Source organism: Nitrospiraceae bacterium, from assembly GCA_019637075.1.
GTDB lineage: Bacteria > Nitrospirota > Nitrospiria > Nitrospirales > Nitrospiraceae > JAHBWI01.
The window spans coordinates 57672-115342 of sequence record JAHBWI010000008.1 but is presented as its reverse complement, the minus strand read 5'-3'; the positions used below and the strand labels follow the sequence as shown (position 1 = coordinate 115342).

Genomic DNA, 57671 nt, shown 5'->3' with positions numbered 1-57671 from the left:
CTTCCGGAGTGTCTCCTGCTCCAACTGGGGTTCCTCGGCCGCCGGCCCATAGGTGCGTTGGGCGCCCGACCCGGTGAGCTCAAGGGGTCTATTCTCGAAGCGATCGTGCTCCACCACCTCAAAGATCTGGAAAAGAAGCAGTACGCCAGGATCTCCAAGGCGCTCAATATCTCGATGGAGGACGTGTTCCGGGCCACGAAGGTGATCGAGGCGCTGGAACCCAAGCCGGGGCGGCCTTTTTCCAATACACAAAATTACGTGATCGTGCCGGATGTGTTCGTCGTCAAGAACGAAGGCGAATGGGAAGTTCTGCTGAACGACGATGGCCTGCCCCGCATGCGGATCAGCCCTTACTACAAGCAGCTCATGTCTTCCGGCCGCTCCGGTTCGGCGGAAACCAAGGCCTATCTCGACGAGAAATTACGCGCCGCCCAGTGGGTCATCCGCAGCATCGAGCAACGGAACAAGACGATCGTCAAAGTCGTCTCGAGCATCGTGAAATTCCAGGAGGCCTTCTTCGAGAAGGGGATCCAATACCTGAAACCCCTGGTGCTGAAACAAGTGGCCGAGGATATCGGGATGCATGAATCTACGATCAGCCGGGTGACGGCCAACAAGTACATGTACTGTCCGCAAGGAATGCTTGAACTCAAGTTCTTCTTCAATGCCGGCCTTCAGCGGGCTGACCAGCCATCCGATATGCTGTCGTCCCTGACGGTGCGGGAGATGATTCGTAAGATGGTGGCGGATGAAGACGCGCGAAAGCCGCTGAAGGATGAAGAGATCGCCGCGCGTCTCAGAACCCAGCAGGTGATGATCGCGCGAAGGACCGTGGCGAAATATCGCGCGGAGGACAACATTCCCTCAGCGAACCAGCGGAAGCGCTTTTTCTAGGGGACCGGCCGCGGACGGACATGCGGCATCGGTCTGATCGGCAACATTTGATCCGGCGTTCGGTCGATGACCGGAGCGCTGTACTCATGAGGTCGGTATGCGATTGATGATCACGGGGCGGCACGTGGCGGTCACACCGGCATTGCGTCGGTATATCGAATCCAGGATGGAGCGATTGGATCGATACGGGGTTCGCCTGAATACCCTTCAGGTGCTTCTCAGCGTGGAGCGGTTTCACCACATGGCTGAAGTCACCGGGGTGGTGCTGGGCCGACGGATTCAAGCCAAGACATCCACCGAGGAGATGTACGCATCCATTGATCAGGTGGTCGACAAGTTAGGCGCGCAGTTGCGGAAGCTCAAGGATCGTCGGGCCCACCACAAAGTCGGTGACCATCGACGGCTCGCCGATCTGCAGCCCGAGGCTCCACGCAATGACGGGGTACAGGTCGAGGTCGTGAGACCGGCGCTCGAGGTGTTGAGCGTGGAGGAAGCCGCGGAGGCGCTTCGCGAGGCGCCGACCGGCGTGCTGATGTTCATCAACGACGTGACCGGCAACGTCCAGGTCGTGCAGCGCCTTCCCGGCGGCAAGGTGTCTCTCATCGATCCGGAGCGCAAGCGCGCTCGCGCACATGGCAGCACTTAAGCTGGTCGTCGTCAGCGGTCTTTCCGGGTCCGGAAAGAGCCATGCGCTCAAGGCGTTCGAGGACGCCGGATATTTCTGCGTCGACAATCTTCCTCCCGCCTTGCTCCCTACCTTCGTCGAACTCTGTCATCAGCAGGGCGGGGAAATCAAAAACGTCGCCCTGGGAATCGATATCCGTGAACGGGTGTTTTTTGGAGACCTGGTCAAGGTCCTCGACGAGGTGCGGGCCCTCGGACATGCGGTGGAACTGATTTTCCTGGAGGCGCGGGACGAGGTGCTCGTGCGCCGTTTCTCGGAGAGCCGCCGCCCGCATCCGGTGCTTCCCCACATGCCGGTGCTCGATGGGGTACGCTTCGAGCGTGAGCGCTTGAGCGAACTCCGCAAACATGCGGACCGCGTCATCGATACCTCGGACATCACGGTCCATGACCTGCGTGAGCGCCTGACCAGGGAATTCAGGCAGGATTCGGGCGGACGCCGTATGACGATTTCCCTGGTGACGTTCGGGTACAAGTTCGGAGTCCCTTACGACATCGATCTGCTGTTCGACGTGCGCTTCCTGCGGAACCCCTTTTTCGTTCCCGAACTCAAGCCCCTGACCGGAGAGGACGGCCGGGTACAGGACTACGTACTCAGCGATCCGAGCGCCTCTCAATTTCTCGAGCAACTCCACGGGTTTTTCGCCTTCCTCATGCCGCTGTTCGAACGCGATCAGCGCAGCTATCTCAGTATCGGCATCGGTTGCACCGGCGGCCGGCACCGGTCGGTCACCATCGCCGCACGTCTCAAGGAGCGCTTTGCCGCGCTCGGCTACGACGTCTCCGTCACCCACCGCGACCTTCAGAAAAGCTAGTCTCCGCGCCTCATTCCTGCGATTTCACCGACCCCTGCGTAGAACTGCGGTTTCCTTGACAGGTGGACTATATCAACTATACTTACCCTTGTGTGCGCGAAAACCCTGATGAACAGTGATGTTTGAGGCTGTGCGTGAAGAAAGTGCCCGATGTCCCAAAGAAGAAACTCTACAAGACCAACGAGGTCTGCGAGATGTTCGACATCTCCCGGGCTACGCTGTTTCGGTGGGAACGGGAAGGCTTGATCATAGGTCCGCCGCGGGATTGGCGGAACTGGAGATTGTATACCGCGGAAAACGTTGAGCAAATCAGGCAAGTGATGCACGGCAGAAAAGAAGTCGCTTAGAGAGGGCAACAAGTATGCTGGCTCAGCTGAAACATCTCACCGATTTCGACTTCATGTCGATGTTCGCTCCGAAGCGGCAGCTCCTCGGTTTGGACATCGGGTCCAGCGGGATCAAGCTGGTGCAGCTGAAGGAGAACCGTGGACGGTACATTCTCCAAAAGTTCGGCGTGAAGGAACTCGAGCCGGAGGTCATCGTCGACGGCACGGTGATGGATGAGGGCCGGGTGGTGTCGGCAATCAAGGAATTGGTTGAAGAACACCATATCAAGGTGAAGCAGGTGGCCATTTCCATTTCCGGCCACGCCGTCATCGTCAAGAAGATCAGTCTGCCTCCGATGCCGGATGAAGAGCTTGAGGGGCAGGTGAAGTTGGCGGCCGAGCAATACATTCCTTTCGATATCAACGAAGTGAACTTGGATTTCCACGTCCTTCCTGCCTCGGACAATCCCGAAGAGCAGGGGGAGATGTCCATCATCTTGGTGGCGGCGAAGAAGGACAAGATCAACGAACTGACGGAATTGGTCAAGGCTGCGGGCCTGACGCCCGTCATCATGGACGTCGACGCCTTCGCGATCGAGAATATGTACGGGATTGCGGCTGGCGGCGCGGAGGACGAGACCGTCACCCTGGTCAATATCGGCGCCAGCGTGATGAACGTCAATATCGTACGCGGCGGCATTTCGTTGTTTACCCGGGACATTCCTCTCGGCGGAAATCGCTATTCGGAGGCGGTCCAGCGTGAAATGGGCGTCTCGTTCGAGGAAGCCGAGGAGATGAAGAAGAGTGATCGCGTGAAGGAGGACCAGACCTTGTCGGGCGTGGTGGACAGCGTCAACGCCGAGGTCGCGTCTGAAATCGCGCGCACCATCGATTATTTCAAGACGACGTCGACGGACGGGGATATCAGTCGTGTCCTGCTCTGTGGCGGTGGCGCGAAGATCAAGGGGTTGGCGCAGCAACTACGCGATCGGATGCATATCGACGTCGAGATCGCGAATCCCTTCAACGAGATCGATACCTCGATGTGCGATGCCGATCCCGAGATGCTGAATGAAATGGGACCGCTTGCGGCGGTAGGAGTGGGACTCGCACTCCGGACGGTGGGGGACCGATGATTAGGATCAACTTACTCTCCACAGGACCGAAGACCAGAAAAGCCAAGCCCCAGTGGGACGTCCGGGCGGAAGCCTTGATCGCCGTCACTCTGTTGGCCGTGACTCTGACGGGTTGCTGGTGGTATGCCGCTTCGCTCGACGAAGAGTTCGAAGCCAAGCAAGCCGAGAAACAGGAAAAGGACAAGCAGGTCGCTCAGCTGAAAGAGCAAGTGAAGCAGGTCCAGGACTTTGAGGAAAAGAAAAAGCAGCTTGAGGCCAAGAATCATGTGATCGAGCAGCTTGAAAAAGCCCGTACCGGACCGGTGACGGTTATGGACAACATCAGCCAGAGCCTGGATCCGCTGAAAGTCTGGTTGATCAGACTGAACGTCAAGGGGAAGAACGTCGAGTTGGAAGGGCGGGCAATGACCAACGACGACTTGGTCGAGTTCGTCAACAACCTGCGACGCACGGACCAGTTCATGACCATCAAGCTGAACGAAAGCCGGGCCGGAATCGACAACAAGATGAATACCTATCAATTCAAGCTCGACCTGGCGATGAAAGGCTAACATGAGTCTCAACGCGATCAACCTGGACAGCCTGCGCAGCATCCCGACGGTGCAGAAGGTCGCCCTCCTGGGGTTGGTGGTGGCCGCGATTTTGGTGGGGTTCTACTACTACGTGGTCGATCCCAAGAACGCTGAAATTGAGGCCGTCCAGGGACAGGTTGCGCAGCTCGACACCGAGATTCAGAACCTCAGCATCAAGGTCAAGCATCTGGACGAGTTGATCGCGGCGAGCAAGCAACTTGAGATCGAGCTTGCGAAGAAGAAAGAACGCCTCCCGCCGGAAGAAGAAGCGGTGATGTTGCTGAAGCAGGTTTCCGACCTGGGAACGCGCCTGGGTTTGGACATGAAACTGTGGAAGCCGGGCGCACAAGCGGAAGACCCGTCCAAACTGTTCATCCGGATGCCGGTCAACGTCGAAGTGGCTGGTGGTTATCATACGGCGGCGATTTTCTTCGATCGCATCAGCAAGCTCTCGCGGATCGTAACCGTGCAGGATGTGCGGATCGGTACGCCGCGCGTCGAGCAGGGACGTGTGGTGACGCAGACAGTCTTTGATTTGGTGGCCTACGCGGCGCCGGTGGAAAAGAAAGCCCCCCCGGGCGCAGCGTCGGCGCCGGCAGCGCCCGCGCAGCCGAAGTAGGAAATGGGCCGAAGTTCCGGTCACTGTGAGGGACTGAACGTGAAAACACGAAACGGATTGAAACGGTGGGTGACGGCGGGCGTCGTGTTGGCCCTCTGCGGTGGGGGCGCGTACACCGTGCAGGCCAAGAGTCTGCTCCGGATGAACCAGGTCAAGAGCATGCGGCCGGCGGATACCTTGAAAGTGCCGGCGATGCCGGAAACGGCGTCCGCGATGCCGCCGAGTGAAATGCCTAAGCCGGCGATGGAGCAGCCAAGCCTCCAGGTCGGAGCAGCGTCGGTACCGGAATTCTCGGGTGGGTCCTACGATCCATCAGGCCGTCGCGATCCGTTCCTTCCCATCAGCCAAATGGTGCAGCAGACCGAGGCGGATTCGAGTCTGCCTCCGTTGCAGCGGATCGGTCTCACCGAGCTCAATCTGATCGGTGTCGTGTGGGGCAACTACGGGTATACGGCGATGGTTCAAACTCCGGACGGTAAGGGGTACAGCATCAAGCGCGGTACGCGCATCGGACCCAACAATGGCGTGGTCAGTTCAATCACCGAACGTGGCTTCATCGTTCAAGAGCGGTTCACTGACGTGTATGGGAACAAGCAGGAGCGGGAGTACGTCAAGCTGCTGCACCCAAAAGAGGGCATAGAATGAAACAGACACATGGTTGCGCTCATCCGTTCTTCAGCGTCGCAGTAATGGCCGGGCTCCTCGGAGCCGCCGGCCTGGCCCAGGCCGAGCCGTCCGAGTCGACGACCGGGCTGTCGGGTTTCGAGCAGGCTGCCGCACCGGAGGAGTCGGCCCTCGTCCCGCCGTCTCCTGTTGCAAAGTCCGAAGCGCCGGCCGACCGCGCCGCCGCCACGCTGCTGACGAAAGTCGAAGCCAAGCCGGACGGAAGTCGCGTCGCCCTTGTGGTGTCGGGCAACGGCTCGATTACGTACAGCGCCCAGATGGTCGGAGAACGGAAACTGGTGATCGACGTGCCTCACGTCCAGGCTGCCACGCAGCAGGCCCAGATGGCGGTGCGTCATCCGCTGCTGTCGCGCGTGCGGTTTGGATATCACCGTGACAAGGTTCGCTTGGTCCTCGATCTGACTCAGGAAGTGGAGCATCGCATCGAGGCTACGGCCGCGGGCTTGATCGTGAGTTTGGAGCCGAAGATGATCGCGGTAGCCTCGCCCGTCGAATCGACGACCGAGCAGGCGGCCTCCGCGCCTCGCGCAGCGGCCCCTGTGCTGGTCTCCCGCAAAGCGCCGAAGTCCCTGCTGCATGTCCAGCCCGTCCAATTGACTGCCAATGCGGACCAAAAGGACGAGGAGCGGAAGCCGGAGAATGAGGTGGTCAACGGACCGAGCCGTTATGTGGGGCGTCGAATCTCCCTCGATTTCCAACAGGCCGACATCAGCAACGTGCTGCGTCTGATCGCCGAAGTGAGCGGGTTCAACATTGTGGTCGGCGAGGGCGTGAAGAACAAGGTCACGATGAAGCTGGCCAACGTGCCCTGGGATCAGGCGTTGGACATGCTTCTGAAGATGAATGGCTTGGGGATGATCCGCCAGGGGAACATCGTCTGGGTAGACAGCCTGACCAACATCGCCAAGCAGCAGGATGAAGAGGCCCGGGCCAAGGATTCCAAGGCCAAGGCCGAGCCGGTTGTGACCCGCGTGTTCTATATTCGGAATTTGAACGCGGGCGAAGTGCAAAACTCCCTGCGGCAATATCTCAGTCCGCGTGGCGTGATGAACGTCAGCGCGGCGAGCAATGCCTTGATCGTCAGCGATACCGAATCGAAGTTGGAAGTACTGCGCCAGTTGGTCGAAGGGGTGGACCTCGAGTTGCCTCAGGTGCAGATCGAAGCCCGGATCGTGCAGGCCGATACGACCTATACGCGGTCGCTCGGTGTGCAGTGGGGTATTCAGAACGTGAACCAACTCGGGTCGAGCTTCGGGACGGCAGCCTTCCGCACCGGAACCTCCGGAGCGTTCGGCGCGCAGACGTCGGATTTCTTGGTGAACTTGCCGGCCAACCCTGGGTTCCCCTCCGTGCCGGGTGCGGGCTTCTCGATCGGCAAGACCGATGGTGCCCTGCTCGATGTGCGGTTGTCCGCGGGAGAATTGCTCGGTTTGACCAAGGTCATCGCGGCGCCGAAAATCACCACCTTGGATAAGCGGGATGCGAAGATCGCCCAAGGCGAATCGATTCCCTTCCAGACCACGTCTCTGCAAGGCACTCAGACCACCTTCGTGGACGCGAACCTGGAACTCAACGTGACCCCGCAGATCACGTCGCGGGACCCGAAGGAAATCGGAAAGCAGATCCTGATGAAGGTCCGTGCGACGCGCAACGCGGTCGGTGCGCGCAGCAACCCGGCTGGTCCCAGCATCGATCGCCGCGAAGCCACCACGCAAGTGTTGGTCAAAGACGGCGAAACGATGGTGATCGGCGGTGTTTTCGTCGACACGCAATCGAACAACGTGTCCGGTATTCCGTACCTGTCCCGCGTGCCGGTCCTGGGCTGGCTGTTCAAGAGCAAGACCGAAAACGTGTCGAAACAGGAACTGCTGATTTTCCTCACGCCGACCATTGTGAAGTCGGCAACTTGACACCTCCAGGCTCTAAGAGCTAATAATCGCCCCCATTGGCGATGTTACGATATCTCAATGGGGGCGAATCCCACGGAAAGTTTCTCCTCGCCGTTCTTGAAGGCGTTCCCTCTGGGCTTCCTCTGACTGCAGACATGGTGAACCACGATCTGGCCCGCCGCCAGAAGGGGTACGGGCGGGGCGGCCGGATGCGCGTGGAAGAAGACCGGGTCGAGTTCGCCTGCGGCGTCCGCAAAGGCCACACGATCGGGAACCCTATCGGTCTGCTCATTGCCAACAAGGATTGGGAAAACTGGAAAGAGGTCATGGCTGCAGAACCGGGTCCGATCCCGGAGGCCAAGGTGGTCACGAGACCCCGTCCGGGCCACGCCGACCTCGTAGGAGCCATCAAATACGGCCACCGGGACGTACGGAACGTCTTGGAGAAGGCGAGTGCCCGGGAAACCGCGATTCGTGTCGCCATCGGCGGGGTCGCCAAGGCCCTGCTCAGCCATTTCGGCATGAGCGTGCTGAGTTATACGACCGAAATTGGATCGGTCGTGGCCGAGCGTCCTACCGACCCGACCCAGGCCTACGAGCGTGCCGAAGATTCCGACGTCCGGTGCCATGATGCCGAGGCCGGGGGTAAGATGGTCGAGCAGATTCGGACGGCGAAGCACCGCGGGGATACCCTTGGGGGCGTGTTCGAGGTGGTCGTGACCAATCCGCCGATCGGGCTCGGGACCTATGCCCAGTGGGATCGCCGGCTCAGCGCCAGGCTCGCTATGGCAGCCATGAGCATTCAGGCCATGAAAGGGGTTGAGATCGGGATGGGCTTCGAAGCTGCCCGCCGGTTCGGCTCCGAAGTGCACGACGAGATCTTCTACGACCAGGGTACCAAGGAATTCGTCCGCAAGACCAACAATGCCGGGGGGCTCGAAGGTGGCATCACCAACGGCCAACCGATCGTCATCCGCATTGCGATGAAGCCGATTTCCACGCTCTACAGTCCCAAGCGCAGCGTGGACATCAACACCAAAGAGCCGTTCGAAGCGACGGTGGAACGGTCCGACATCTGTACGGTGCCGGCGGCCGGCGTGGTGGGCGAGGCCGTCATCGCCTATGAGATGGCCAACGCAATGCTGGAGAAGTTCGGCGGCGACACGCTTGCCGAAATGAAGCGGAACTTCGACGCGTACCAGGCCTACGTCAAAGAGTTTTAGGGCGTCGCATCAGACGGCCCCTCCGCCGGTGGAGGGAGCGGATTGTTGCGCCCACCATCCCACATGACATCCTCACATACCTCAGGTCATCCTCAGACGGTCCGGGTCGAACTCGGCGAGCGGAGCTACGCGATCACGATCAGGCGCGGCCTGTTGCGCGGGATCGGCAAGGAACTGAAGCGGCTCAACCTCGGCGGAAAAATCGCGGTCGTGACCGATAGGAATCTGGCCCGGCATTACCTCAAGCCCATGACTCGGGCATTAGCTGCCGCCGGATTCGAAGTGGTGACCGTGGTCCTGCCGCCAGGCGAACGTACAAAGACGCTGCGCACGATCGGCACGGTATTGGATGCCTTGGTCGGGGCCAGGTTTGAGCGGAAATCGACGCTGCTCGCGTTGGGTGGAGGCGTCATCGGCGACCTGACCGGATTTGCGGCGGCGATCTACCAGCGGGGCATTCCCTTCATCCAAGTGCCGACGAGTCTCGTGGCCCAGGTGGATTCGAGTGTCGGGGGCAAGACCGGCGTGGACCATCCGAAGGGGAAGAATTTGATCGGGGCGTTCAATCAGCCGCGGGCCGTCCTCATTGACCCGTTGACCCTGAAGACTCTGCCGGAGCGGGAGTGGCTGGCCGGTTTGGCGGAGGTGATCAAGTATGGGGTCATCGCCGACGGAGCCTTTTTCGGCTATTTGGAAGCCAACATCAACAGGATCATCAATCTCGATCAGGATGCTGCGACGACGATCGTGAAGCGCTCCTGCGAACTCAAGGCGCAGGTGGTGTCGGAGGACGAACGGGAGTCGGATCGGCGGCGTATTCTGAACTTCGGCCACACGATCGGCCACGCCTTGGAGTCACTCGGGGGCTATCGCGGATTGATTCACGGAGAAGCGGTCGCGATCGGCATGGTTCAGGAAGCCTCCTTGGCGCGGCATCTGGGCCTCTGCGATCAGAAAACGGTGGACCGTGTGGTCGATCTCGTTCGCGCTGCCGGCCTGCCCACCGCGTTGCCCCGCGTCACGTTCTCGGCCCTGTGGGGGGCGATGCAACTCGACAAAAAGGTTTCATCCGGCACCGTCTACTGTGTGCTGCCGGAGAAGATCGGCGCGGTGCAGATCCTGCCCCTGGAGCGGGAGGCGACGCGGGATTGGTTTCAGCTGGCTACGGCTGCGGGGAAGCGCCAGCCCGGCACCGGCACGGCGCGACGAGGCCGATAGGAACGGCGATGGAACCGAAACGGACGGTTGCCCAGCTTGAACAGGCCTTACGGGAAAAGTCCCGTGAGGTGGATGTCCTGCATCGGATCAGCGAATCCATCAGCAATACGCTCGATTTGGAGGCGGTGCTGCGGCACATCGTCGATATCGTCGTGGAGGTCACCAAGGCCGACGCCTGCCTGCTGTATCTCTTATCCGAAGGGCGGGACGAGTTGATACTCCGGGCCTCGAAGAATCCGCATCCCAAACTGATCGGGCGCATTACGATCGGCATGGGCGAGGGCATCACCGGATGGGTGGCCCGCGAGCGGACGCGTGTCGTCATCCCGAACAGCGCCAGCGACGACACCCGCTTCAAGTTTTTTCATAACCTTCCTGAAGACCGGTACCAGGCGTTCGTGTCCGTTCCCATTCTAACCAAGCAGGAAGTCGTCGGCGTCATCAACGTGCAGCACAAGCGCTCGCGCCGCTATCGCCCGGACGAGCTGGCGCTGCTGTCCACCATCGCGACTCAGGTCGGCGGGGCCATTGAGAACGCGCGCCTTTACGACCAAATGACCCGCAAGGCCCTTCAGTTAGATACGCTGTCGCAGGTCTCCGAGACGGTGTCATCCAACCGGCTGTTGGATGACGTGTTGCAGCTGATCGTAACGATGACCGCACAGATGATGGGATCGAAAATCTGTTCCATCATGCTGTTGGATCAGACCACCGGCGAGTTGCGGATCGGCGCGACGCAAAGCTTGAGCGAGCAATACCGTCGAAAACCGAACCTCAAGATCGGACAGAGCATCAGTGGGCGGGCCGTGCAGGAGCGCCGGCCGATCATCGTGCCGGACGTGACCAAGGAAGGGACTTACATGTATCCGGAGATGGCGAGGAAGGAAGGCCTCTGCTCGTTGCTCTCCGTGCCCATGCTGGTGCGCGACAAGGCCATCGGGGTGATCAATACCTACACGTCGCGTCCCCACACGTTCACGCCCGAAGACGTGAAGCTCATGCAGGCGATCGCCAATCAGGCGGCTATTTCGATCGAGCATACGACGCTGCTGGAGAAGTCTTTCGAAATGCAGGAAGCCTTGCAAGTCAGGAAGCTGTTGGAACGCGCCAAAGGCTACTTGATGCGCTCGAAGCGGTTGTCCGAGGAAGAGGCGTTCAAGTTGATTCAACGCCAAAGCATGGACCTTCGCAAATCCATGCGAGAAATCGCCGAAGCCATCCTGCTTGCGGGGGAAATCGAAGAGCGAGCCGACAAGAATCGATCCTAGAGCCTACCGTTTCGGAGTGCCTTGTCCACCCAGTTGGCGCTTGATCTCCTGTAGCTCCTTCCGCAACTCTTCCAACTCCGTGTCTTTTTTCTTCATGTCTTCTTTAATTTGCTGAAGGTCCCCGCCGGGCGCGGCCTGCGTCTGGCCTGGCATTCCAGCCGGAGAGGCCGGAGCGGGCGCAGCGACCGCAGGGCTTGCCGGTGAAGGGGCTGGCCCGAGGGAAGCGCTTGCCAGGCGATCCTGATCCAACACGAGCGTCGTGAGACCTTGCGCTGCCGTGAACGCCGGCGCATAAGTGTCGGCTCTCATCACGGATTGCGGCACAAAGACCACTTCACGCTGCTGCAGGCCCGTCGGATCCGGGATCCTGCGATTGGGCATGTTGACCGTGTCAGGCCGCTCGTCGCGGCTTCGGAAGCTTCGCAGCGTGACATAGATCGATCTGCCGTAGAGGAACAGGCTGCCTTCCGTCATCTCCCGGGAGGTTCCCGCTGCGACCGATTCTGATGAACCGACGCCGGCGCCGGTGCGTGGGCGGGTGAGCGAACTGCTTGGTTGAAGGACCCGAAACGCGACCTGTTGGTCGGAGGCGGCGCGAGCCAGCGCTTCCGCGATGCCTGGTGCCAGGAGTGCGGCCTCTTCCGCGCTGAAGGCCGCGATGACGGGGGCCTCGCTCGAGCCGAACGTCTGCGCGATGCCGCTGCGGTCGCGAACCGCGATGCCTTGCAAGGCCCGTTGCACCAAGTCCCGACTCAGTCGGACCGGATGGGCGGCTTGGAAGGTGCGGTCAGGAATGCGTTCCAACGAGACCGCGCTCCGCGGGGTTTCTTCGATCACCATGTCGACTTGCGGCCCTCCCATGCAGCCGGCCAGGCCAAGCCACAACGTCATGATGGACGCCGTCCACGATCGCGATGTCATGCCCACTCCCTCCGTAAGCTCGTAAGGAGTTCAGTGTAGCACAGCGCGGCGGAAGTGCGCCGACTCGTCGAGACTGCGAGAACTGCTTGACAGCGACCAGCCCTGCGGGGTATACGTCGAGTCCACGTGCGACAGGAGCGAGGACAACGACGTCCAGGCTCACCGCGCGACAGATTCACCAAGGACAATGACGTCCTTTTGGTCCAATGGAACGGACCGGAAGGGCGTTTTTTTTTTTGCTCGGCCCTTCACGGTTCCGGTAGCACTACCGTGGTCAACCAGGAGGGCGGCGCATGTTCAGCAATTGGAAGGTATGGCGTCTGGGATGCCTCTCGGCGATCCTGACGCTCGGATCGCTCGGGACGGCAACAGCCGAAGATCAAGCAAGCACGAAGGATTCCGCGCCCAGCATCATCTGCGGCGGATGTATCTCCCCCATGTTCGGGTCGCAGGGGAAGGGCAGCATCACTCCCTACGGCCGTATCGAACTCGACGGCATCTACAGCACCCGCAACAACAATCCTCTCGATCCGAATCAGTTCAACGGCTACGCGACCGCGGCCGGAAAAAGCAACAACGCCTCGACCACGCTGAACCCGCGCTACAGCGTGTTCGGCATCAAGGGCGAACGGACCGACGGCAAACACACCTTGAGCGGCGTCGTGGAAGTCGACTTCTATGGCCAAACGGACAATGCGGGGAACATCCCGCCCCGTCTGCGCTTGGCGAACGTCAAATATTCGCCGAACGAAAATAAGACCACCATCACGGCGGGCATGGACTGGACGCCGATCATGGCGCTCCACCCCAACCTGATCGACTTTTCGATCATGGGCTACAACGGCAACCTGTGGCAGCGTTTGCCGCAAGTCACCCTGAAGCATCAGTTCAATCAGAATTTCGACGGCCTGATTACGGTCATGCGGTTCGAACGCGGCCTCTCCGCCTGCTGCGGACAGACTCCGCGCCGGCCGGCGGCCGGGAACGGGGCCTCGGAAGTGCCGTTCAACGATCCGGTGCAAATGCCCTATGTCGGCGTCAGATTCGGCTATCAGGGCACGGGGAACATGCAGGGTGTCATGGCGGCCTTCAATGCGGCCTTTCGCAATTATCGCGCGGCGCCCACGTCGCCGGTCTCGATTCCGACGGGGCGGGATGTGAATTCCTATCTCGTGGGCGGCGAGTTGGTCGTGCCGATTACGAAACAACTGAAGTTCTCAGGAGAGGTCGCCTATGGCCAGGCCTTGGGTGTCGAGTTTTTCCGTTTCGGCCAGGAGCGTAATCTCGGGACCGGCGCGCCCATCAGAACAATCGTCGGCTGGGGTGAACTCGACTATGCCTACAACCAGGACTACACCTTCATCGCGGGCTACGGGTTCGACAACCCGCTCAACAAGGACTTGAAGGGGACGACGGCAGGGGCCGACACGCAATACGTCCTCAACCATCGGACCTACCTGACGGCTGTGCGGCACATTTGGGGCGACCTATACGGGTCCTTCGAATGGAACCATCTCATGACGGAATGGTCGACCGGCGAACGGTTTCATGGGGACAATTTCATGATTTCCACCTGGTACAACTTCTAGTGTGGACGCTGAAAATGCTCGCCGACATCGTTCTCGGCTCGAAACAGTCCTCAACGTACTCCAAGGGTACGCTTCCGGCGTTTCCCGCCTGCGACCATGTCGGCAAGTCATTTGGCGCGTCCTTCTCGTGAGTCACGAGAAAGGAGCTTGATAATGAATACGAAACAGACGATCGCGACGGCGTCCACGACCGACCAGCCTACGGCAGCTTCCTCACGAAGGGAATTCCTCCTGCACAGCTCGCGGACTGTCGCGGGTGTCGGAGTCGCAGCCTTGCTGGGCAACCTCGGACAATGGGCGCTCTCCTACGCCGCAGACAAGGAGCCGATCAAAGTCGGGATCCTCCATTCGTTGAGCGGCACGATGGCGATCAGCGAAGTATCGTTGAAAGACGTGGTCTCGATGGCTATCGAAGAGATCAATGCCAAAGGCGGCGTGCTGGGACGGCCGCTCAAGGCTGTGATCGTCGATCCGGCGTCGAACTGGGACCTCTTTGCCGAAAAGGCCAAACAGTTGCTGGTGCAGGACAAGGTGGCGGTCGTGTTCGGCTGTTGGACCTCCGTGAGCCGGAAGTCCGTGCTGCCGGTCTTTGAAAAAAATAACGGTCTGTTGTTTTACCCCGTGCAGTATGAAGGGGAGGAGTGCTCGCGCAACGTCTTCTACACGGGCGCCGCGGTGAATCAGCAGGCAGTGCCGGCCGTCGAGTACCTGATGAGCAAGGAAGGGGGCGGGCACAAAAAGTTCTACCTGCTCGGAACGGATTACGTGTACCCGCGGACCACGAATAAGATTCTCCGCGCCATGTTGCTCGCCAAGCGGGTGCCGACGGCGAACATCATGGAGGAGTACACGCCGTTCCATCACCAGGACTATCAAACGATCGTCGGCAAGATCAAAAAATTCGCTGCGGGCGGCGGGGCCTGCGTGATCAGTACGATCAACGGCGACAGCAACGTCCCCTTCTATAAAGAATTCGCCAACCAGGGGCTGCGGGCGGAGGATGCGCCGATCATGGCCTTCAGTGTGGCCGAGGATGAGTTGCGCGGGATGGACACGACCGCCTTGGTCGGCCACTTGGCGGCCTGGAACTATTACCAGAGCGTCGACACGCCGCAAAACAAGCAGTTCGTGGCGAATTTCAAAGCCTACTGCAAGAAGAACAATCTACCGGACGGCGACAAGCGCGTCACGGACGATCCGATCGAAGCCGCCTATTTCGGCGTGCATGTCTGGAAGCAGGCCGTCGAAAAAGCCGGCAGTATCGAGGTGGATGTGGTCCGCAAGGCGGTCTACGGCCAGAAGTTCCTGGCGCCGGGCGGAGAAATCATGATGGACGAAGCGAATCAACACACGCACAAGCCGGTGCTCATCGGAGAGATTTTGAAGGACGGTCAGTTGAAAGTGGTCTGGCGCTCGAAGGGTCTGGTGAAACCGGAACCCTGGAGCGAATACACGAACCCCGAGAAGGGCTGCGATTGGGTCAACCATCAAGGCACCTACAAGAAGGTCTGAGGGGTGGAAGATCGATGGCACTCGGCATGAGGCAGGTGTGCGCGTGAGGGGCATGGGGCTTCGGCTGGTTCTGTGTACGTGGGTGTGGCTCTTCACCGGTGCGGTGGGGTGGGCGGCGGAACAGGTCGAATCCCTGTTGTCGCCCGCAACGCTGGAAGAAGCTTTCACCGGGTTGAGAGCGGAAGCGGAAGGCCGCCGCGAGGCCGCGGTGGCCTTCCTGATCGAGCAGGGGGACCTCTCGCTGTTGCCGCGGTTGGATGAGATTCGTGCCGATGCGGACCGCAGCCTTCGCCAAGCCCTCAAGCCGATTGCCGATGCCTGGAAACATCGAGCCAACCTGGGGAGCGCCGATCCGGACGTCCGCCGTTCGGCTGCGGTCGATCTCGGAATGAGCGGGCGTCGCACCGCCATCCCGTGGCTCGAGGCGGCGGTGATCAAGGAGAGCCATCGCTGGGTCCGCTACAGCATGGAGGAGGCGATCCAACTGCTGAAGCTGGCCTCCGGCAACCCTGCGGTCCGATTGACGGCTGTGGCGAGGCTCGGCGACCTGCGGAGTCAAAACGCCGTGCCGATGCTAAAAGAGCTGGTTCACGCAGCCGGTGAACCGGGCGCGGGTGAAAAGGAGCAGTCGCTCGGGCGAGCGGCGACCGCGGCCATCGATCAGATTGAAACCTGGGGTGATTGGGCCACTGCGTTCGAGACGCTGTTCCGCGGCCTCAGCCTGAGTTCGATTCTGCTGATCATGTCGTTGGGCCTGGCGATCGTATTTGGCCTCATGGGCGTCATCAACATGGCCCATGGAGAACTGATCATGATCGGCGCCTACGCGACGTTTCTCGTGCAGCAGGCCTTCAAGGCCTGGTTCCCCGAGGGCTGGTTCGACGGGTACTATCTGGCGGCGCTGCCGGCGTCGTTTCTGGCCGCTGCGCTTTGCGGTCTCGTGCTGGAATGGACCGTGATCCGATTTCTGTACGGCCGTCCGCTGGAAACTATGTTGGCGACATGGGGGGTGAGCTTGATCATGATTCAGGCCGCTCGTGTCGCGTTCGGCGACCTCACCGCGGTTGCCGCACCGGGCTGGCTCAGCGGCGGCATCCAGGCCATGGTCGGCGTCTATCTGCCATTCAATCGGTTGTTCATCCTCGGTTTGTCCATCGTCTGCGTGACGGGCATTTATCTGCTGCTGTTTCGTTCCAGCCTCGGGCTCCGCATTCGAGCCGTCACCCAGAACCGCAGCATGAGCGCCTGTCTCGGTATCCCGACGCGGGCAGTTGATGCCTACACGTTTGCATTCGGCTCCGGGCTTGCGGGGGTGGCGGGCTGGGCCTTGACCCTCGTGGGCAACGTCGAGCCGGGACTGGGACAAAACTACATCGTGGACTCATTCATGGTCGTGGTCACGGGCGGGGTCGGCAAACTGGCCGGGACGATCATCGCCTCGCTCGGAATCGGGGGCCTCAACAAGCTCTTGGAACCGAGCCTGGGCGCCGTCTTCGGAAAGGTGATCATTTTGATGCTCGTGATTCTGTTCCTGCAGAGGAGGCCGTCGGGTTTGTTTGCGGTGAAGGGACGCCATGCGGATGCCTGATCAACCGATAAAATGCTCTCCAACTGCGTTGTCGGTCATTCGGCCGCCTCAACGTATCCGCCGCATAGCCCTCAGCGCCCTCATTCGCTGCGGCCTTGTGGAATAGGCATGTTGATCGATTGCCAACCTAGTGCAGCCAACCTGGGCTGCAGCATTTCATGAAGGTCAACGCACCAGGAGTGAACGAGACGATGGTGAACGGCGGGGAGAAGGCGGGCCATGAGGGAGCGGCATTCTGGGTGACGGGGTTCGTGCTGTTGTTTGTCCTACCGTTACTTAATGTGCTCCCGCCGGAAGGCTCGTGGCTGCACATCTCGGATTTCGCGTTGAACCGATTCGGGAAGTTCTTGGCCTTCGCGATTCTCGCGCTGGGGCTCGATCTCATCTGGGGCTATACCGGTATCCTCAGCCTGGGGCAGGGCGTGTTCTTCGGATTGGGTGCCTACTGTATGGGCATGCACCTGATGCTCTCCATCGGCGGGGAAAGTGTGTATGGAAGCGTGCTGCCGGACTTCATGGTGTGGAATCAGGTGAAGGAACTACCGCTGTTCTGGAAGCCCTTCCAGAGTTTTCCGGTGGCTTTGCTGGCAGGGGTGCTTGTCCCGACCTTCTGCGCCGCCGTTTTCGGCTTCCTGGCTTTTCGCAGTCGGATCAAAGGTGTCTATTTCGCCATTATCACTCAAGCGCTGGCCATGATGGCCTGGCTCGTCTTAAACCGAAACGAATCGAATCTGGGCGGGACCAACGGGCTGACCGACTTCAAACAGCTGCTGGGGTTCCGCCTCTCCGACCCCGGGACGCAACGGGCGCTATACGTGGTCACAGTATTGTGCCTGGTCGGTGCCTACCTGCTCTGCCGCTGGATCATCTCTTCCCGGGCGGGTCGCGTCCTGATTGCGGTGCGGGATAGCGAACAGCGGTTGAGGTTTTCGGGCTATGCGCCGTCCAACTATAAGGTGTTTGTATTCGGCGTGTCGGCCGCCTTGGCCGGGCTGGCGGGTATGCTGTACGTACCACAGGTGGGAATCATCACGCCGGCGCAGATCGGGGTGTTGCCTTCTCTGGAAATGGTGATCTGGGTGGCGGTCGGCGGCCGCGCCAGCCTGGTCGGGGCCATCGTAGGGGCCGTGGGCGTGAACCTGGGGCGCAGCATCCTGACGAATTACTTTCCAGAGCTCTGGCCGTTCATGCTGGGCGGGCTATTCGTAGCGGTGGTGCTGTTGTTCCCCGACGGTGTGATGGGCCTGTCGAAGCAGCTGAGCGCAGCAGCGTCGGCGTGGGCTTCACGTCATCGAGCGACGAAGGTCGAGGGGCGTAAGGCGGCATGACCGAACAGGGCTCCATCATCTACCTTGAAGGGGTGGTCGTCGACTATGACGGCTTTAAGGCGCTCAATAACTTAAACTTCATCGTGAACCACCGCGAACTGCGCGTGGTGATCGGCCCCAACGGAGCGGGAAAGACCACATTGTTGGACGTCATTTGCGGCAAAACCAAGCCTGCCGCGGGGCGAGTCATCTTCGGGAAGGACACCGATTTGGTGGGATTGCGGGAGCATGAGGTCACCCAACTGGGCATCGGCCGCAAGTTTCAGGCGCCCTCGATCTACGCGAACCTGACGGTGTGGGAGAATCTAGATCTGTCGTTGAGCCGTCCGAGCCGCGGGGTGTGGACGACCCTGACCGGGCAGTCCACGGCGGCGGAGCGCGAACGCATCAACGAGGCCTTGGATACGATCGGCTTGCGCGACGTGGCGAAGACGCGCGCGGGCGCCCTCTCGCACGGACAGAAGCAGTGGCTCGAGATCGGCATGGTCATCCTGCAGGATCCGTTGCTCTTGCTGGTGGACGAACCGGTTGCGGGGATGACGGACAAGGAAACGGAGCAGACCGGTCTGCTACTGCAGTCGCTCGCCGAGAAACATGCCATCGTGGTGATCGAGCACGATATGGAGTTCGTTCGCCAGATCGCGCGGATCGTGACGGTCTTGCACGAAGGCACGGTGATCTGCGAAGGCACGGTGGACAAGGTGCAGGCGGACGAGCGGGTGAGAGAGATTTATCTTGGGCGCCAGAAAGTGGCGCATGCGTAACAGGATGTTGAAAAGTCCCTCCAGCTTCGTTCTCGGCTCGACAAGATCCTCAACGTACCGCAAGGGTACGTCTCCGGTCTTCTCTTGCCTGCGGCCTCGCCGGAGAGCCTTTTGAACATCCTTTTGAGGTAGTCAATACTTACGATGCTACAACTTGACAAGGTCAACGTCTATTACGGCGAAAGCCACATTCTGCGCAACGTGTCGTTCCAGATCGAGGCGGGGCAAGTGGCATGCGTGATGGGTCGTAACGGCGTCGGCAAATCGACCACGCTTAAGGCCATCATGGGTCTGCTGCCGGTGCGTAGCGGGCAGGTGGTCTTTGACGGAACGGATATTACGAAAGCCCCGACCGATCGTCGCGCCAAGCGCGGTCTGGCTTATGTGCCTCAGGGACGCGAGATCATTCCGCATTTGTCGGTGCGCGAAAACTTGAAACTGGGATATTGGGCGCGCGGAACGTCGTCCAACGGCATGACCGAAAAAGCGGCGTTCGACGAGGTGTACACATTGTTCCCCAAGCTCACGCAAATTCTCGAGCGGCCGGGCGGTGTGTTGAGCGGTGGAGAGCAACAACAACTCGCTATTGGCCGGGCGATCCTGTCGAGCCCGAAAGTGCTCTTGCTCGATGAACCGACGGAAGGCATCCAGCCGTCGATCGTCGATCAGATCGAAGACGTGATCATCGGCTTCAAGACGGCTCGCCGGTTTGCCATTGTGCTGGTCGAACAGGGCCTTCACTTCGCTGCGCGGCTGGCGGATAGTTATGTCGTCATGGCCAAAGGGGCGGTCATGGCGGCGGGAAAAAAAGACGAGCTTAGCGCAGAAATGGTGAGGCAGCATTTGACGGTGTAGCGTTGGTCCTGTCGCCGGCCAGTCTCACATCACCTGACAGTTAGAAAGGCCCGCAAGCTCAGGGTTACTCGCGATAGAGGGCGAGCGAGTGGAAGAGACTGCTGCTTTGGCGTTGGCAGGGCCGCGCAGGCGAGGAAGTCTCCCCGGATCGGTGTACCTCTCCTTCCGCAGATACCCTCGAGGCTGATCCAAAATGCTCGCACGGCCCGTTGTTGTGATTGCGGAGAAGGGAACGTCTGAACGGTCATCCGTTGGTTGCGAGAGAGGTCATGGTTGATCTGGTCTAAGTTGCTGGCTACTATTCACCCTGGCATGCGGAGCATCCGAGGGGGAAGGGGAGATGAGACGTAGAGAAACGAGGGGACTATTGCTGGGCAGGCAACGGATGGCGGAAGTGAGGGGCTGGCTGATAGCGCTTTCCGTCCTCTGCGCCGGCTGCGCCACCGGGCAGTTCACTCCATTGGCGGAGGCCGAGAAGGACGAGGTCGAGCAGCTCAAGGAGAATGTCTACCGCGTCGAGTATCGGGTGAGTTCCTTCACCTCGCAGGAACAGTTGGATGCGTATCTGCGGCGGCGTTGCGCGGAGCTGACCCTGCGCGAAGGCTACGATTACTTCCACCTGGCTCAACGGGCGGACGTGCTGGCGCTGTCTCGGCGCACGTCGATGACGGTGACCATGTACAAAGGACAGAAACCGGCCGGCTCGACCGACTTGTATCAAGCACAAGAAATTCTGAACATACCGGTATGGCGTCCGAAATCCGACTGACGGTCGATGGGTAACGAGGAACCGATATGCACCTGACACCGCGTGAACAGGAAAAGTTGTTGATCTATGTGGCGGCCAATCTGGCGAAGGATCGTCGGAAGCGAGGCCTGAAACTTAATCATCCCGAGGCCGTGGCATACATCACGGCTGAAATCCTGGAGGGCATTCGCGACGGCAAGACCGTCTCGGAGTTGATGTCGTACGGCGCAACGTTGCTCAAAAGGAAAGACGTCATGCCGGGCGTGGCGGAAATGATTCCGGAATTGCAGGTCGAGGGGACGTTTCCGGACGGGACGAAGCTGGTCACGGTGCATGAACCGATTCGGTGACTACCGGCGAGCAGGTGTCGATGTTGAGTACGGTCTGTTGCGTGGAGAGGATATGAAATGGGAGCCACAGCCAAAAAGTCGATGAAGGCGAAACGTGCCCTGAAAGGATCGGCACAGGCCGACACGATCATCCCCGGCGAAATCATTCTCGGCGAAGGCGATGTGACGGCATTGAATGGCCGGCAGACGATCGAGCTGACGGTGTCCAATACGGGAGATCGGCCGATCCAGGTCGGCTCGCATTGTCATTTCTTTGAGGCGAATCGTGCGCTCAAATTCGATCGTGATCGGGCCTACGGATTTCGTTTGTGCGTCCCCGCAGGGACGGCCGTGCGGTTCGAGCCGGGCGAAGCCAAGCGTGTGATGCTCGTTGCGCTTGGCGGCAATCGCATCGCCTACGGCATCAATGGCTTGGTGAACGGCCGATTGGATGACCCGGCCGTGAGACAACAGGCCTTGGAGCGGGCTCGCCAGTTAGGGTTCACGGCCAAGAAGTCCTCCTAGTGGCTTGGTTGTTGGAGAAAGGAGAGCGGCTGATTTCAGCAGCCGATGAACGATGAAACTGTCTCGCCGTCAATACAACGATCTCTACGGCCCCACCGTCGGCGACCGCATTCGCTTGGCCGATACGGGCCTCCTGATCGAAATCACCCGCGACCTCACCCTGCCGGGAGAAGAAGCCAAGTTCGGTGGGGGCAAGGTAATCCGGGACGGCATGGGGCAGTCCCCTGCCGCGACCAGAGCCAAGGGTGCGCTGGACCTGGTGATCACCAACGCGATCATCGTCGACTGGTGGGGGGTGGTGAAGGCCGATATCGGCATTCGCGACGGCCGCATCGTGGGGATCGGCAAGGCCGGCAACCCGGACCTGATGGACGGGGTCACGAAGGGCATGGAGGTGGGTGCGGGGACTGAGGTGTTGTCCGCCGAAGGGAAGATCGTGACGGCAGGCGGAATCGATACGCATATCCATTTCATTTGTCCGCAGATCATCACCGAAGCGCTTGCGAACGGCCTGACGACACTCATCGGCGGCGGAACCGGTCCCGTCACCGGCACGAACGCGACGACCTGTACCCCCGGTCCTTGGAACATCCACCGGATGTTGGAAGCGGCGGACGGATTCCCGATCAATCTGGGATTTCTGGGCAAGGGCAACTCATCGTTGCCGGAAGGGTTGGATGAACAAGTCGAAGCCGGCGCCATCGGACTCAAACTCCATGAGGATTGGGGGACGACGCCGGCTGCAATCGACTGTTGCCTTAGCGTCGCTGATCGATACGACGTACAGGTTGCGATCCACACCGACACCTTGAACGAAGCCGGTTTTGTGGAAGATACGATCAAGGCTTTCAAAGGGCGAACGATCCACTCCTTCCATACGGAAGGGGCGGGTGGGGGACATGCTCCGGACATCATCAAAGTCTGTGGCCAGCCGAACGTCTTGCCCTCCTCCACGAATCCCACCATGCCGTTCACGGTCAATACGATGGATGAGCATCTCGACATGCTCATGGTCTGTCATCATCTGAACCCGCGCGTGCCGGAAGATATCGCCTTTGCCGAGTCGCGTATCCGCCGTGAGACGATTGCGGCCGAGGATATCCTGCACGATATGGGCGCGATCAGCATCATGTCGTCCGATTCGCAGGCCATGGGGCGTGTGGGCGAAGTGATCATCCGGACCTGGCAGACCGCCCATAAGATGAAACTGCAACGGGGGCATCTTTCCGAGCGTGGAGTTGAAGCGTCGGCCGGGCAGCATGACAATTGGCGCGCACGGCGCTACGTGGCCAAGTACACGATCAACCCTGCCATCGCGCACGGCATTGCCCATGAAGTAGGATCGGTGGAAGTCGGAAAACTGGCCGACCTCGTGCTTTGGAAGCCGGCCTTCTTCGGCGTGAAGCCCGAGATCGTCCTCAAAGGCGGGTTTCCGCTGTCGGCCGCGATGGGTGACCCGAATGCCTCGATCCCGACTCCGCAACCGGTGCTCACGAGGCCCATGTTCGGGAACTTTGGGCGGGCGCCGTTTGGAACGAGCCTGACGTTTCTATCCCAGCAGGCCCTGGAGCGAGGGATTACCGAGCGGTTGGGGCTGCAAAAGCGGGTGGCGGCTGTGAAGGGCTGTCGAGGCATCGGCAAGCGCGATCTCAAGTTGAATGATGCGCTGCCGCAGATCGAAGTCGACCCGGAAACGTATGAGGTCAGGGCGGATGGCGTGTTGTTGAGGTGTGAGCCGGTGGGGGAGTTGCCGATGGCGCAGCGGTATTTCTTGTTTTGACGGCTGCTGAAAACGTTGCCCAGCATCGTTCTTGCCTTGAACGCATCCTCAACGTACCCCAGACGGAGTACGAGCTGTCTTGACGGCTCGGGGTGGGTGGGAACCGATACGCCTCCGGCTCATACACGAACCGGCCGGCTTACCGTCTCGCCGGCGCGCGCAAACATGATGCTCGTTAATCCTCGTATCGCGCACCCTGCGGCGTAGTTGGCAAGTCATTTTGAGCATCCGTTGAGGATAAGAGCAAACATACGATGAACACGCGATCGCTGCTGACCGGGCTCCGTTTCGTCGACAGCTTTTTTCCCTCCGGAGGATTTGCGTTTTCGTCCGGGTTGGAGGCGGCCGTGCAGGGGGGCTCGGTCAAGAATGGGGAGGAATTGTCTCGCTTCGTCGTCGAAGCCTTGACGACCGGCATGGGGGAACGCGAGGCGGTGGCAGTGGGGTTGGCGCATGAGGCGTTTGTGGCCGGGACCCTGGATGTGCTGATCACGGTGGATCGTGAACTCGATGCGATGAAGCTCGGCCGTGAGACCAGGCAGGCAAGTCGCCAAATGGGTCGTCAGGTCATTCGGATCGCAGTAGACCAGGAAGAGCCTGCGCCTTTGCTGGCCGAGTATCTGGCTGCCGTCGAAGCCGGTACGAGCCCCGGTCATGCGGCGATTTGTGTCGGGCTTACGCTTGCTGCGGCAGGCTGGGAAAAAGCCCCCACGATCGCCGCCTGGCTGTACCAGTGCGCGACTGGGTTTGTCGCCGCTGCGATGAAACTGTTGCCGATCGGGCAACGAGAAGGGCAGCGGCTTCTGGACAGCTGGCTGCCGGTGATCGGGAGCGTCGGCCGGAGGGCGGCGCAGCGGAACGTCCTGCGATCCTGGTCGCCGGTGCATGACATCTACGCCATGCGCCACAGCCGGTTGGAATCACGTCTTTTTAGGAGCTAATGGCTGATGGCAACTAGCGTATGGCACAAGCGGAGGTAAGCGCTGATCGCGCAGGGTGAATCGCCCATGGTCCGGACGAGGAGAAGAATCTGTCGGCTTTCGTTCCTGCGTACGCCATAGGCCATCAGCTATAAGCTCCGGAGTTAAGCATGCATCGCGAAGACGAACATTTCTGTGGAAGCGGCCGGACGACACTGGCTCGCTCCAAGCACATTCCCGTCATCGGTGTCGGGGGGCCGGTCGGTTCCGGTAAGACGGCGCTGGTCGAGGCGCTCTGTCGGCAATTGCGGGATCGCTACAGCCTGGCGGTGGTGACGAACGACATCTTTACGAAGGAGGATGCGGAGTTCCTGACCCGTCGGGGGGCCTTGCCGCAAGACAGAATTCTGGGGGTTGAAACCGGCGGGTGCCCGCATACGGCGATTCGCGAGGACGCCTCCCACAATCAAGCGGCATTGGACGATCTGTTGGAATCCCATCCAGACGTCGAATTGATGTTCGTGGAGAGCGGGGGAGACAACCTGGCGGCAACCTTCAGCCCAGAGTTGGTCGATAAGGTGATTTACGTCATCGACGTCGCGGCCGGCGACAAGATCCCGCGGAAAGGCGGGCCAGGCATCACCCGCTCGGACCTGCTCGTCATCAACAAGACCGACCTCGCGCCGCTGGTGGGTGCGGACCTCGGCGTCATGGACCGCGACAGCCGAAAAATGCGCGGCGCTTCGCCGTTCCTCTTCACCAACCTGAAAACCGGTGAGGGGCTCGATCGAGTCGTCGAGTGGGTCACGGGCCTGGTCCTCTCCCACTCGCACCGTCACTAATCGGACGAGCAATCCGCTCTCCGTGACGCGTCGTTCGTGATTCGTATCCCGTAGGCCTCACGTGATTGCGGTCATTCAAGATTCGAGGGAGTCCGTCCATGCCGTTTTCTGCTCAAGAGGGTGTCCTCACGACAACGGTGGGGCGTCAGGGCCTTCTACGCTATGACTTTGAACGAGTCGGCGCGCGAACCGTCTTGACTCAGTCCTCGTGTACCAGCCCGTGGCATCATTTCCCCCCGACCTATCTCGATGAAAGTGGTGTCGCAGTGGTCTGGTTGGTCAATCCTTCCGGGGGGCTCGTGGGAGGGGACCAGCTGTCGGTTGAAGCGACACTCCATGCCGACGCACACGTGGTGATAACGAGTCCCTCCGCCAATCGAGTCTATCGCAGTCAATCCGAGCCGGCGCTGCAATCGGTTCGTTGTTCGGTCGGACCAGGAGCTCGGTTGGAGTGGATGCCGGAAGGCACGATTCCCTTTGCCGGCTCCCGCTTCAGTCAATCGATCCAGGTGGACCTTGCTCCCGGCTCGACCCTGTTGCTGTGGGATGCAATGGCGTCAGGCAGGATCGCCAAGCCGGAGCGTTGGGCGTTTGAGACCTACGACAATGAGATTCGTCTCAGCACTGCATCGGGAGGATCGGTCGTCGAACGGTTTCATCTCACGCCCGATACCGTCGGCACGCTGCCGCGCGACTGGGACTACGTGGCCTCATTGTTCGTGCTGAGCGACAAGGTGGAAGGCTCGCGATGGGCTGAGCTTCGGGAAGATCTCGCGGTGAGGTTGGAGGGGATGGAGAGCGACCTGCTGGCCGGAGTCAGCGAACCTTCTATGCCGGGCCTGGTCGTCAAGCTCATGGCGCGATCCGCTCCGATATTGGCCCAGGCACAGGCGATACTGTGGGGGCGCACACGCATGGCGCTGTTCGGCCTGTCGATGCCGGTGTTGCGGCGCTACTGAGCTGAATGTTACGGCGTGGCGGGCTGTTTCTTCGGCGCTGGTTTGGGTTTGATCTTGGCCGGCTGATTGGATTTGTCAGCTTGCTGCTTCTTGAGTTGATCCAGTTCATCGCGGAGACGCTGCAATTCTTCCGCCTGCTTGACGACCAGATCCTTCGTAGACTGCAGTTCCTGTTCGAGACGAATCTGCTCGACCGCCGCATTCACCAAAGCAGCGCCGGCCGGCTGGGCAGCAGGGGTGGCTGACGCCGGCATGGTGCGGAGGGCATCATAGTCGACGGCAATGCGGGGCTGTTGCGGTTCAATGAGCATCCAGGACTGCGGGGCATCGGCCTTGGCGACGGCCTGATCCGGTTTGAACAGGAGCGTATACGACGTCAATTTGCCATCGCTTCGTCCCGGCGCAGTGCGATAGCGACTCAACGCGAACCGGAAAAGGTTTTGGTACACATACAGCGTCCCCTCCGTCGTCAGACCGTCGTCCTTCACGGACAGGCGTACCCGCTGGTCTGGGGCGGCTTCGGCGAAGGCACTGGCGACGAGCGGAGCCAAGAAATCGACTTCCTCATGAGAGAAGAGGGGGTAGAGAGTCTTGCCGGTTCCCACGGCCTGTTCGACACCGGCAAGGTGAAGGCCACTCAAGAAGGCTGCGGCTTGAGCCGCTTGGATATTTGCCGGGTGAGTCGCTTGAAACGTGTTCACCGTCCCGCTGTACCGCGCGGTCGTTCCCTTGCTGCTCAATTTCTCCAGGGACACGGTTCCCAGCGGGCCATCACCGACCTTGGTGAGGAGGGCTCCGCTGCTACAGCCTGAGACCAGGAGGCACAGACTGAGCAGGACGAATCGCCGAGCGCGGGCAAGATAGGGTTTGGTGGACGACATGGGGCGGTAGTGTAGCACAAGCCCTACACCCAACTGCATGGTTTCGTTGAGAAGATCGAGGAAAATTTGATTGACTCTCCGCAAGGCGGAATGCTATACCAGCACCACGTTTTGGGAGACAATGGAGTCTCCAACGTACGTTTTGATACAGACGAACAAGGACAACGACGTCCTCCGGCTCAGGGGCCTCCTGGGTCAGAGGGCGTTTTTTTTTATCCGAAGTAGCTGTCGCAGCCGTCGGCTACCAGCCCCGGTGCGAAGACGTGCTCCTGCGGCGTGGAAGCTGAGATCTGATCGCTGATAGCCCAGAGCTTGTTATGCGTCCACTTCGAATTGCCATGGTGCAGATGAATCCGACGGTCGGTGACCTGCCGGGCAACGTCCGACGCATTGTTGCATGGTTGAAGGAAGCCCGCGCGGCTCACGCGGATATCGTGGCGTTTCCCGAACTGGCGATCACCGGGTACCCGCCCGAAGACCTGATTCTGAAGCCTCGGTTTGTCGAAGACACCCAACGCGCCCTCAAGGCGGTGGTGGCGGAGACACGGGGGCTGGTGGCGGTCGTGGGCTACGTCGGACAGGGGACGGCCTCGGCGCTGTCGAGAGACCAGGCAGTTTCGGTGCCGGCCGGACCGCACGATCTGTACAACGCGGCTGCGATCATGGCCGACCGTAAACTGCTGGCCAGCTACTGCAAATGGTACCTGCCGAACTACGGTGTGTTCGACGAAAGCCGGTATTTTCAGGCCGGCCGCCGGTTGCCGCTCCTCTCGCTGAACGGCACGACCATCGGTGTGAATATTTGCGAAGACATTTGGTATCCCGAAGGCCCGACGCGATTGCAGGCTGCGGCGGGGGCGGAGATCATCGTCAACATCAATGCCTCGCCGTTTCACGTGGGGAAAGGGCGGCTGCGCGAGCAAATGCTGGCCACCCGCGCGCGCGACAACCAGGCGATCGTCACCTACACCAACACCGTGGGCGGGCAGGACGAGTTGGTGTTCGACGGGAACAGCCTGATCTTCGATCAGACCGGCGAAATCGTTGCGAGGGGCAAAGCCTTTGAGGAAGATCTGATCTTGGCCGATCTGGACACCGCGGCGGTTCGGCGGGCTCGCTTGGCCCATCGGCGCAAGAAGTCGTCGGCACCCAAACTGGCGTCTCTGGTGGATCGGGTCGACGCGACGCTGCCGGATCGCTCGTCCCGCTCGATCATCGTGCCTTCGTTCAGCCCGCAGCTCGATCCCCTCGATGAGGCGTATCGCGCGCTCGTGCTCGGGGTGCAGGACTATGTTCAGAAGAACGGGTTCAAGCAGGTGGTGATCGGCCTTAGCGGCGGGGTGGATTCGGCTCTGACGGCGGTCATCGCCGCGGATGCGCTCGGTGTCGAGAATGTGCTGGGCGTGTTCATGCCCTCGCCCTATACCTCTCGGGAGAGCCGGGAAGATGTCGACGATCTGGCGCGCCGGCTTGGGATTCGGGTTGAGACGATTTCGATCACCGCGCTGTTCAATGGTTATCTGCGGGCGTTGGCCAAGCCGTTCAGCGGGCGCAAGCCTGACACCACTGAGGAGAATCTGCAGGCGCGCATCCGCGGCAACTTGCTCATGGCCTATTCGAACAAGTTCGGCCATTTGGTACTGACGACCGGCAACAAGAGCGAGATGAGTGTTGGCTATGCCACGCTCTATGGCGACATGGCCGGCGGATTTGCGGTGATCAAGGATGTGCCCAAGACGATGGTCTATGAACTCTCCTATTTGCGGAACCTGGTCGGCACCGATCCGGTGATCCCGAAGCGGATTATAGATCGCGCGCCGACGGCGGAGTTGCGCCCGAATCAGAAGGACGAGGATAGTTTGCCGCCTTATCCCGTGCTCGATCCCATTTTGAAAGCCTACGTCGAGGAGGATCGGGCGCTGGAGGAGATCGTGGCCTTGGGCTACGAACGGGACACGGTCGTGCGGGTCATGTCGTTGGTGGATCGCAGCGAGTACAAGCGGCGGCAAGCGCCGCTCGGCATTAAGATTACACATCGAGCCTTCGGCAAGGATCGGCGGATGCCCATCACGAATCGGTATCGATAGGTTCTAATCCCCCTGCGATCGGTCCGCGGCCTTCTTGGCGCGGCGCCGCTGAACAGGGCGACCGACAACGGCGTCGGTCATCAAGACTGGCAATGGCGCTAGGAGAGCAGATGTGGGCCGTTCTCGGGGACGGTCACGGAGAACTCATTACTCATACATTCTCTTGGAGGTGCCATGGCTAGGTTTGTTGGACGAAGGGTGCGGCAATGGGGAATCGGGATGTTGGCGTGCGCGGCTGTCTGGGCGGGTCTGAATGGGCCGGCTTTGGCGGACACCACGGACGATTTGATGGATACGAAGAAGCATCCCGTGTCGGTCACAATGGCCATGCAGGCGGACAGTTTCTTTGGATTCAACCCGGCGATTTACGGGACCTATGGTCTGACCGACAACATTGCCTTGGCCTTCAGTTTTACGTATTGGACCATGATCAGCGGGGTCGGCGTTCACGATAACAACCCCTGGTTGGAGACGGACGTCGGGTTGAATTTCACCTTCTTGGATAAGCGGCTGTCCGTGACGCCCATGATCGGTTTTGTGCATGGGCAACTCTTGTCTTCGCGAGGCGGATTCTTCCCGAACGGCAGCGGCAGTGTGGCCGAGCGGACGACCGCATTCGAAGGCGCCGTCCCCAACATCACGATGAACTACCTCGACGATCGCTTCGAGGGCGAGTTCTACATGGGCTATTACAAGGCGATCCGCAGCGAGGGTGGCAGCGGCGGGGGCGGTGCCATCGCCTGTTCGAACCCGGGCGGGACGAACTGCCTTGGACCGGGTTTTGCCGGAGGCCGCGGGACCTGGGATTTTTTGCATTATTGGGGTAACGTCGGTGTCCGGGTGAACAGCATGTGGTCGGTCGGGGCGCATTACGAGCATCTGTTGACCACCCGCGACAGCAGCGCGCCTGGTGCACAGCAGGACTACTATCGCTGGATCGGTCCGTATGTGGAGATGAAGTTGCCGGGCGGGATGGCCTTTCGGTTTACGGCCGGTAAGGATCTGACCGACAATCAGGACTTCTACAAGCTCAAGTTTACCAAGACGTTCTAACGGCGATGTCGGACGTGGGGCGGGGAGCGGTTCCGCTTCCTGCCTCGTCCCTAATCCAAGGAGGCGGACTGTGATGAATCCGACGCGTTCGGGCAGCCTGCTCTGTGCGGGGTGTGGGGCACTCCTGGCATCGCTGGGAGGATTGCCCGAGGCCCAAGCGCAGACGGCGGGTCTCAAGATCGATACCGGTGATACGGCCTGGGTATTGGTCTCGTCCGCTTTTGTGCTGGCGATGCTGGTGCCGGGCTTGGCCCTGTTTTATGGAGGGCTTGTGCGCAGCAAGAACGTGCTGGGCACGATCATGCAGAGTTTTGTGATCCTCAGCGTGGTCAGCCTGCTTTGGATCTTTTGTGGATACAGTTTGGCATTCGGGCCTGACAAGGGCGGCGTGATCGGCGGGTTGGATTGGGTCGGGCTCAACGGTGTCGGGGCGGAGCCGCACCCGGTGTATGGGCCGACAATCCCTCACCAAGCATTCATGCTCTTCCAGATGATGTTCGCCGCCATTACTCCGGCGCTCATCGCGGGGGCCTTTGCTGAACGCAAGCGATTTGTCTCGCTCATCATATTCTCCGCGCTCTGGTCGCTATTCATTTATGCGCCTGTGGCCCATTGGCTTTGGGGCGGAGGCTGGCTGTCCAAGTTGGGCGGGCTGGATTTTGCCGGCGGGGCCGTGGTGCACATTACCTCGGGGGCATCGGCTCTGGTTTGCGCAATCGTGCTGGGTAAGCGGCGCGGTTATGGAACGGACTATATGGCGCCGCACAATCTTCCGATGACCCTCCTTGGGACGGGTCTGCTCTGGTTTGGCTGGTTCGGGTTCAACGGCGGCAGCGCATTGGGCGCGAATGGCCTGGCGGTGTCGGCGATTCTGGTGACCCACACGGCGGCTGCGATGGGGGCCTTAGTCTGGTGCGCGGTGGAATGGCTGCACCGTGGGAAACCGACTGTGCTCGGCGTGGCGAGCGGCGCGGTCGCGGGGCTCGCGACCGTCACCCCGGCTTCAGGCTTCATCGGCCCGATTCCTGCGATGGTGATTGGATTTATCGCAGGTGCGGCCTGCTATGCGGCGATTGTTTGGAAAGGACGATTCGGCTATGATGACTCGCTTGACGTCGTGGGGATTCACGGCGTCGGCGGGGTGATCGGAATTTTGGCGACCGGACTGTTCGCCAGCAAGGCGATCAATCCGGCCGGCGCCGATGGATTGTTTTTCGGCAATCCCGGTCTCTTCGGCATTCAACTCGTGGTCGTCGTGGCAACGGCGTTGTTCTCGATCATCGGCACATTCGTCATTCTGAAATTGGTCGATGCCATGACCGGATTGCGGGTGAGCGGCGAGGAAGAGGCGACCGGTCTCGATTTGAGTCAGCACAACGAACGCGCGTATTCGTGACGGGGAATACGGCGTTCAGCGACCCCAGGAGGCAGGGATGAAGGTGATTGAAGCGATCATCAAGCCGTTCAAGCTCGACGAGGTCAAGGATGCGCTCCTGGAGATGGGTGTACAGGGCATGACCGTGACCGAGGTGAAGGGCTTCGGGCGGCAGAAGGGCCATAAGGAAACGTATCGGGGCCAGGAATATACGATTGAATTCGTGCCGAAGGTCAAGATCGAGGTGGCGGTCAACGATGGCTTGGTCCAGCGGGTGCTGGAGACGATCACTCGGGCGGCCAAGACCGGCAGCATTGGAGACGGGAAGATCTTCGTGCGGGATCTCGATGCGGTGGTTCGTATCCGAACCGGCGAAACGGGAGAGAGCGCGTTGTAGCCATGTCGCAAAGCCTGGACGCCTCGTCACAGAGCCTGCAGGAGTTTGCCTCGGCGGGTGCCGCGCTTGCCGAGCAACGGCAGGCGATTCAGCGTCGGCTGTTTGCCGGAGCTTCCGGCGAAGAGGTGGTAAGCGCCACGACCGAACTGGTCGATAACCTGATCATCGGCCGCTACCGTAGCGCGGCCCGTGCAGGTGGTGATGCGCTGACCACGGCGGGCTTTCAGCATTGCTGTCTGGTGGCCTTGGGCGGTTACGGCCGCCGCGAGTTGGCCCCGTTCTCCGACATCGATCTCATGTTTTTGTTCCGTCCGGAAGCGGCGAAGGTCGTGCCGGAGCTGGTCAAGCAGGTGCTCCATCCCCTGTACGACAGCGGATTCCAGGTCGGACACAGCGTGCGCACGATTCAGGATTGCGTCGAACTCGGTTTGAGCGACCTAACCGTGCGGACATCGATGATGGAAGCGCGGTTTTTAGCGGGCAGCGCCGACCTGTTCCAGGAATTTCATTCTCGATACTTCCGCAAGGTCGTCTCCGCTGGCGTCGACAAGTATCTGGAGCAGAAACTCGAGGAGCGTCGCCGCGAATACCAGAAATTCGGCGAGACCGTGTATCTGCTTGAACCGAACGTCAAGAAGAGCAAAGGCGGTCTGCGGGATCTACACATGTTGCAATGGATCGGACTGGCCCGGTATCAGGCTCCGACCATCCGGGAACTGTCCGACCGCGGGATTCTCTCTCAAACCGACTATCGCGCCGTGAAGGACGCTCGCGAGTTTCTGTTACGCGTCCGGGCGTTCCTCCATACGAGGGCCGGGATGGCGCAGGAGATTTTGACGTTCGACGAGCAGGTGTGGCTGGCCAAGCAGTTGGGCTGTGTCGATCAGCCCCATCTGCTGGCCGTCGAGCAGTTCATGCAGCAGTACTACCGCCATACAATGGAACTGCATGCGGCGTCGATGCGCTTCGTGGAGCGGTGCCGGCGGGTGTCGCTGTGGCAGCGCCTGCGTAGTTGGATGCCGGCGTCCCGTGTCGACCAATACTATTCGGTCAACGGCTCGACCCTGACGGTTCCGGTCGAACTTCGATCGAAGGTGTTGGATCGGGCCGTGGCATTGCTGAAATTGTTCGATCTGGCTCGGGCCAAGAATCTCGTGATCGATCCACTTTTGCTCGAGGAAATCCATCGTCACGTGGATGCCGTGCCGGAGGAGCAGTTCCGCACGCCGGAAGCCGGACGCATGTTCTTGTCGATTTTGTCCGGACCGGGTGCGGCCCGCACGCTGGAGTCGATGCACCGGGCGCACCTGCTCGAAAAGCTCGTGCCGGCCTTCGCTCGGGTCCGGGGCCTGATGCAGTTCAACCAGTACCACAAGTATACGGTGGATGAGCACAGCCTTCTGGCGGTCGCGAAGGTGGAAGCGTTGGCGGACCAGCAGGGTGTGCTTGGCGAGGTCTATCGCAGCATTAAACGGAAGGATATCCTTCATCTCGCGGTGCTGCTGCACGATCTGGGAAAAGGCCACGAAGAAGACCACAGCGAGGTCGGGAAGCGTCTGGCGGAGGAAGCCGCCGCCCGGTTGGGGTTCGAGGAACAAGAAACCCGCACGCTCGTCTTCCTCGTGCACAGGCATCTGTTGATGGCCCATACGGCGTTCCGGCGCGATCCGTACGACGAGAAGGTGCTGCTGCCTTTTGCGCGTGAGGTCGGCACGCCCGAGGTCCTGCGTAAGCTGTTGGCCTTGACCGCCGCGGATATTGCAGCCGTCGGACCTGAAGTGTTGACGAAGTGGAAAGAGTCGTTGCTGATCGAGTTGTTCCTGCGCGCGATGCAGGAGGTGTCCGGCGAACGCGAGACCGCCGATGAGCCGGAGCGGTTGAAGCGGATCGCCGCCGACGTGGTCGCGCAGCAGGAAGCCGCCGAGACCGAGCGGATGGAACGAGACTGGATTCAGTCGGAATTGCAGCAGTTCCCGCTCCGCTATGCGTACGGGACATCACCGCGGCGAATCGCTGCGCACCTGGCGGCCATCCGTTGTCTGCAGCCTGGCCGAGTGGTGGTGGTGGATTCCGAATTCAACGCTCAGTTGGGGACATGCGAGTATGCGGTGGTTACCCACAATGATCTGATCCCGGGACTGTTTTCGAAAATCGCCGGCGTCATGGCGTCGGGCGGGCTGCAGATTTTGGACGCGCAGATCTTGACCCGAAAGGACGGAGTCGTGGTCGACACGTTCCAGGTGACCGATCCGGATTATCAGGGCGCTCCACCGGCGGAACGGCGCCGCGCCATCGGCAACACGATTGAGTCGGTCCTGACGGGCCGTGAGGCCATCGAGGATGTGATGCGGCGAGGGGCACGGCTTAGTTTCGGACGGTCACTGCCGGCGCATCGTCAGCCCACGGAGGTCCGCGTCGACAACGAAACGTCGGATCGCTTCACGATCATCGACGTGTTCGCCGACGACCGTCAGGGCCTGCTATATGTGATCACCAACGCCATTTTCCGGTTGGGGTTGTCGGTGCACGCCTCTCGCATCTCCACGCGACTCGACCAGGTGGCGGATGTATTCTATGTTACGGGGCAGGATGGAACGAAACTCGAAGATCACGCGCAGCTGGAGTCGATTCGAGGAATGATCTTGCGGGAGATCGATGCGTTTTTAGGGGCACAGGCGGCATAGCAGATTGAGTGAGGGTGTTATTTTCATCGGTTCCGAAAGGAGGAGGGGATGAACGTTCGTGAAGTGTTGGAGTTTGCGAAGAAAAACAAGGTGCAGGTGGTCGATCTGAAGTTTGTCGATCTCATCGGCACGTGGCAGCATTTCAGCATTCCGGTGGGGGAACTCACGGAAGGGTTGTTCAAGGATGGGTCCGGTTTGGACGGGTCCTCCATCCGCGGCTGGAAGGCGATCAACAACAGCGACATGCTGGTCGTGCCGGATCCGGAAACGGCCTGCATGGATCCGTTCTGCGCGGTCCCGACCTTGAGTCTGATCGGCAACGTGGTCGATCCGATCACCCGGGAGACCTACGATCGCGATCCGCGCTACATCGCCCAAAAGGCCGAGAAGTATCTGCAGAGCACGAAGATCGGCGATACGTCCTATTGGGGCCCGGAAGCCGAGTTCTTCATTTTCGATCATGCCCGCTACGACCAGACCAACCACAGCGGCTACTATTTCCTCGATTCCGATGAGGGCGTGTGGAACATGGGCCAGGAGGGTGTGAACTTGGGCGGCAAGATCCGTCACAAGGAAGGCTACTTCCCGGTGGCGCCGACCGACACGCAACAGGACATCCGGACCGAGATGATCCTCGAGATGGAAAAGGCAGGGATTGCGGTCGAGAAGCATCACCACGAAGTGGCCACGGCCGGCCAAGCCGAGATTGACATTCGCTTCGACTCGCTGCTGAAGACCGCCGACAAGATGATGATGTACAAGTACATCGTCAAAAACGTCGCGCGTCGGCATGGCAAGACGGTCACGTTCATGCCGAAGCCGCTGTTCGGCGACAACGGGTCCGGCATGCACACGCACCAGAGCATCTGGAAGGACGGCAAGCCCCTGTTTGCCGGGAAGGAATATGCCGGCGTGTCGCAGCTGTGCTTGAACTACATCGGCGGCATCTTGAAGCATGCCCCGGCGTTGGCGGCGTTCACCAATCCGACGACCAACTCCTACAAGCGGCTTACGCCGGGCTTCGAAGCCCCGGTGTTGCTGGCCTACTCCAGCCGGAACCGCTCGGCCGGTATCCGCATTCCGATGTATTCGCCCAGCCCCAAGGCCAAGCGGATTGAGGTACGGTTCCCGGATCCCGGCGCCAATCCCTATCTCGCCTTTGCCGCCATGTTGATGGCCGGTCTGGACGGGATCGAGAACAAAATCAACCCCGGCGAGCCGGCGGAGAAGGACCTGTACGATCTCGAGCCGAAGGAAATGGCCAAGATTCGGACCATGCCCGGGAGCCTCGACGATGCGCTCGATGCGCTCGAGAAGGATCATCAGTTCCTCCTCAAGGGCGGTGTCTTCTCTGAGGATCTCATCGAGGCCTGGATCAGCTATAAGCGCACGAAGGAAGTCGATACGATGCGGTTGCGGCCGCACCCGTACGAGTTCTTCCTGTATTACGACCTCTAGCCCGTTGCCTCCATTAAGAGGGTCCTTGACGGATTGCGGGAAAGGATGATACCTTTCCCTGGTGAGTGACGGGAGGCAATGGCGCCTCGACTGACTCTCACCTATATACGTAAACGGACAAAGGCGTCCGTCATTCTCTCGGGAGTGGCGGACGCCTTCTTATTTTCAGCCGGCAGCGACGTCGGCGCAGCACTATAGGGGCCCGGTCATCCCGGTGCCGTCGAGGACAAAGGCGTCCTCCTCCCGATCACAAGGGGGGAGGACGCTTTTTATTTTTGCCTCAGAGAGCACCATTTTTAGTGAAGGAGGCATCCATGCATGCGTCAGATCACGAGCGTATCGGCGGGCTTGCGGCAAAGAAATGGGCGTTCTTGGAACGCTCGTTTCCGGGCTATCTCATTTTGTCGGCCTTCGCCGGGATCTATTTGGGATTCGGGATTGCGCTGATCTTCAGCCTGGGAGGTCCGTTGGCTGCCGAAGGGTCGCCGCTGGTGAAATTGGTCATGGGCGCGTCATTCGGGGTGGCGCTGACCCTGGTGATTTTTGCCGGCTCGGAGTTGTTCACGGGCAACAACATGGTCGGTGTGATCGGCGGCCTCACCAGGTCGATCACCTGGGGGCAAGCGTTGCAACTGAACTTCTGGTCCTGGGTCGGCAACTTGATCGGGTCGCTGCTGTTGGCCTGGTTGATTGTCCAATCTGGCCTGTTCGCGAAGGGCGCCACCACGGACCTGATCGCAAAGCTCGCGACGGTGAAAATGTCACTCGGATCTTGGGAGCTGTTCGTCCGGGGTATTCTCTGCAACTGGCTAATTTGCCTCGCGGTCTGGATGGCGGGGCGTACGAGCAATGAGACGGCCAAGATCCTGCTGATCTTCTGGTGCCTCTTTGCATTCATCGGCACGGGATTTGAGCACAGCATCGCGAATCAATCCTTGCTGGGCATGGCGTTGTTGCTGCCTCACGATGCGGCGGTCACGTGGACGGGATTTTGGTTCAACCAGCTGTTTGTGGCTCTCGGCAATATCGTAGGTGGCGGACTCTTCGTGGGCGGGCTGTATTGGTTGGCCAGCCCCTATCGGGTGAAGGAAGCGGAGGCCGGGGAAGTCGGTCGGACAGAGACAGCGGAAGCGCTGCGGACGTAGAGATCGGGGGCCGTCGGGCGAACAGATCACTCAACTCACACAAGGGGGCAGACATGGATAGGGACACGGTGCGCACGATCATCAAGGAGAAGCGGATGGCGAAGGGCCTGACCATTGCGGCCATCGCAAAGGTAGTGGGGAAGAATCCGACCTTCGTCGCTGCGGCGCTCAACGGCAATCACAAATTGTCGTTGGACGAGGCCAAGAAAGTGGGCGCGATGCTCGAACTCGACTCAGAGACGACCTCGGCGCTGAGCAGTTTTCCGGTGCGGACGGACTATCCGATCACGACCGACCCCTTCAAATATCGACTGCTGGAGATCATCGGCGTCTACGGCGATTCGATGCGCGAGCAAGCGAATGAAATGTTCGGCGACGGGATTATGAGCGCAATCGACTTCACGATCGATATGGAAAAGGTCACAGGCAGTCAGGGGGAGGCGCGATGCAAGATCACCCTGAACGGCAAGTGGCTTGAATACAAGACATTCTAGCGTTCCGTCCATTCAAGGACGAAGTCATTCACGCGGCGGAAGGAGGCATCCCATGACGACGACGGCGGAAACCACCGTATTGAGCCATCTGCAGGGGTTGGCGCCCCAGACGTTCGAGGATCTAATGGCGCATTCCGGCCTGAGCGCGTCACAGGTGCTCCTTGCCGTCGACCGGTTGAGTCGCGCCGGCACGGTGGTGCTGAGCAAAACGGGACTGGACTACTTCGTGACCTTGAGAGGGACTACATGAATAAGATCGAAGCGCTGAAGACGGAACGGGATGGGCTGACGGTGGGCGAGATGATCGCCCATTATGCGGCCGCGGGGTGGGAAGCGATTCCGGATGCGGACGTGCACCGGCTCAAGTGGTACGGGCTCTTTCTGCGGAACCCGACGCCAGGTCGGTTTATGTTGCGGGTGCGCATTCCCGGCGGGCGAACGACCTCCTATCAGCTGAACGCGCTGGCGGACATCGCCGGACGATACGGCAACGGGGTGTTGGATGTGACCACCCGGCAACAAATCCAAGTGCGTCATTTGGCGATCGGCGACGTGCCGACGGTGTTCGATCTCTTGCAGCGAGTCGGATTGACCTCGATGCAAACGGGCATGGATTCTGTCCGAAACGTCATGACCTGCCCGGTGGCGGGCCTGAACCCCAACGAGTTGTTGGACGGCACCGAAATCGTACGGGCCATCAATCAAGAAGTGCTCGGCAACAAGGCCTATACGAATCTCCCGCGCAAGTGCAACGTCGCGGTGACGGGGTGTCTGGACAACTGCCTCCACATGGAGACGCAGGACATTGCGCTGGTGCCGGCCTATCACGACCTCGGCTATGACAAGTGCTACGGCTTTAACGTGCTGGTCGGTGGAAAGCTGGGGTCTGGCGGTTACCGCATCGCGAGCCCGCTCGACGTTTTTGTAAACCCGGCCGAGGCCTTCGAAGTATGCCGGGCGTTGCTGGAGATCTATCGGGATCATGGTCCGCGGGAGAATCGAACCCAAGCGCGGCTGGCGTTCTTGGTCGAGGAGTGGGGTGAAGAACGGTTGAGAAGCGAGGTCGAGCGGCGGATCGGCAAAGCTCTGCCGGCCGCCGGCGTCGATGCGAGGAAATCCGGAGAGTGCGACCATGTGGGCATCTTTCGGCAGAAGCAACGAGGAATGAATTATGTCGGCTTGAAAATCTTGGTGGGGCGCATCAAGGCGGATGACCTGAGGGCGATTGCCGGACTGGCCGAGCGGTACGGGACCGGTGAATTGCGGTTGTCGCCCGGACAAGCCCTGATGATTCCCAACGTGAGTGATCGCCTGGTGGGAGACCTGGCGGAAGAGCGCTTAGTGAAGCAATTCGCATACAACCCCTCGCCGCTCTATAAGGGCCTGGTCAGCTGCGTCGGCAGTGACTATTGCAATCTGGCGGTGATTGAAACCAAGAGCCGGGCCGTCGAGACCGCGATAGCGCTGGAAAAGCGGTTGGGCGACGGTCTGAAACCGATTAGCCTGCACTGGTCCGGCTGCCCGGCCGGCTGCGGGAATCACTTGGTAGCGGATATTGGATTGCTTGGGAAGAAGGCGAGAGTCGGAGGGAAAGTCGTGGATGCGGTCGACGTATTCGTCGGTGGACGATCCGGGCCCGATCCCAAGCCCGCGACCCGCATTTTGGAAGATGTGCCCTGCGAGAAGTTGCCGGCCCTCTTGGAAACGCTGATGCCCTTTCACACAAGGGAAAAAATGCATCGCGTTCGGGGTAGGGTGGAGAAGAAGGCGCCGGCGGGTCGTGCCCGCAATACGACCGACGAGGCCGGTACGCCGCTACCGTCCCTGCCACAGCGGCTTCCCGACTGAACGGGGCGGGCTTGAGCCATATTGGGAGATGGGCTATCCTCGGGGTCTCCCAACCAAGGAGGATGCATGGCTAAAAAGACGAAAGGCAATCCGGGGCCGGGCGATTTGCTCGATCACCATATCGAGGCGTTGCGTGGCGCGCTTCGGGCGTTTCAACCGTTCCTGTCTCGGCGAAAGGCTTCCGCCTCGTTGGACGCATTCGACGACGACACGGAAGAGCTCTTAGGCGAGGTATTCGGCGGATCCTCCGATGCGCTGGAGGCCTATCAATACGCGAAACTCGGGGAAGCTGGCCTGTTGCCGGAGGAGGCCCAGGAATCCGGCACGCATAACGTGGAACGGGAGAGCCTGCATCAGCGGAAGCAAGTACTGGAGAGTTGCCTTGCCAATCTGGAATTGAAGAAAGCGGCGAGGACCGGACGGGCCAGACTGAGGACCGTCGGCGATTTGCTCGATGGTCTTACAGTCGCGGATTTCATGTCCAGCGAAGTCCGGAGCGTACATCGGGCCGCGTCGATCAAGGAGGCCGGTCGGTTGCTCCAAAAATGGAAGGTCGGGTCTTTGCTGGTCGACGACGGGTCTCGGTATATCGGCATCCTGACCGACACGGATTTGAGCCGCAAGGCCGTGGCCAAGGGATTGGATCCTAACACCACGACCGTCACCCTGTGCATGAGCAAATCGGTGGTGACGATTGAGGACAGCGAGCCCTTGATGGAAGCCATTACGATCATGAAGGAAGAGGGCATCCGCCATTTGCCTGTCACCGAGGATGGGACGATCGTCGGGCTGCTTTCCGTCGCAGATCTTCTGCGAGCCTACGAAGAAGTTTTGGACTAATCCGAAGTTGTGCGTCAGCACGGCGTGGCCGGTTCCATTTTCGTCCGGTCACGCCGTACTCTTTGCTGATTGTATCTTCGTAGGCGAACCTGTGCCTGCAACCAGTCGTACCTCCTCACAATCCATTCCTTAACACTGCGGGCCTTGTCGATTGTGCCGTTTATGGTGACAGTTCAAGAGGCCTGATCCGGCCGCTTGGACTCGCTGTTGGACTCTCCCGCGTCCTGCGAATACAATCCAATGGTCGCGCTCGTTTCCTTTTCGGATACGGGTTCCCATGTGTTCGGTATAGCGCGTAGATCGCAGCGCCTGGCTCTTCTTCGCCTGGCAATCATACTCACGCAGCGTCGCTTTGGACCGTGCGGGTGTACCCCCGTCGGCCTGCGGGTTCTTATCGTCGAACAGGTCGACCATCGCCACAGTCTCATCGGCCTTCCTTATGCTGGCATAGTCGGCATAGTACGCGTAGTTGTCCGTCTCGCCCGACTTGGCCCATTCGCCGACCGGCTTCACATCGGAACCTCCGCTTTCGTGATTCTCACTACATCCGAAAAGTAGCGTCCAGGACAGTACGCGCATGACCAATCGTGCTAGCATCGCGCCTCCTCTAGGAGCGTCCTCAGTGGTTTCTCGCTATAGCAAGTCGCTGCACACCTCACCGAAAAGGAACTGTATGCACGGACAGGCCAGTGGTATCGTTGCGCAATCGGCGGATCGTTGGCGCCTCCACATTGATCGAGCGAGGAATTGCGCTCCGGTCATGCTGTTCCTTGCCGTCATGCTGGTAGTCATCGTAGGGTGGGGGAAGGACATCGTTGCGGCCGCCGACGTGCCGACGACTCCGGGGGCGGTGAAGTGGCACCCAGGTCATTACTATGCGCCGATGCCCTTTATGCGGGCCAATCCGAGCATCATGGCGCAAATCTACGCGGAGCTGAAGGCAACGCCCGCATTGCGCGGTCTCCAGGTCAGGTTCCCGTGGCCCGAGTTAGAGCCGGAGGAAGGCCGGTATGACTTCAAGGCCATCGAACAGATCTTGGCAGAATTGGCCCCGATGAACAAACATCTGGTCATTCTGTTGGAGCTGAAGTCGTTCAGTCCGCAAGTGTTCCCGGTGCCGACCTACATGCGCAATGAACGGTACGAAGGCGGCGCCTTTGCATTCAGCAACTTCGGCCAGAGCACGCTGCGGGGGTACAACCTCAAGTTGTGGAATTCCGGAGTCCACGATCGGCTGGCGGCACTGGTCGCCGAGTTAGGAAAACGCTTCAATGGCCACGCGCACTTTGAAGGCCTCGGATTCACGGAAACTGCGTTAGGCCAACCGATCGATCTGGTGTCGAGCCACGACACCGGCAAATATTTCGACAACCTGCTGAGCGTGCAGCGACAGATGCGAGTGTCTTTTCCGAACACCGTAACGTATCAATTCGTCAATTACCCGCGCGAGATTCTCGCCGGTTTCGTCGATCAGCTGCGGTCGATCGGCACGGGGCTTGGCGGGCCGGACGTGTTTCTCGAGGACCCTGGGTTGAACTTCGATCATCCCAACAAGCTCAAGGGGGTCTACCACTATTATCCGCAGATGTCCGGCTTGATCCCGTTGACGCCGTCGGTGATGCAGGCCAACTATGACAACACGCGCCACGACGGCAAAGGACGCGTGCCGACGATTGCCGAATTGCTCGCATTCAGTCGCGATCGGCTGCGGGCCAATTATCTTTTTTGGACGCGCGCGCCCAACCACTTCCCTCAGGTGTTGGAGCAAATGGAGCGGATTCCCTTGCGGGGCAATGCGTCAGGCGGCCTCGATGCAAACTGTCCGAAGTCCTACCTGGCCTGCGTGGAATAGTGTGTAGCAGGATGACCGGGCTCCTGCTGGGGGCGTCTTGTTATGCAGATGGGAGGGGACACTGCAGGACCTGAGCCACCGTCTTGATGAGGTCATTCGACGTCACGGGTTTGCTCAACGCTGCGTCGGCGCCAAGGCGTCCAGCCGCCTCCAGGAGCGATTCTCCGCCTACGCCACCGGATATCGCAATGAGCTTGATTTCGGGGAACTGCGAACGGACACGTTGCACCAGTTCGATCCCGTCCTGTTCGGGCATGTAGATGTCGGTGAGCACCAGGTCAACCGGTGACTGATGGAGTATGCGGAATGCTTCGCGACCGTTGTCGGCGGTGACAACGGTATGTCCGGCTTGGCGTAGGACCAGGGCGAGAAATTCCAGGACACCAGGCTCGTCATCGATCACCAGCAAAGCGGCCATGGGTGCTGACTCTAGCAGAGCGGCCGGCGACTGTATAGAGGCATTTGGTTGTGGAACTTAGGGGTAAATATGGGTTCGCGAGTTGGGTGAGCCGCGGCGGGAACCATCGCGAAATCACGCGATGGGAGCGGCCATGGTGGGGGGGGCGGCCACCGGGGTGCGACTGTTGGGAGTCGGCGGCTGTGGGTGATACTAGGGTCAAGTGGGCGCTATGAAAAAGCGCGCGTATGCCCGACTGTCCTGATTGCGGTCAGGTCGAGGTACCCTGCGTAGTGAGGGGCGGCTGTTCCTGGAGGCGCTGATCGCCGACGGCAGGGGCCTTCTTCTCGGCAGGGGGGCCGCCGATGCGGAACTGTCTTAAGTCCTCGAGCCCTAACGCGTCCTTCAGCGCAGTCAGGGCCCACTGTGGCTTGCTCTCCGGTTCGCTTGCCCCAGTGCCTGCCGCATTGCGTGACCAGTAGGCCGTGTGAGCCAGAAGTGTCCACCGCCGCCATCCCCGTACCGTGACCGCAATGTCCCTGATGCCGGCGCCGAATACCTTCTTCAAAGGGCCGCCGATGATATCGCCGAACAGACCGAGGCGGGCAGGGCAATAGAGGTTGGTCCATCTGGTCACCGCGAACGCGGCGCCGTGATGGAGAATGTGGGGCGAGAACCGTCGTCCGTTTCCGACAACGAGCGGCTGTTCGTCGACATACCCATAGCCCTTCTTATCCGTGACCGGCGGGCAGGTCGGCAGTTCCCGTTGCGCTTGACGGGCCTTAAAATCGTCGCCGTCACTGGCCAGTAGGAGCATGGCATGGGCAAGTGGGCTGCCGATCGTGATGAAGTCGGAGACGCGCCAGGGGTTGCCCCATCGCTGCTGTTCTTTCCACCCCTCCGTCTGTGCACGTTGGAATGCTTGAAGGGCCTCGTCGCTATGGTCGGACGAGAGGAGCTGTCCAGTCTCATGGAGCCGATGTCCGATGATGGGTTGGGGGGCCTTCCCCTCGCTGAGATAGGCAGCAAGGAGGGTCGCATTGGTTTTGAAGTCGTAGACCGTGTTGTATTCCAGCCAAAGTCTCGCAATCAGGTCGTAGCCGATCACGCTCCCCAAACTATGCCCGACAACGACAATACGGTCGTACTCCCGTGAATCATGCAGGTGCCTCAGTAACTGGACCCCTTCCGCACGAATCTTTTGCCGGAGGGCGATGTTGCGCGGGTTCGGGCTCAGGTATCGTGCGGCGTCACCTACATAATAGAGCAGAAAGCCTTGCAGGCCGAAGAGCAAGAGTGCGAGGACAAGCCCGACGGGTCCATAGCGTAGCTGGGCTTCGAACCACTTTCCGATGAGGGCGACATATCCCATCGCGACCCCCGCAGCCAGTGCAGCCATCGTGCACCAAGAGAGGCCCCATAGGCTCTTGAGCCCAGGAGGAATGTTCGACCAACGTCGGAACAGCAGACCAAAGAACCACCCCGCGAGGTGGGAGAACTTTGTGCCTTCGACATTGTAGGCCCAGTAATACTCGTAAAAGTCGGTCTTCGTCCGCCCTCGGCTTTTCAGACGACGCAGTTCGAACAACTCCGACATCCGATCGGGCTTGCTGAAGTAGGCCTCTTGTCCGTCCTCTGATGGCGGGAGCACGGAGGAGACGAAACGCCGTAGCGTCTCCATCGGTTGCTGTTCACCGATTCCATGGATCAACACCACCGCTTGTTTCATGAATGGCCTCCGCGCAAAAGGCTGGTGGCTCAGGAGCGTCACAGCTGAGTGAGCGGTAGCGTGCTCCAAGCGCAGGAATGCGTCAACAAGTTTAAATGCATGTATTCGCAGGGGCGGTGCTGGTTTTGCGACCGATGACTATCCTCACAACAATGCATCCATTCATGTGCGGCGATTCACAGATTGTTATGCCAGGCGAGGGGAGGGACATGGCAGTGGCAGAACGTCGCTATGGGAGGCAACTGGGGAGTTGTGACGGCCCGACTACTCCGTTCGAGGAGACTCACGCTTGTTGCGTGCCGCCTGAGCGGATTGACGGAACGGAATCGAAACTCTGCTACCAACTTCAATCCAACGTCAATTCGAGTTTCTGATTGCCGAGGCGGGTCGAAGCTCATGGACGTGCCGGCTGAACCATCGGCTCAAGAGCGCGAGACAGCACAGGATCAGACCGATTCCCACGACGCTGATGGCGGAGCCGAACGCTTCCGTCACCCAGCCGAAGAAGCTCATTCCAGCCAATGAGGTAGCAGTGGCGACCGCCGTATAGGCGGACATGACTCGCCCGAGCATGTTTGCCGGCGCCATTTCTTGGATCATTCCCCAGGCCATCGGCGTCCAGGCTCCGAATCCGATTCCAATGCAGGTGATGAGTAGTGCGGCGGCCTTTACGTCGGTGACCCAAGTGAGCGCGCAGACCGACGCTCCACCCAGCAGGCAGGCGGCGGCGATGGTTAGGACTCGCTTGTCCATAGGCCATTCGCTCAATCGGATGAGCCCGATGGATGTCAGGAAGAAACCGACACCCAACCAAGACCACAGATAGCCGACCTCGACGGGGCCGAGTCCCAGCATGGTGGAACCGAATACCGGGAAAAGGGTGGTGAACGCGCCGGTGCCGAAGGTGTAGACGGAGGCCATGATGATCAGGACCAATAATTGCCGGTGTGTGAAGAACGCGTAGCGCATACCGTCCACCATGTGGCGAAGGACGGTAGAACCAGATTCAGTCCGATGCGCCGGCGCTCCCTGCTCCCTTAACCGAATGGGAGTGAGGCAGGCGGCAGAGGCCAGGTAGGTGACGGCATTCCAGCAGAGGACTTCCTGAGAACCGGTAAGCGCGATGCCGAGTCCGCTCAGGGCAGGACCAATCATGATCCCAAGGCTGGTTGTACTTTGGAGTAGTGCATTGGCCGCTGTGAATTGCCTGCGCGGCACCATGAAGGGCACGGCTGAGGACAATGTCGGCACGAAAACGGCCGTCGCGATGCCATAGAGAAAGACCAGCATATAGAGTGAGCCTACTGTGAAGTGAGGGACTGCGACCATGCAGGGGACAACACCGATCAACACTCCTCTGGTAACATCGCTCACGATCAAGATGGCTTTCTTGGGAAGCCGATCTACCAGCACGCCGATAAATGGGCCGAACACGATGGGTGGGAGGGTCTGGAGCAGACCGATCATCGTGGTCTTGAGCGGGGATCCGGTGATCGCATAGACGAACCAGAGCAGCGCCAGCTTGCTCACTCCGTCTGCGACCTGCGACAACACCTGGCTCCACCAGATGAGGCCGAAGTCACGCGTCAGCAGCCACCGTCGTGCCTGCGTCCTGCCGATCGTTAGCCCTAGGCCGGCGTTCGCTGTGCGGTTGGGGGCGTTCGGAAGCACAGGTCCTGATGAATCTCCACTGGCCATTGACTTCTGCCTCCTACGGCTGGGTCCAGTGGGTTAGGCCTGAGTCTCTGGTTTTGGCATCTGCACTAGCTCACGTTTGCCCAGGTTCCAGATCGTCTCGGCTTTGCTGCCGATGTACCAAAAGCTCACCCCCAAGAGGCCAAAGAACAGCGCCTTGTGCAGGCCGTTCCAAAAGAGCTCGAAGAAGCGCGTGTACAGGTTGATCCCCAGAAACGTCAGCCCGAATCCTTTTGTCATGTCATCGTCGTGACGCAGCCCATGATAGATCGCCCAGCCTGCGACGGCGGCGAAGAGAATCGACCAATGGAACAATTCGATCTGCCTGACTCGCTCCCACGCACGCATGTCGCCGTAGTTGCCGAAGATCGACATGATCCATAGGGCAATGAACAGGTAGAGCAACCCCATCGCCAGCGTGCTTCGATGAAGGTGCGTACCGATTGGATGCTTCTCCCAGGCCAATGCGGATCCGGTGAGCAGCGTGCCAAATAAGACGAACCGGAGCGGATAGTTCATGCCAAGATAATAGGCTCCCCAACCAGACATGTAGCCCGTCTCGGTTCCCATCCAACTTCCCAGGGAAGCCAGCGCAAAGATCCAAATAAGGTTCGATTGGAGCAGCACTCCCAGCGCCGCATATACGACAAACGAGAGCAGCAGTAGAAGGGAAATGTGCCTGGAACCCGTATCCAAGGCGAGGCCCAGCTGCGACACGGCGCCTGCGGTGGCCAGCACACCGAGGAACATGATGGCTTCGTTGCGATAGACCTCGTCCGGCGCTTGCGTGCGTCGGTGAAGGCCCCATCGATACAAGCTTGCCGCGCCGACAGACAGCATGATACAGCGCGCGAGCGGAGGGGTTTCGAAGAGCGTTTCGAGAAGTGCCACCAGCGCGCGATCGGACAAGGCCGCGCTGACGGAGGCAACGATCGAGAACAGCGCGATCCAAAAGGAGTACTTCGCCAACCTGCGCCAATCGAAGTATTGCACTTCGATGGTTCCCGCTAAGGTGGCGGCCTGTGCCTCGGCAATCAACCCTTCGCGTTTCCATGCGGCGAGGGCTTCGCGGATCACTGCAGCTTGCTTGCGCGGGAGCTTCATGGTGACCTCTCGAGGGTGAGGAGAGTTTCGGCTGACAGGGTGATTATATGAAGGAAACGAGCGGGGGGCCATCTAAGAAGAGAAAGCGCACGACTGTTCAGTTTGGTCTGGAAGGGTAGGTTAGTGGATAGCGATATCTGGTAGATTGTTCCTGAGGCGATCTACTAGCCTCGGCTATTTCTCGTGTCACGGCGTTCGATTTGAATCAAGAATCTCGATCGCGATGGCCTGTACTCGAACTTGGATCGGCGGGTCTGCACTCAACACATGAACTATCGCGGTCACTCGCACGTGTTCCCCATCCTTGGGAAGGGCCTCAACCGCGCCGGGCCGGAAACAACTTCCCAGTACGTGGACAGTGAGAGCGCCTGTATCGTCCTGCAGTGTAAAAGCTGCTCGCCCGTACAGCACTGGACACTTCTGGAACGAGAACGGCGGGGTTATGTGAATGCCACTTGCCCTGCCCTGCAGGGTCACCAGATGACTTTCGTATGAAATCCCTTGGGGAGACAGCAACCGCTGAATCGAGATTCGTTCCGGCTCACTTGATGCGACACTGCTCGCAGTCAAAACAAGAGCAGCGACAAGGAACCCGAGATCGCGTGTCATCACGGTCTGCATCCTGACAACATGGCGAGGGGTGTTACCGTCGGGTGTTTCTTCTCGAGCATCTCACGCGCTCTCAACGAAACCGTTCTTGATAGGGTTTCCACACACGACAAGCGTTCAGTACCTGACACCGTTTCATACCTCTGAGTTGGAGGAGAACAGATCAGCGCGGCGACTTGCGATGGCTCGCAGGGCCTTGTGGCCATGGTCGCCGAAGGCGAGGGCGAGCACTGTTCGAAGTTCCATTCGGATAGAATCCAGAAATGGAACGAGTTGCACAGCCCAGAGGCCAGGAGGCCCTGCACGCTTGAGCCATCGCCGGAGCTGCGAAGACCTGTCCTCCTCCATCTTCTTACCTTCCCTCACACCTTCCCAAACATCTTCTCGAAGAACTCCCGGTTCTGTTTCATATGCTGCTCGATATCCGACAGCAGGTGCTTGGCTCCGGTTTGCCAGTCTTCTGTTTGGTAGCCGATACGGCGGGCGAGGAAAATGAACTCGTCGGACTCGGGTGGGGGGAGCACGAGGTCCTTCGTGTTGCCCCGCACCATGCGCAGGCCATCGATGAGCATGCGGATGAAGAGGTAGGATTTGCGGAGGCTCTCGCCGGTGGCGCGGGGGATCAGGCTGGCGTCGATGAGGGCGCCGAGGGCGCGAAGCGTGTTCGGTGTGCGGAGGCTTGGGACGCGGTGGCCGTGCATGACTTGGAGATACTGGATTGCATATTCCAGCGTGACGATCCCGCCGTGGCTGTGCTTGAGATTGATCTGCCCCGGCTCGACGAGCTGCTTGACCTGCTGCCGCCGCAGGTCGAGCGCCACCTTCAAGTCCCAAGGAGCGCCGCTGTAGACAAAGCTGTCCCGATGAGCTTCAACCTTTTTCCCGAGTGACTCGTCCCCCGCGATGTGGCGGAGCTTAATGAGCGCCTGCCGTTCGAACGGCGCGGCGAGACCCTCGGTGCTGTAATACCTACAGACCTCCTCGAACGCGTTGGCGAGCGATCCCTTGCCGCCGTGGGGTCTGAGCCGCACGTCGATATGAAAGATGCCTTCTTGCTTGGCCTCGATCCACTGCAACAGCTCCTGTGCCAGCCGCTCGAAGTACTCACTGTTCTCGATGGCCTGTTTGCCGCTGGTGCGGCCTGGGCCGCCGTAGACGAAGAGCACTTCGATGTCGGAGGCGTAACCCAACTCACGTCCGCCGAATTTGCCCGCGCCGAGGATGGCGAAGGGGCAGGGTTTCTTGTTGGGCAGGCGCGGAGCGCCATAGAGCTTGTTCAGCTTGGCCTGGCAGTCGATTAGGCTGCGTTCCACGATCACTTCGGCCAGCTCCGAAATCGCCAATGAGAAGTCGGGGAGGCTCGTGCCCGGCTCGACGATGTGTTTCATGTCGATACGGAACAGTTCTTGGTCCTTGAAGTGGTTGAGCGCCTCCTTGCGGGCCTCGTCGGTCTTGGCTTTGGCGATCGCACGGGTGAGTTCTTTACGCAGCGTAGCCTGAGGCTTAATCAGCGGGGCGTCGCGATAGTCTTTCAACAATGGCAGGAGGTTGACGTGCTGCCGACGGAGAAAGTCTTCCCAGAGGAAGTCGCTGGCGCCGAGAAGTCTCGCCAAGAGCGGAAATGTCTTCTTGTCTTTGATGAAATCCCAGGCTTGCTTTTTCCCGGTCTGCCGCGAGCCTTCCAGTACGAGGTCGAGAAATTGATCGAAAGATTCCAGCGCTTTGGCCGGGTCTGGCGCCCAGGTCAGGGCATGGGTGAATTGTTTGATGAGGACGGCGGTGAGGCGGAGTTGTTCCTGGTCGACCGGGTCGAGGAGTTTCTGCCCGAAGCGGTTGCGGACGTAGAAGCGGTCGTGCAGCTTGCCCTCCTCGATCGCGAACTGGGCCTTGCTGATGTAGACGTTGCGCATCGCCAAGGCGTTGGCGAAGGCATAGAGGAAGGCCGGCGTGTCGTCCGACCGGATGTCCATGATCGTGTCGGTGGCCGATTGGCTATTGTCGAAGGTGATATGCACGGTGTGCAGCAAGCCGCTGAACGAGCTGCGACGTTTGCCGAGCTGCTCGATCAGTTGACGGTTGACCTGTTGTCTCGCTTCGTCAAACTGGTTGTCGTCCAACAGGAGGATCATGCGCGAGAGCTGGTCCTTCAGCCGCTTTTGATCCCCCGCAGCGAAGGTCTGTCCTTCGATAGGGCTGACGGTGAAGACATCCACGATCTTTTTGCGAGTGAGGCCGGGGCGGCCCTGCGGCCTTGGGCGTAGTCCATAGGGCGTGCCGGATCGTCCTGTCCGCGAGGGTTCGCTTTCCGCTGAGGTGAAGATGCGCCCTTCTTCGATATTTAACCCGAATGCTGAGAGTAGTCCGCAGATCGTGGCGAATTCCGAAAAGTAGTCGTAGGCGACGATCGTGATCGTCCAGCGTCCGCGATCGACCTTCGCAAAGCGGACTTCGCAGGGATGCTCGGGTGTGAGATACGCGGCCAACGCGACATGTTCGGCGATGAGAGGAGGGGAAAAGACCGCGAAGTAGTCCTGGTCCATTCGCGAGACGAAGTCCTGCAGGACTTCGTGGTCGATGTCCCGGCATAGCGGAGTCAAGAGGTTGAGGATCCGCTCGCGATCGGCCTGCGCGGATTGCATGGGACCGAAGTATACCCGAAGCAGCGTTCGTTGTACCGGGAGAATTGCGACAGTATAATGCGGCGCAATGGTTAAGAAACCGACAGGGGTGAAGGGCCGCCGCGCGGCGGCCGTCGCCAGCCGTACCTATCCGGATCCACTTCCGTTGTTGATTGCCTCCGGTCTGGAGGCGGCGGAGGTTGCCCGTATCCTGACCCCCTACGGCATCGAACGGCCGGCCGAAGCCGACGTCAATATCCAGACGATGGCGGGCGAGCCCCATACGCGTCGGCTGCTGGCCTCGATCTTTCCCATGCTGCTCGCCGAAATTGCCCGTACTGCGGATCCCGACCAGGCTCTCAACCATTGGGAACGCCTCTTCACCGGCAGTGCCAACAGGGCAGCGCTGCTTCAATACTTACAAGCCTCGCCGCGCATGCTGGGATTGCTCTGCACGATTTTCGGCAACAGCGACTCGCTGGCCTTCGCGCTGATCCGCGACCCCATGCTGGTCTACTGGCTGGCGGAAGAACAGGTCCTCTCGACAGCACCGACCCGCGAAGGCATGGAGGCTGCCGTGCGGCAGAGTCTCGGATCGTTGAAGACTACCGAACTCAAGTTGGATGTGTTGCGGCGTGTCCGCCGGCGCGAGATGTTGCGGATCGGTGTCCGGGATCTGCTGCGGCTTGCGACGGTGTGGGAGACAACCGATTCCCTCTCGGACCTGGCCTCGGTGCTCATCCATGCCGCGTATGAAATCGTGGATCGGGATTTGAAAGCGCTCTATGGAACCCCGATGCATCAGACTAAAGAAGGGACATGGGTCGAAACCCAATTTTCCGTGATCGGAATGGGCAAGCTCGGCGGGCACGAGCTGAACTACAGCTCCGACGTGGACCTCATCTACATCTATTCCTCGGCCGATGGGGAGACGCGCAGGACCCTGGCCGGAAAGTCCGACGAGGATCGGACCCTCTCCAACGAGGAATATTTTGAACTGCTGGCGAGGAACCTGACCAAGGCCTTGGCCGAGCAGACGCGTGAAGGGGCGGTGTTTCGGGTCGACCTGCGCCTCCGAGCCGAAGGCAGTGTGGGGCAACTGGCTCGCGCGCTCGAGGCCTACGGACGCTATTACGAAAAACGCGGGCAAGTCTGGGAGCGTTTAGCCCTGTTGAAGGCTTGGCCCATTGCGGGATCAACCGAGCTGGGAGAAGCCTTTGTACGCATGGTCAAGCCCTTCGTCTTGGAGCCGGGACTCGCTCCCGTGAGCAAGGACCGGGCGCTGGCCGTGGTCCGCGACGTCCGTTCCGTGAAGGACATGATCGACGAGAAGATGGCCGGGCGGGGGCACACGCACCGGAACGTGAAGCTCGGGACCGGCGGAATCAGGGAAATCGAATTCTTGGTTCAGACGATTCAGGTGCTCATCGGCCGGGCCCTGCCCGATCTGCTCGATAGGCGGACTGTGGGGGCGCTGCAACGGTTCCACGACCACCGGCTTCTTTCTGCCGACGAGCAACAACAGCTCACCGACGCCTATTGGTTTCTCCGCGACGTCGAGCACAAACTCCAGATGATGCACGACTTGCAGACCCATGCCTTACCGGAGAGCGAGGCCGACGTGGCACGTTGCGCGATTCGAATGGGCTACGGGAGTCTCGGACGGGCCGACGCCCTCGGCGCCTTTACCATGGACCTGAAGCGGCATACGGCCGCGGTGCATCAGGCATTCCGGTCATTGTTCTATGACGGGGGCGATTCGGTTCTGCTGAGGCAGGCGTTGGCGGCAGGGGGAGGCCACTCCCCCCACCGCCGGGCAGCGACTCAAAAAAGGACCGGACCGGCGGGGCCACCGCCGGTCCGGCCTTCGACAACGAAGAAGAAACGTAACGCTTAGTACATGCCTTCCATGCCGTGGCTATGACCCGCATGGCCGCCGGCAGCTTCTTTCTTTTCTTCCGGCAACTCGGTGATCATCACCTCGGTGGTCAACATCAGGCCCGAGACGCTCGCCGCGTTCTGCAGCGCGCAACGGGACACCTTGGTCGGGTCAATGATGCCGACCTTCATCATGTCGACGTACTCGTCATTCGCGGCATTGTAGCCGTAGTTCGTGTCCTTACCCTCACGAACCTTGCCCACCACCACGGAGCCTTCGGCGCCCGCGTTGGCCGCGATCTGACGGATCGGCTCTTCGAGCGCGCGCTTGACGATGTCCACGCCCACCTTCTGCTCGAGGGGGAGATCCTTGATGCTGTCCAACCCCTTCAGGCAGCGGAGATAGGCCGTGCCGCCGCCAGGAACGATACCCTCTTCAACCGCCGCCTTGGTGGCGTGCAGGGCGTCTTCCACGCGTGCTTTCTTTTCCTTCATTTCGGTCTCGGTCGCGGCGCCGACGTTGATGACGGCCACGCCGCCCACGATCTTCGCCAGCCGCTCCTGCAGCTTCTCGCGATCGTAGTCCGAGGTGGTTTCATCGATCTGGGCCTTGATCTGCTTCACGCGGCCTTCGATCTTCTTCGGATCACCGTGGCCTTCCACGATCGTGGTGTTATCCTTGTCGATCGTGACGCGCTTGGCGCGGCCGAGGTCCGTCAGCTTCACGTTCTCGAGCTTCAAGCCGAGGTCCTCGGAGATGACCTGGCCGCCGGTGAGGATCGCGATGTCTTCCAGCATGGCCTTGCGGCGATCGCCGAAGCCCGGGGCCTTCACCGCCGACACGTTGAGGGTGCCGCGCAGCTTGTTGACCACGAGGGTCGCGAGCGCTTCGCCTTCGACTTCTTCCGCAATGATGATGAGCGGCTTGCCCAGCTTGGCAACCTGCTCGAGGACCGGGAGGAGGTCCTTCATGCTGCTGACTTTCTTTTCATTGATGAGGATGAGCGGCTCGTCCATGACGGCTTCCATCCGCTCGGCGTTGGTCACGAAGTAGGGGGAGATGTAGCCGCGATCGAACTGCATACCCTCGACGACGTCCAGTGAGGTGGTCATCGACTTGGCTTCTTCGACCGTGATGACGCCATCCTTGCCGACCTTCTCCATCGCCTCGGCGATGAGGTCGCCGATGGTCTTGTCGTTGTTGGCGGAGATGGTGCCGACTTGGGAGATCTCTGTCTTGGTCTGGCAGGGCTTGCTGAGCTTCTTCAACTCGGCGACGACTACCTCGACCGCCTTGTCGATGCCGCGCTTGATTTCCATCGGGTTCGCGCCAGCGGTGATGTTCTTCGCGCCTTCGCGATAGATGGCTTGCGCCAGCACGGTCGCAGTGGTGGTGCCGTCGCCCGCCGTGTCGCTCGTCTTGCTGGCGACTTCGCGGACCAACTGGGCGCCCATGTTCTCGTACGGGTTCTTGAGTTCGACTTCCTTCGCGACGGTGACGCCGTCCTTGGTGATGGTCGGGGCACCGAACTTCTTATCGAGAATGGCGTTCCGGCCCTTGGGGCCGAGGGTCGCCTTCACGGCGTCCGCCAGCTGGTTCACCCCTTTCAGGATGGCAGCGCGCGCCGCCTCACTGTACAAAAGTTGCTTGGCCATATCTTCCTCCCTTAGTCGTCGTAGTGACGGCCGGACGGCTTCCGACCGCGTCGTGGCTGAGAATTAGTTGGTGAAAATGCCGAGGATGTCTTCTTCCTTGAGGATCAAGCACTCTTCGTCCTCGATCCGAAGCTTGCTGCCGGAATACTTATCGAACAAGACTTGGTCGCCGACCTTGATGTTCTCGACCTTCTTGCCCACCGCCTGGACGATACCCCGCTGCGGCTTTTCCTTCGCGGAATCCGGCACATAGATGCCGCCCGCCGTACGTTCCAGTTCCTCGGTGTAGGTCACGAACAAACGATCACCGAGCGGCTGAAAGTTCTTGGCAACTGACTTCTTTTCCTTTGCTTCCGTAGCCATACCGTATCCTCCTTCTGGTAGTGAGCGCCCTAAGCCCGATTGTTGATTGTGTGAGACGTTGGAATTAGGTCCGACGTGCTACTGCAAGGCGTACCTGCAGAAAACTCGGAGGATAGATAGCGCCACCCCGAGGCAAGTCAAGAGTGACGACTATAAAATTATTTTCCCCCACATTGCAATGGGATAATTGTTTGCAACTTATTGATTTGAAAAGATGAATTCTTGATCGATTTGGGCCTCTTGGCAACAAACGAGAGGTTCGACGGCCGCGGCGGCCTTGTTGGATATGGGGCAGCCGGTGCCGTTCGGTGGAATTATGGCTTGGAAGAACGCCCCCTTCCCACGAGCCAGGCTAGTACGTTACGGGTCAGCTGCTGAGCGGCTGGGCTGAGGCGACTGGTTCGGAGCGTCGGCGCATTGTAGTCGTCCAAGCCCCAGCTCCACTGGATCGTTCCCGTCGCAAAGACCCAGGCGCCGCTCGGGGCTTGATACAGCGTCATCTCTCCATAGGCGGTCTCTCCCCGATGCGGCACAGGCGAACGTGCCAACACTGTGAGGCCAAATGGTCCGTGCGGGAACGTCCGATCGATTTCATAGCCAAGCAGGCCGGGAAGGCGGCCGTCGGGAGGAATTGGGACCCCGGCCAGGATTGGGTGCTCGCGGTTGGTGATCTGAATGTCACCATCGACCGGCACGGTTTCGAACATGACGCCCAAAAGCAGGTGTTCAGGTCGGTTCAGCGGTTGCTCGCGCCACTGGGTCGTGACGAAATGGTCGTTGGTCGGATCGCCGTCCAAAGCAACGGGGTCTTCCGTCGCCGCCACCTCTTTGTAGGCGACCATTGTGCGGTCCGGTTCACCGGTAACGGGGCTGGGCTCCAGCCTGATCTGCCAGTAGCAGGTGTTGGCTGAGAAAAAACCCAAGCCGACCCCATGGTCGCGAGCCTCCTCCACATGCCGGCGCATCTCGCTGGTCCAATATTCATCATGGCCGACCGATAGCCACGCCCTGCGGCCTCGGTAGAAGGTTGCACGACGGTGGGTATCGAGATCGGTACTGTACGTCACGTCGTACCCTTCGTGTTCAAGCCACCGCACCATGTTGTATTCCCACCCAGCGGTAGAGACCGTGCGGGTGGGATGAATCGAGGTCGAGGTCAGAAAATCTCCAGCGCCGACTCCCTGCCATCCGGCGGAGTGTTGGCTCCTGGCGTAGGGCCGGTTGAAGGACAATTTCCGTGCCCATTGTTCGTCGAGACTGTTCGACGGATATCCTGATTTTCCGCCCCAATTGTTGTAGGCCTGGAAGGTCGTGACGCTGGACTGGAAGAGGTAGTCTGAGGGCCGTTCGTCCTCGCGAAGGACAAATATGATGTAGCTTTGTTTCCCGCTCGGATGGGCGGTGAGTTTGACGAGATAGACCCCGCTCAGCCAATCGGCTCGATCAGTTGAGCTGGTATCAACGATGTACGACACGTGCCAGTCGCATTCGATGAGGCCGCTGACGGGATCGGCAACAGGCATGGGTTGTTGTCGTCCCGGCAGACTGATTGGGCCCTGAGCCAGTCGCGCACCGAGTCCTCCATACCAGCCCATGCGATAGATCGCCAGCCCGACGGTTGGATCCGTGGTGTGGATGTAGAGCTTGAGCGATTCGCCCAGATTGATGCTGGTGGCCGAAGCGTAGCCTTCGACTTCATGGTCGGCGGGATCCGTGAGGACCCACGAGGGATCGCCGGGACGTAGGTTTTCTTGAACGATCGGTGAAAGGGGCGTGCCCGCTGAGGCCAGCAATGGGAGGGTGAGGATGAGCGCAATTGCGGTCGTGCAGCACCACCCGCGCTTACGTGCGCAAGCGGTCGAAGTCTTTGACGTCTTTCTTGATGTAATCCCGAAGCCGCTTGATGATGCGAGCCTCCAATTGGCGCGTGCGTTCCTTGGTGATGCCATACTTGGAACCCATGTCCTCTAAGGTGAGAGGCGATTCAGAGAGGATGCGGTTGCGCAGTATATCCTCTTCCCGCTCGTCGAGCGTCGTGATGAATTCAGCCAACTTGCGGCGGAAGAGGTTCTTCAGCTGTTGGTCGGCCAGCTTCTCATCGGCCCCCTGCTCCTGGGCCGGCAGGATGTCCATGAGCGTGCCGTCTTGTTCTTCACCGATGGGTTGGTCGAGTGATAACTCCCAGCTTCCGAGGCGCTGATCCATCTCGATGACGTCGCGCTCGCGGACGTTCAATCGGTCGGCCAGCAACTTTGTGTCAGGGGTGAACCCTTCCCGTTCAAGCTTGGCCTTCTCCTTTTTCAGATTGTAGAAGAGCTTGCGCTGGTCTTGCGTGGTGCCGACCTTGACCAGGCGGTAAGTATTCAACAGGTAACGGAGGATGTAGGCGCGCGCCCACCAGGCCGCATAGGCGTAAAAGCGCACATTCTTCGTCGGGTCGAATTTCTTGATGGCCTGCAGCAACCCGACGTTGCCTTCCTGAATCAAGTCCATATGGTCGGCGCCGGTGTGCAGGTATTCGGCGGCGATTGCGACGGAGACGCGCAAATTCGCAAGGATGAGCTTCATTGCCGCATCCCGGCTACCCCGCTGCTGGTATTCCTCGAAGAGACGGAGCTCCTCTTCCTTCGACAAATACGGATAACGGCGGACTTCGGTGAGGTACTGCTGAAGCCCGGTGACCGGGACCAGCGAGGTGCCGAGCGGTTGTTCGGTCAGGTCCTTGCTGCGAGACGGGGACGGCGAATCCTCTTCCTCCGTCACTTCCTCGTCCGTCGGGTCCAACAACTCGGCATCCGCCGCTTCGTCGGTGATCTCCTCATCCTGGTTGTGCGCCTGTTTAGGGGACGTCATCGTGCGTGTTCGGCCTCGTTTCAAGAAAGTGACTATAACAGATGTCACAGGCGGGACAAAGGCGAGATCGCGCGCGGGCGCTCACTTGCGCCGCTGAAACACCGGCTCGTATAGTGCGCTGAACAACCGGAATTTTTCCCGGTCGAGGAGGTTGCCTTAGTGAGTCTGGGCGGGATCCCGGAGGCGTTGCGCAGCGGACACTGGCCGACGTTGATTGGAGCGTGGCTGCACCTCACCGTCAGCTTCATGGTCTGGGTCTTGTTAGGGGCATTGGTGGTGGCGATCGGCGCAGACCTCCGTCTGTCTCCGTCGCAGCAGAGTGTCCTCGTGGCGCTGCCGTTGTTGACCGGGGCGGGCCTTCGAATCGTCGTCGGGTGGGCCTGCGATTGCTGGGGTGCCAAGCCGACTGGCTTGGCGGTCTTGGGGCTGCAACTGGCTGCCTTGTTCTGGGGTTGGTGCGGGGCGACCGGTTACTTCGAGTTGCTTGCGGTGGGTGGGCTAATGGGAATGGGAGGCGCCAGCTTCGCGGTCGCCCTGCCGATCGCCAGCCGGAACTACCCTCCCGCCAATCAGGGGCTGGTGTTGGGATTGGTGGCCTCAGGCAATGTCGGTACCGTGTTTTCACTGGCGCTGGCTCCTAGGTTGGAGGGGCTTGCCGGTTGGCATG

At 60.1% G+C, this 57671-nt stretch carries 51 protein-coding genes (2 of these 51 cut by a window edge); 39 read left to right on the top strand and 12 right to left on the bottom strand.

Annotation, left to right across the window (positions count from 1 at the left end; translation table 11 throughout):
• From rpoN to KF814_17555, 12 genes are all read left to right on the top strand, one after another.
• Positions 1-894, top strand: partial view of an RNA polymerase factor sigma-54 gene (gene rpoN, locus KF814_17610; GenBank protein ID MBX3237965.1) — the 3' portion only. 627 nt of this gene lie to the left of the window's left edge; only the last 894 of its 1521 coding nucleotides appear in the window; its start codon lies off the left edge, out of view; it ends in the stop codon at positions 892-894.
• Between the two features lie 97 nt (positions 895-991).
• The gene (gene raiA, locus KF814_17605; protein ID MBX3237964.1) at positions 992-1540 is read left to right on the top strand and encodes a ribosome-associated translation inhibitor RaiA; all 549 of its coding nucleotides are present in this window, start codon (positions 992-994) and stop codon (positions 1538-1540) included.
• Complete coding sequence (gene rapZ, locus KF814_17600) at positions 1527-2393, top strand: RNase adapter RapZ (protein MBX3237963.1); 867 nt, start codon at positions 1527-1529, stop codon at positions 2391-2393. The genes raiA and rapZ overlap by 14 nt, the downstream gene beginning before the upstream one ends.
• A 134-nt stretch (positions 2394-2527) precedes the next feature.
• Complete coding sequence (locus KF814_17595; GenBank protein MBX3237962.1) at positions 2528-2740, top strand: MerR family transcriptional regulator; 213 nt, start codon at positions 2528-2530, stop codon at positions 2738-2740.
• Between the two features lie 14 nt (positions 2741-2754).
• A complete protein-coding gene (gene pilM / locus KF814_17590; protein MBX3237961.1) occupies positions 2755-3855 on the top strand; it encodes a type IV pilus assembly protein PilM in 1101 nt (366 codons plus the stop codon).
• Entirely contained in the window at positions 3852-4406 is a 555-nt protein-coding gene (locus KF814_17585; protein MBX3237960.1) for a PilN domain-containing protein, read from the top strand. The genes pilM and KF814_17585 overlap by 4 nt, the downstream gene beginning before the upstream one ends.
• 1 nt (position 4407) lies before the next feature.
• Positions 4408-5046, top strand: coding sequence for a type 4a pilus biogenesis protein PilO (pilO, locus tag KF814_17580; protein MBX3237959.1), 639 nt, complete (start codon positions 4408-4410; stop codon positions 5044-5046).
• 39 nt (positions 5047-5085) lie between these two features.
• Positions 5086-5691 (top strand): pilus assembly protein PilP, encoded by a 606-nt coding sequence (locus KF814_17575; protein ID MBX3237958.1) that lies wholly within the window; start codon positions 5086-5088, stop codon positions 5689-5691.
• Positions 5688-7640: a type IV pilus secretin PilQ gene (pilQ, locus tag KF814_17570; GenBank protein MBX3237957.1), complete on the top strand. Its 1953-nt coding sequence runs from the start codon at positions 5688-5690 to the stop codon at positions 7638-7640. The genes KF814_17575 and pilQ overlap by 4 nt, the downstream gene beginning before the upstream one ends.
• A 41-nt stretch (positions 7641-7681) precedes the next feature.
• Positions 7682-8842 carry a chorismate synthase gene (gene aroC, locus KF814_17565; GenBank protein MBX3237956.1) on the top strand — a complete coding sequence of 387 codons (1161 nt, stop codon included), beginning with the start codon at positions 7682-7684 and terminating at the stop codon, positions 8840-8842.
• A gap of 63 nt (positions 8843-8905) precedes the next feature.
• Complete coding sequence (gene aroB, locus KF814_17560) at positions 8906-10060, top strand: 3-dehydroquinate synthase (protein ID MBX3237955.1); 1155 nt, start codon at positions 8906-8908, stop codon at positions 10058-10060.
• Between the two features lie 8 nt (positions 10061-10068).
• Positions 10069-11328, top strand: a complete 1260-nt coding sequence (locus tag KF814_17555; GenBank protein MBX3237954.1) for a GAF and ANTAR domain-containing protein — start codon at positions 10069-10071, stop codon at positions 11326-11328.
• Between the two features lie 3 nt (positions 11329-11331).
• Here KF814_17555 and KF814_17550 read toward each other — a convergent pair whose 3' ends face one another.
• Positions 11332-12249 carry a hypothetical protein gene (locus KF814_17550; GenBank protein MBX3237953.1) on the bottom strand — a complete coding sequence of 306 codons (918 nt, stop codon included), beginning with the start codon at positions 12247-12249 and terminating at the stop codon, positions 11332-11334.
• A 293-nt stretch (positions 12250-12542) separates the two neighbouring features.
• Here KF814_17550 and KF814_17545 point away from each other — a divergent pair, with 293 nt between their 5' ends.
• The 13 genes from KF814_17545 to KF814_17485 all read left to right on the top strand — a co-directional run bounded on the left by KF814_17545 (position 12543) and on the right by KF814_17485 (position 25988).
• Complete coding sequence (locus tag KF814_17545) at positions 12543-13838, top strand: hypothetical protein (protein MBX3237952.1); 1296 nt, start codon at positions 12543-12545, stop codon at positions 13836-13838.
• A gap of 153 nt (positions 13839-13991) precedes the next feature.
• The gene (gene urtA / locus KF814_17540; GenBank protein ID MBX3237951.1) at positions 13992-15350 is read left to right on the top strand and encodes an urea ABC transporter substrate-binding protein; all 1359 of its coding nucleotides are present in this window, start codon (positions 13992-13994) and stop codon (positions 15348-15350) included.
• A 37-nt stretch (positions 15351-15387) separates the two neighbouring features.
• Entirely contained in the window at positions 15388-16938 is a 1551-nt protein-coding gene (gene urtB / locus KF814_17535; GenBank protein MBX3237950.1) for an urea ABC transporter permease subunit UrtB, read from the top strand.
• A 158-nt stretch (positions 16939-17096) separates the two neighbouring features.
• Positions 17097-18266: an urea ABC transporter permease subunit UrtC gene (gene urtC / locus KF814_17530; GenBank protein MBX3237949.1), complete on the top strand. Its 1170-nt coding sequence runs from the start codon at positions 17097-17099 to the stop codon at positions 18264-18266.
• A complete protein-coding gene (gene urtD / locus KF814_17525; protein ID MBX3237948.1) occupies positions 18263-19030 on the top strand; it encodes an urea ABC transporter ATP-binding protein UrtD in 768 nt (255 codons plus the stop codon). The genes urtC and urtD overlap by 4 nt, the downstream gene beginning before the upstream one ends.
• 144 nt (positions 19031-19174) lie before the next feature.
• On the top strand, positions 19175-19885 hold the full coding sequence (gene urtE, locus KF814_17520; GenBank protein ID MBX3237947.1) for an urea ABC transporter ATP-binding subunit UrtE: 711 nt from the start codon (positions 19175-19177) through the stop codon (positions 19883-19885).
• A 340-nt stretch (positions 19886-20225) separates the two neighbouring features.
• Positions 20226-20654 carry a hypothetical protein gene (locus KF814_17515; protein MBX3237946.1) on the top strand — a complete coding sequence of 143 codons (429 nt, stop codon included), beginning with the start codon at positions 20226-20228 and terminating at the stop codon, positions 20652-20654.
• 26 nt (positions 20655-20680) lie between these two features.
• Positions 20681-20983: an urease subunit gamma gene (gene ureA, locus KF814_17510; GenBank protein ID MBX3237945.1), complete on the top strand. Its 303-nt coding sequence runs from the start codon at positions 20681-20683 to the stop codon at positions 20981-20983.
• An 81-nt stretch (positions 20984-21064) separates the two neighbouring features.
• A complete protein-coding gene (locus tag KF814_17505; protein ID MBX3237944.1) occupies positions 21065-21487 on the top strand; it encodes an urease subunit beta in 423 nt (140 codons plus the stop codon).
• Positions 21488-21539: 52 nt separating this feature from the next.
• Positions 21540-23267 carry an urease subunit alpha gene (gene ureC / locus KF814_17500; GenBank protein ID MBX3237943.1) on the top strand — a complete coding sequence of 576 codons (1728 nt, stop codon included), beginning with the start codon at positions 21540-21542 and terminating at the stop codon, positions 23265-23267.
• Between the two features lie 254 nt (positions 23268-23521).
• The gene (locus tag KF814_17495; GenBank protein ID MBX3237942.1) at positions 23522-24208 is read left to right on the top strand and encodes a hypothetical protein; all 687 of its coding nucleotides are present in this window, start codon (positions 23522-23524) and stop codon (positions 24206-24208) included.
• Between the two features lie 149 nt (positions 24209-24357).
• Complete coding sequence (gene ureG, locus KF814_17490; GenBank protein ID MBX3237941.1) at positions 24358-25029, top strand: urease accessory protein UreG; 672 nt, start codon at positions 24358-24360, stop codon at positions 25027-25029.
• 98 nt (positions 25030-25127) lie between these two features.
• Positions 25128-25988 carry an urease accessory protein UreD gene (locus KF814_17485; protein MBX3237940.1) on the top strand — a complete coding sequence of 287 codons (861 nt, stop codon included), beginning with the start codon at positions 25128-25130 and terminating at the stop codon, positions 25986-25988.
• A gap of 8 nt (positions 25989-25996) precedes the next feature.
• On the opposite strand, the gene KF814_17480 is transcribed toward KF814_17485, so the two are convergent.
• Positions 25997-26953, bottom strand: coding sequence for a hypothetical protein (locus KF814_17480; GenBank protein ID MBX3237939.1), 957 nt, complete (start codon positions 26951-26953; stop codon positions 25997-25999).
• Positions 26954-27186: 233 nt separating this feature from the next.
• On the opposite strand from KF814_17480, the gene KF814_17475 reads away from it, so the two are divergent.
• The 11 genes from KF814_17475 (at position 27187) to KF814_17425 (ending at position 40250) form a co-directional block, all read left to right on the top strand.
• A complete protein-coding gene (locus KF814_17475) occupies positions 27187-28956 on the top strand; it encodes an NAD+ synthase (protein ID MBX3237938.1) in 1770 nt (589 codons plus the stop codon).
• Positions 28957-29130: 174 nt separating this feature from the next.
• The gene (locus tag KF814_17470) at positions 29131-30009 is read left to right on the top strand and encodes a hypothetical protein (GenBank protein ID MBX3237937.1); all 879 of its coding nucleotides are present in this window, start codon (positions 29131-29133) and stop codon (positions 30007-30009) included.
• 178 nt (positions 30010-30187) lie between these two features.
• On the top strand, positions 30188-31405 hold the full coding sequence (locus KF814_17465) for an ammonium transporter (GenBank protein ID MBX3237936.1): 1218 nt from the start codon (positions 30188-30190) through the stop codon (positions 31403-31405).
• 37 nt (positions 31406-31442) lie between these two features.
• Positions 31443-31781: a P-II family nitrogen regulator gene (locus KF814_17460; GenBank protein MBX3237935.1), complete on the top strand. Its 339-nt coding sequence runs from the start codon at positions 31443-31445 to the stop codon at positions 31779-31781.
• A gap of 2 nt (positions 31782-31783) precedes the next feature.
• On the top strand, positions 31784-34465 hold the full coding sequence (gene glnD / locus KF814_17455; GenBank protein MBX3237934.1) for a [protein-PII] uridylyltransferase: 2682 nt from the start codon (positions 31784-31786) through the stop codon (positions 34463-34465).
• Positions 34466-34513: 48 nt separating this feature from the next.
• Complete coding sequence (gene glnA / locus KF814_17450) at positions 34514-35923, top strand: type I glutamate--ammonia ligase (GenBank protein ID MBX3237933.1); 1410 nt, start codon at positions 34514-34516, stop codon at positions 35921-35923.
• A 314-nt stretch (positions 35924-36237) separates the two neighbouring features.
• Positions 36238-37068, top strand: a complete 831-nt coding sequence (locus tag KF814_17445; GenBank protein ID MBX3237932.1) for a formate/nitrite transporter family protein — start codon at positions 36238-36240, stop codon at positions 37066-37068.
• A gap of 53 nt (positions 37069-37121) precedes the next feature.
• A complete protein-coding gene (gene cynS / locus KF814_17440) occupies positions 37122-37562 on the top strand; it encodes a cyanase (GenBank protein MBX3237931.1) in 441 nt (146 codons plus the stop codon).
• 52 nt (positions 37563-37614) lie between these two features.
• On the top strand, positions 37615-37812 hold the full coding sequence (locus KF814_17435) for a hypothetical protein (protein MBX3237930.1): 198 nt from the start codon (positions 37615-37617) through the stop codon (positions 37810-37812).
• The gene (locus tag KF814_17430) at positions 37809-39410 is read left to right on the top strand and encodes a ferredoxin--nitrite reductase (GenBank protein MBX3237929.1); all 1602 of its coding nucleotides are present in this window, start codon (positions 37809-37811) and stop codon (positions 39408-39410) included. Before KF814_17435 ends, KF814_17430 begins: the two co-directional genes overlap by 4 nt.
• Before the next feature lie 66 nt (positions 39411-39476).
• Positions 39477-40250, top strand: coding sequence for a CBS domain-containing protein (locus tag KF814_17425; protein MBX3237928.1), 774 nt, complete (start codon positions 39477-39479; stop codon positions 40248-40250).
• Positions 40251-40379: 129 nt separating this feature from the next.
• On the opposite strand, the gene KF814_17420 is transcribed toward KF814_17425, so the two are convergent.
• Entirely contained in the window at positions 40380-40847 is a 468-nt protein-coding gene (locus KF814_17420) for a hypothetical protein (GenBank protein ID MBX3237927.1), read from the bottom strand.
• Positions 40848-40923: 76 nt separating this feature from the next.
• Between KF814_17420 and KF814_17415 the strand changes: the two genes are divergently transcribed.
• Complete coding sequence (locus tag KF814_17415; protein MBX3237926.1) at positions 40924-42102, top strand: beta-galactosidase; 1179 nt, start codon at positions 40924-40926, stop codon at positions 42100-42102.
• A gap of 40 nt (positions 42103-42142) precedes the next feature.
• Here the strand turns inward: KF814_17415 and KF814_17410 are convergent, their stop codons facing one another.
• From KF814_17410 to KF814_17390, 5 genes are all read right to left on the bottom strand, one after another.
• Entirely contained in the window at positions 42143-42520 is a 378-nt protein-coding gene (locus KF814_17410) for a response regulator (protein MBX3237925.1), read from the bottom strand.
• A 250-nt stretch (positions 42521-42770) separates the two neighbouring features.
• On the bottom strand, positions 42771-44228 hold the full coding sequence (locus KF814_17405) for a hypothetical protein (protein ID MBX3237924.1): 1458 nt from the start codon (positions 44226-44228) through the stop codon (positions 42771-42773).
• A 357-nt stretch (positions 44229-44585) separates the two neighbouring features.
• Entirely contained in the window at positions 44586-45926 is a 1341-nt protein-coding gene (locus KF814_17400; GenBank protein MBX3237923.1) for an MFS transporter, read from the bottom strand.
• 33 nt (positions 45927-45959) lie between these two features.
• Positions 45960-47027, bottom strand: a complete 1068-nt coding sequence (locus KF814_17395) for a hypothetical protein (GenBank protein MBX3237922.1) — start codon at positions 47025-47027, stop codon at positions 45960-45962.
• Between the two features lie 971 nt (positions 47028-47998).
• Positions 47999-50275, bottom strand: a complete 2277-nt coding sequence (locus tag KF814_17390; protein MBX3237921.1) for a hypothetical protein — start codon at positions 50273-50275, stop codon at positions 47999-48001.
• Positions 50276-50342: 67 nt separating this feature from the next.
• Between KF814_17390 and KF814_17385 the strand changes: the two genes are divergently transcribed.
• Positions 50343-52151, top strand: coding sequence for a hypothetical protein (locus KF814_17385; protein MBX3237920.1), 1809 nt, complete (start codon positions 50343-50345; stop codon positions 52149-52151).
• Here KF814_17385 and groL read toward each other — a convergent pair.
• From groL to KF814_17365, 4 genes are all read right to left on the bottom strand, one after another.
• Positions 52148-53788 carry a chaperonin GroEL gene (groL, locus tag KF814_17380; protein ID MBX3237919.1) on the bottom strand — a complete coding sequence of 547 codons (1641 nt, stop codon included), beginning with the start codon at positions 53786-53788 and terminating at the stop codon, positions 52148-52150. The genes KF814_17385 and groL overlap by 4 nt on opposite strands.
• 63 nt (positions 53789-53851) lie before the next feature.
• On the bottom strand, positions 53852-54151 hold the full coding sequence (locus KF814_17375) for a co-chaperone GroES (protein ID MBX3237918.1): 300 nt from the start codon (positions 54149-54151) through the stop codon (positions 53852-53854).
• 314 nt (positions 54152-54465) lie between these two features.
• A complete protein-coding gene (locus tag KF814_17370) occupies positions 54466-55944 on the bottom strand; it encodes a hypothetical protein (protein MBX3237917.1) in 1479 nt (492 codons plus the stop codon).
• Between the two features lie 49 nt (positions 55945-55993).
• Positions 55994-57004, bottom strand: a complete 1011-nt coding sequence (locus KF814_17365) for an RNA polymerase factor sigma-32 (GenBank protein ID MBX3237916.1) — start codon at positions 57002-57004, stop codon at positions 55994-55996.
• Positions 57005-57163: 159 nt separating this feature from the next.
• Here KF814_17365 and KF814_17360 point away from each other — a divergent pair, with 159 nt between their 5' ends.
• A protein-coding gene (locus KF814_17360) for a NarK/NasA family nitrate transporter (protein MBX3237915.1) crosses the window boundary here: on the top strand, positions 57164-57671 show its 5' end (the start). The gene runs 725 nt beyond the window's last position; the window shows 508 of its 1233 coding nt (coding positions 1-508); its start codon is at positions 57164-57166; the stop codon falls past the right edge of the window.

Excerpts from the sequence above, each read along its gene's own strand:
- KF814_17555 (MBX3237954.1), top strand. The coding sequence starts at position 10,069 with ATGGAACCGAAACGGACGGTTGCCCAGCTTGAACAGGCCTTACGGGAA.
- KF814_17425 (MBX3237928.1), top strand. The coding sequence starts at position 39,477 with ATGGCTAAAAAGACGAAAGGCAATCCGGGGCCGGGCGATTTGCTCGAT.
- KF814_17550 (MBX3237953.1), bottom strand. The coding sequence starts at position 12,249 with ATGACATCGCGATCGTGGACGGCGTCCATCATGACGTTGTGGCTTGGC.
- KF814_17460 (MBX3237935.1), top strand. The coding sequence starts at position 31,443 with ATGAAGGTGATTGAAGCGATCATCAAGCCGTTCAAGCTCGACGAGGTC.
- urtE (MBX3237947.1), top strand. The coding sequence starts at position 19,175 with ATGCTACAACTTGACAAGGTCAACGTCTATTACGGCGAAAGCCACATT.
- KF814_17470 (MBX3237937.1), top strand. The coding sequence starts at position 29,131 with ATGGCTAGGTTTGTTGGACGAAGGGTGCGGCAATGGGGAATCGGGATG.
- KF814_17545 (MBX3237952.1), top strand. The coding sequence starts at position 12,543 with ATGTTCAGCAATTGGAAGGTATGGCGTCTGGGATGCCTCTCGGCGATC.
- KF814_17400 (MBX3237923.1), bottom strand. The coding sequence starts at position 45,926 with ATGGCCAGTGGAGATTCATCAGGACCTGTGCTTCCGAACGCCCCCAAC.
- KF814_17485 (MBX3237940.1), top strand. The coding sequence starts at position 25,128 with ATGCCGTTTTCTGCTCAAGAGGGTGTCCTCACGACAACGGTGGGGCGT.
- ureA (MBX3237945.1), top strand. The coding sequence starts at position 20,681 with ATGCACCTGACACCGCGTGAACAGGAAAAGTTGTTGATCTATGTGGCG.
- KF814_17395 (MBX3237922.1), bottom strand. The coding sequence starts at position 47,027 with ATGAAGCTCCCGCGCAAGCAAGCTGCAGTGATCCGCGAAGCCCTCGCC.
- cynS (MBX3237931.1), top strand. The coding sequence starts at position 37,122 with ATGGATAGGGACACGGTGCGCACGATCATCAAGGAGAAGCGGATGGCG.
- KF814_17495 (MBX3237942.1), top strand. The coding sequence starts at position 23,522 with ATGAACACGCGATCGCTGCTGACCGGGCTCCGTTTCGTCGACAGCTTT.
- KF814_17430 (MBX3237929.1), top strand. The coding sequence starts at position 37,809 with ATGAATAAGATCGAAGCGCTGAAGACGGAACGGGATGGGCTGACGGTG.
- ureC (MBX3237943.1), top strand. The coding sequence starts at position 21,540 with ATGAAACTGTCTCGCCGTCAATACAACGATCTCTACGGCCCCACCGTC.
- KF814_17420 (MBX3237927.1), bottom strand. The coding sequence starts at position 40,847 with ATGCTAGCACGATTGGTCATGCGCGTACTGTCCTGGACGCTACTTTTC.
- KF814_17505 (MBX3237944.1), top strand. The coding sequence starts at position 21,065 with ATGAAGGCGAAACGTGCCCTGAAAGGATCGGCACAGGCCGACACGATC.
- urtA (MBX3237951.1), top strand. The coding sequence starts at position 13,992 with ATGAATACGAAACAGACGATCGCGACGGCGTCCACGACCGACCAGCCT.
- KF814_17375 (MBX3237918.1), bottom strand. The coding sequence starts at position 54,151 with ATGGCTACGGAAGCAAAGGAAAAGAAGTCAGTTGCCAAGAACTTTCAG.
- KF814_17405 (MBX3237924.1), bottom strand. The coding sequence starts at position 44,228 with ATGAAACAAGCGGTGGTGTTGATCCATGGAATCGGTGAACAGCAACCG.
- pilO (MBX3237959.1), top strand. The coding sequence starts at position 4,408 with ATGAGTCTCAACGCGATCAACCTGGACAGCCTGCGCAGCATCCCGACG.
- aroC (MBX3237956.1), top strand. The coding sequence starts at position 7,682 with ATGTTACGATATCTCAATGGGGGCGAATCCCACGGAAAGTTTCTCCTC.
- raiA (MBX3237964.1), top strand. The coding sequence starts at position 992 with ATGCGATTGATGATCACGGGGCGGCACGTGGCGGTCACACCGGCATTG.
- KF814_17445 (MBX3237932.1), top strand. The coding sequence starts at position 36,238 with ATGCATGCGTCAGATCACGAGCGTATCGGCGGGCTTGCGGCAAAGAAA.
- urtC (MBX3237949.1), top strand. The coding sequence starts at position 17,097 with ATGAAGGTCAACGCACCAGGAGTGAACGAGACGATGGTGAACGGCGGG.
- KF814_17515 (MBX3237946.1), top strand. The coding sequence starts at position 20,226 with ATGAGACGTAGAGAAACGAGGGGACTATTGCTGGGCAGGCAACGGATG.
- glnA (MBX3237933.1), top strand. The coding sequence starts at position 34,514 with ATGAACGTTCGTGAAGTGTTGGAGTTTGCGAAGAAAAACAAGGTGCAG.
- KF814_17435 (MBX3237930.1), top strand. The coding sequence starts at position 37,615 with ATGACGACGACGGCGGAAACCACCGTATTGAGCCATCTGCAGGGGTTG.
- KF814_17365 (MBX3237916.1), bottom strand. The coding sequence starts at position 57,004 with ATGACGTCCCCTAAACAGGCGCACAACCAGGATGAGGAGATCACCGAC.
- ureG (MBX3237941.1), top strand. The coding sequence starts at position 24,358 with ATGCATCGCGAAGACGAACATTTCTGTGGAAGCGGCCGGACGACACTG.
- KF814_17385 (MBX3237920.1), top strand. The coding sequence starts at position 50,343 with ATGGTTAAGAAACCGACAGGGGTGAAGGGCCGCCGCGCGGCGGCCGTC.
- groL (MBX3237919.1), bottom strand. The coding sequence starts at position 53,788 with ATGGCCAAGCAACTTTTGTACAGTGAGGCGGCGCGCGCTGCCATCCTG.
- urtD (MBX3237948.1), top strand. The coding sequence starts at position 18,263 with ATGACCGAACAGGGCTCCATCATCTACCTTGAAGGGGTGGTCGTCGAC.
- KF814_17410 (MBX3237925.1), bottom strand. The coding sequence starts at position 42,520 with ATGGCCGCTTTGCTGGTGATCGATGACGAGCCTGGTGTCCTGGAATTT.
- KF814_17475 (MBX3237938.1), top strand. The coding sequence starts at position 27,187 with ATGCGTCCACTTCGAATTGCCATGGTGCAGATGAATCCGACGGTCGGT.
- KF814_17415 (MBX3237926.1), top strand. The coding sequence starts at position 40,924 with ATGCACGGACAGGCCAGTGGTATCGTTGCGCAATCGGCGGATCGTTGG.
- aroB (MBX3237955.1), top strand. The coding sequence starts at position 8,906 with ATGACATCCTCACATACCTCAGGTCATCCTCAGACGGTCCGGGTCGAA.
- rapZ (MBX3237963.1), top strand. The coding sequence starts at position 1,527 with ATGGCAGCACTTAAGCTGGTCGTCGTCAGCGGTCTTTCCGGGTCCGGA.
- KF814_17585 (MBX3237960.1), top strand. The coding sequence starts at position 3,852 with ATGATTAGGATCAACTTACTCTCCACAGGACCGAAGACCAGAAAAGCC.
- pilM (MBX3237961.1), top strand. The coding sequence starts at position 2,755 with ATGCTGGCTCAGCTGAAACATCTCACCGATTTCGACTTCATGTCGATG.
- glnD (MBX3237934.1), top strand. The coding sequence starts at position 31,784 with ATGTCGCAAAGCCTGGACGCCTCGTCACAGAGCCTGCAGGAGTTTGCC.
- KF814_17390 (MBX3237921.1), bottom strand. The coding sequence starts at position 50,275 with ATGCAATCCGCGCAGGCCGATCGCGAGCGGATCCTCAACCTCTTGACT.
- pilQ (MBX3237957.1), top strand. The coding sequence starts at position 5,688 with ATGAAACAGACACATGGTTGCGCTCATCCGTTCTTCAGCGTCGCAGTA.